Consider the following 57,018-nt stretch of genomic DNA (forward strand, 5'->3'; position numbering starts at 1 on the left):
CACACCCGTTCCCATACCGAACACGGCAGTTAAGCTCTTTTGCGTCGATGGTAGTTGGGGGTTTCCCCCTGTGAGAGTAGAACGTCGCCTGGTAACCAAAAACATCAGCTATTAGGCTGATGTTTTTTTTTGTTATCTTAAAATGCTGAGAGGATCAAACGAGATAAATCAAGTTAATAATTTTTTTAAAAAAAGTATAAAGGAAAAAAAGCTTCTTAAAAGAATTGTATAACATATATATTTATATACTGATAAAGAAAAATCGCCAATTGACGAGCCTTTAGGCAAAGACAGAGAGGTTATTGCACTTATATTTAATACCCAAGATTGGAAAATATGTCAATTTTTCTTCTAGGCTACCAATTTATACATTTCTTAATGTACAAAAAAAGATTAAGAGCTGTATCGTTTGGAAAAAATGGTAAAGAGATAATAGTTGAAATTTTTCATGAAAGGAATATAATAATAGTCAAAGATAGTCAAAGTCAGTAAAGGTGGTAAATAGATGAAGAATATATCAGATATTATTGAACAATATCTAATGCACTACTTTGACATATCCGATAAAGATTATGTCGAGATAAAAAGAAGTGAAATAGCAAATAAATTTGATTGTGTACCTTCTCAAATAAATTATGTAATTAATACTAGATTCACATTAGAAAGAGGATATGTAGTAGAAAGTAAACGCGGCGGTGGAGGGTATATTCGGATTATTAAAGTGCAATTTCATGATAAAGCGAGCGTAATTGATCAAATATTAAGTAGCTTTACTAATAATATTGCACAGTCTAGCTCGGAGGACTATATTCATCTACTACTTGAAAAAAGTGTAGTTACAGGGCGTGAAGCAAAAATGATGTTAAGTGTATTAGATCGTTCAGTAATAATGGTTAATTTACCTTATCGAGATGAGTTAAGAGCAAGAATGTTCAAGGCAATGCTAAGAAGTTTAAAGTACAAATAGAATATGGAGGTTGCCCATAATGATTTGTCAAGAATGTCAAGAGCGTCCGGCAACAATACACTATTCTAAAATTATTAATGGTGAGAAAATAGATATTCACTTATGTGAGAAATGCGCAAATGAATCGAACAATAAATATATTTTTTCTGAAATAGGTGGGTATTCTGTAAATGATTTGTTAGCTGGATTATTTAAAGGTAATACTGGTATTTATGAAATGAAGAAAAATAAATTTCATCAAGATTCCCATATTGAATGTCCTAGATGTAAGATGACTTTTCATAAGTTTACTAAAATTGGTCGTTTAGGTTGTTCAACTTGTTATGAAATATTTATGGATCAGATGAAACCAATTGTTAAAAGAATTCATAGTGGTAATGTATCGCATACAGGGAAAATACCTCAAAAGATTAATGGGGCAATCTCCTTGAAAAGGAAGCTACAAGACTTGAAATCTCAAATGAAATATTTTATTGATAAGGAAGATTTTGAGCAAGCAATTAAGATTCGGGATGAAATTCGTGAAATTGAAAAAGATTTACAAGCCCTTCAAAAGGAGGTGGAGTAAGTTACATGTCTATTAATCGAATTATAAATGAAGCCATCAGTCCATGGATGAAACAAGAAGGTCCAGACGACGATATCGTTTTAAGTAGTCGTATTAGGTTAGCTAGAAATTTCAGTGCATATTTGTATCCAACATTACTTAGCCAAGACAAGGCTAAAGAAATTTGTCATTTAGTTAAACATTATTTTGAAGGTAGTACAGCTTTACCAAACGGACCTTTTGAATATATTGAAATTAATAAGTTAGAACCAGTAGAGAAAAGAGTATTAATTGAAAAACACTTAATAAGTCCTAATTTAGTTCAAGAGTCGGTACATGGTGCATGTATATTATCTCAGGACGAACAAATTAGCATTATGATCAATGAAGAAGACCATTTAAGAATTCAAGCTCTATTTCCAGGTTTACAACTTAGAGAGGCACTTACTCAAGCGAATCATATTGATAATTATATAGAGAGTCAGCTTGAATATGCTTTTGATGAAACAATTGGTTATTTAACCAGCTGTCCTACTAATGTTGGTACCGGATTAAGGGCCTCGGTGATGATGCATCTTCCAGCACTGGTCATCACGAAACAATTTAACCGTTTAATTCCTACTATTAATCAACTTGGTTTAGTAGTAAGAGGAATTTATGGCGAAGGTAGCGAAGCATTAGGTAATATCTTTCAGATTTCGAATCAAATTACATTAGGGAAATCGGAAGAAGAAATAATAGAAGATTTAACCACAATTGTACAACAACTGATTAAACACGAGAAATCAGCAAGAGATGCACTTGCAAGAACTTCTATAATTCTTTTAGAAGATCGAGTTTTTCGTTCTCTAGGTACATTGAAATACGGAAGAATAATAGAAACAAAGGAAAGTGCTAAGTGTTTATCGGATGTACAATTAGGGATTGATTTAGGTTTGATTGATGGTTTATCTAAAAACTTTTTACATGAATTAATGATATTAACTCAACCAGGTATTTTACAACAGTATGTAGGTGATCAGCTTGCTCCCGAAGAAAGGGATATTAAAAGAGCATCACTAATACGCGAAAGGCTATCTAACAAAAATATCTAATTATATGGGAGGAACCAATTATGATGTTTGGTCGATTTACAGAACGTGCTCAAAAAGTATTAGCTCTTTCTCAAGAAGAGGCAATCCGAATTGGACACTCAAATATAGGTACAGAACATATTTTACTAGGACTTGTTCGTGAGGGAGAAGGTATTGCTGCTAAGGCATTACTTGCACTTGGATTAAGCCCAGAGAAAGTACAACAAGAAGTGGAAACATTAATAGGACGTGGTCAGGGAGTTGCCCAAACTGTACACTACACTCCTAGAGCAAAAAAAGTGATTGAATTATCAATGGATGAGGCTCGCAAATTAGGGCATTCATATGTAGGAACAGAGCACATCCTTTTAGGACTAATTCGAGAAGGAGAAGGCGTAGCAGCAAGAGTATTAAATAATCTTGGTGTTAGCTTAAATAAAGCGCGTCAACAAGTTCTTCAATTATTAGGTAGCAATGAAAGCTCGTCTAATCATCAAAATGGATCTGCTAATCAAGCAAACACACCGACATTAGACAGCTTAGCTCGTGATTTAACAGTATCGGCTAGAGAGGGTCGCTTAGATCCTGTAATCGGACGTGGTAAAGAAATTCAGCGAGTAATTGAAGTGTTAAGCCGACGCACTAAGAATAATCCAGTATTAATTGGGGAGCCTGGTGTAGGTAAAACGGCTATTGCAGAAGGATTAGCTCAACAAATTGTTAATAATGAAGTTCCAGAGATTTTAAGAGATAAACGAGTAATGACACTTGATATGGGTACTGTTGTAGCTGGAACTAAGTACCGTGGTGAATTTGAAGATCGTCTGAAAAAGGTAATGGACGAAATTCGTCAAGCTGGTAATATTATTCTTTTCATTGATGAACTTCATACATTAATTGGTGCAGGTGGGGCGGAAGGTGCAATTGATGCATCTAACATCTTAAAGCCATCATTAGCACGTGGTGAGCTACAATGTATCGGTGCAACAACAATTGATGAATACCGTAAATATATCGAAAAAGATGCTGCGTTAGAGCGTCGTTTCCAACCAATTCAAGTTGATCAGCCGAGTGTAGAGGAGTCAATTCAAATTCTTCAAGGCTTACGTGACCGTTATGAGGCACATCATAGAGTATCAATTTCTGACCAGTCAATTATTGAAGCTGTAAAACTATCAGATCGATACATTACAGACCGTTTCTTACCGGATAAAGCAATCGATGTTATTGATGAGGCAGGTTCTAAAGTACGACTACGTAGCTTTACTACACCGCCAAATTTAAAAGAATTAGAATTAAAATTAGAGGAAGTTCGTAAAGAGAAAGATGCAGCTGTTCAAAGTCAAGAATTTGAAAAAGCGGCATCATTAAGAGACTCAGAACAAAGATTACGTGAACAATTAGAAGATACGAAACGCCAATGGAAAGAGAAACAAGGTAAAGAAAATTCTGAAGTAACTGTAGAGGATATAGCGAATGTTGTATCATCATGGACGAATATTCCAGTTACAAAACTTGCTCAAACAGAGGCAGATAAACTGTTAAATATGGAAAGTGTTCTTCATAAACGAGTAATTGGTCAAGAAGAAGCAGTAGTAGCAGTTTCTAAAGCTGTACGACGTGCAAGAGCCGGATTAAAAGATCCAAAACGCCCAATTGGTTCATTTATTTTCTTAGGTCCTACAGGGGTAGGTAAAACAGAATTGGCTCGAGCATTAGCTGAAACAATTTTTGGCGATGAAGATGCGATGATTCGTATTGATATGTCGGAGTATATGGAAAAACATGCAACGTCTCGTTTAGTAGGGGCGCCTCCAGGATATGTAGGATATGATGAAGGTGGTCAATTGACTGAGAAAGTTAGACGTAAACCTTACTCAGTAATTCTATTAGATGAAATTGAGAAAGCTCATCCAGACGTATTTAATATTCTACTTCAAGTATTAGAAGACGGTCGATTAACCGATTCAAAAGGCCGCACAGTTGACTTTAGAAATACACTTGTTATCATGACATCAAACGTTGGAGCAAGTGCTTTAAAAACAAATAAATATGTTGGATTCAATATTAATGATGGAGAAAAAGATTACAAAGATATGAAAGGAAAAGTATTAGAGGAACTGAAAAAAGCATTCCGTCCCGAATTCCTAAACCGTATCGATGAAACAATCGTTTTCCATGCATTAGAGAAGAAACATATTAAAGAAATTGTTCACTTAATGGTTAATAGCTTAACGAAGCGTTTAAAAGAACAAGAAATTGAACTAGAATTATCAGATGCAGCAATTGATAAAATTTCAGATGAAGGATTCGATGCTGAATACGGAGCTCGTCCATTAAGAAGAGCAATTCAAAAACAAGTAGAGGATCGTTTATCCGAAGAATTATTAAAAGGTAATGTTGAAAAAGGCCGAAAAGTTATTCTTGATGTAAAAGATAACGAATATTTGATAAGATCAGAGGCTGAAACTGTAAATCAATAAGCAATTACAAAGTTCATACCTTTTATGAAGGATAAGTGAACAAATTAATTGTAAAGTTATCTAATTTGTGAAAAAGGGCGTGAAGCCCTTTTTCTTATATCAAAAAAGCGTTAGGATAGACTTAGAATACATACTCTATTAATATAGAAAATCATAGTAACAAAAGAGGTACTATACATATGGCTAAAAAAAATAAAACTAAATTCGTTTGTCAATCTTGTGGATATGAGTCAGTTAAGTGGATTGGAAAGTGTCCTGCATGTAACGAGTGGAATACAATGGTTGAGTTTATAGAACAGCCCGCTAGTTCAAGAAGACTAACATTTAATACAAATGCTACAGTAGAAGGAACGAAACCAATTTCAATCATGGAAGTAGAAATAGGCACTGAAACTCGTATCGAAACTTCCTTCGATGAATTTAATCGGGTTTTAGGTGGCGGGATCGTTTTAGGTTCATTAGTATTAATTGGTGGTGACCCGGGAATAGGTAAGTCGACGATGCTCTTACAGGTTTCCTCACAATTGGCTAAAAAGGATCATAAAGTTTTATATGTTTCAGGTGAAGAATCTCAAAAGCAAATAAAATTAAGAGCAGAACGACTAGGTGTCGCTACACAAAACTTATATGTTCTATCCGAGACAGATTTGTCTTATATTGCTCGATATATGGATGAGATGTCCCCTGATTTTGTTGTAATTGATTCGATTCAAACAATCTATTTACAAGAAGTAACATCTGCTCCTGGTAGTGTTTCACAAGTTCGAGAGTGTACTTCAGAATTAATGAAAATCGCGAAGACAAAAGGCATCCCAATTTTTATAGTAGGGCATGTGACAAAAGAGGGATCAATTGCTGGCCCACGATTACTGGAACATATGGTAGATGCAGTGTTATATTTTGAGGGTGAAAGACATCATACATTTCGAATATTAAGGGCAGTTAAAAATCGTTTTGGATCTACTAATGAAACAGGTATTTTTGAGATGAAAGAATTAGGATTAGTGGAAGTGCTGAATCCATCGGAAATATTCTTGGAAGAGAGACCTTTTGGAGTAGCAGGTTCAACTGTTGTTGCTTCTATGGAAGGTACTAGACCTGTACTTGTTGAATTACAAGCACTTGTCTCTCCAACGAGCTTTGGAAATGCAAGGCGAATGGCAACAGGTATAGATCATAATAGAGTATCGTTAATTATGGCTGTATTAGAAAAGAGAATGGGCCTTTTATTACAAAATCAAGATGCTTATTTAAAAGTTGCCGGAGGACTGAAGTTAGATGAGCCTGCTGTAGACTTAGCTGTTGCAGTAAGTATAGCATCAAGCTTTCAAGACAAACCTACTAATCCAACAGATGTAGTAATTGGTGAGATTGGTTTAACAGGAGAAGTTCGTAGGGTATCTAGAATAGAGCAAAGAGTACAAGAAGCAGCTAAACTTGGATTTAAAAGAGCAATAATTCCATCAAAAAATATTGGAGGATGGAGTTTTCCTGAAGGAATGGAAATAATAGGTATTAATACAGTACATGAAGCATTAAAATACGTGTTAGGAGGGTAGAGATGGAGGATCAAAAACAAAAAGCTAAATCAATGTTGCCAGTTTTAGAAATGATTGCTCCAGGTACACCATTGCGTGATGGCATTGATAATGTACTTAGAGCACAGACTGGTGGACTAATTGTACTTGGCTTTAATGATGAAACAAAAGAAATGGTCGATGGTGGTTTTCATATTAATGACCCTTTCTCTCCAGCTAGCTTATATGAATTAGCAAAAATGGATGGAGCTCTCATTTTAAATGAAACAGGGTCAAAAATCCTGTTGGCAAATGCACAATTGATACCAGATCAATCAATCTTTACAAAAGAAACTGGTATGCGTCATCGAACAGCAGAACGAGTGTCAAGGCAAACAGGAAACTTAGTAATTGCTATTTCGCAAAGACGTAATGTTATTACCTTATATAAAGGTAATTTACGCTATACACTGCGAGATATTGGCGTAATTTTAACAAAGGCTAATCAGGCGATTCAGACCCTTGAAAAATATAAAATTGTATGGAATCAAGGGATTACTTCACTTAGTATTTTAGAATTTGAAGAGCTAGTTACATTATTTGAAGTTGTAAATGTTTTACATAGTGTTGAAATGGTTCTTCGAATTAAAAATGAAATTAATAACTATGTAATTGAGCTTGGTGATGAAGGAAGACTGATTGAATTACAGTTAATTGAGATCATTTCGGACCTTGAGGAGGAGGCATTACTTTTAATAAAGGATTATCATTATAATAAGGAACAAGATCCAAAAAGTATTTTGCAAAAACTCCAAGAACTGGCAAATGAAGAATTGTTAGAGGATCATGCCATTATTAAATTGCTGGGTTATCCGAATAACACAAATCTTGAAGAAATGGTAGAGCCTAGAGGATATCGTATGTTGATGAAAATTTCTAGACTACCGCCACTAGTAATTGAAAATTTAACACAGCGATTTAAGCACCTTAAAGGGATCTACAAAGCTACTCTTGCTGAGTTAGATGATGTTGATGGAATCGGTGAAATTCGTGCAAAAAAAATCAAAGAAGGATTAAAACGAATTCAGGAGCAACTGTATATCAATAGACATAACTAAGTTATTTCGTCTAAGATAGAGTTAATTATTTATTTAAAGGAGGTGGCGAATTGATAAAGAGGATCGTTCAAGTTATTTATATTTTTGTCGGAAGTACTTTAGGTTTAGTACTTTTTCCACTATTAGATAAACTGTTGAAAACAGAGTTACCTAATATATTGCATAACTCTTATGTGCAAGCTTTAAGTGGAGCAGTGATCTTTTTTATTTTATCGCTTTGGTTAGTTGATCCAACAGTAACGTTTATCAAGTATATTGAGGAGAAATTATTAAAAGCTCCTATTTCAATGATTTTGTTTGGTAGTTTAGGACTTGTTTTTGGACTTATTCTGGCATTTCTTATTTCATTGCCAATTGACTCAATTAGATTACAGTATGTTTCATCAATTATTCAAATAGTTGTCACAATTTTATTAGGATATTTAGGTTTTCAAGTTGGGATTAAAAAGAGAGAAGAATTATTGAGTTTATTTACATTATCTTCAAAGGCTAAGAAAAAGGCTGCTGAAGATCAAGATACAGCATTCGATATTCCAGTTAAAATTTTAGATACTAGTGTAATCATTGATGGTCGTATTGCTGATATTTGTCAAACTGGATTCATAGAAGGAACAATTGTGATTCCACAATTTGTATTAGCAGAATTACAATATATAGCTGATTCCTCAGATACGTTAAAACGAAATAGAGGCCGAAGAGGATTAGATATTCTAAATAGAATCCAAAAAGAGCTAGCTATGAAAGTTGAAATCTACGAAGGGGACTTTGAAGATGTTCCCGAAGTAGATGCAAAATTAGTAAAGCTTACTAAATTAAAAAAAGGTATTTTAGTGACAAATGACTTTAATTTAAATAAAGTAAGTGAACTTCAGCAAATTAAAGTTTGGAATATTAACGATCTAGCAAATGCAATTAAACCAGTTGTATTACCTGGGGAAGTATTAACTGCCTTTGTAGTAAAAGAAGGTAAAGAAAAATTACAAGGTGTTGCTTATTTAGACGATGGTACAATGATCGTTGTAGAAGACGGTAAAGAATCAATTGGTAAACGAGTGGATACAGTCGTTACGAGCGTACTACAAACTTCTGCAGGTCGTATGATTTTTGCAAAAGTAAAGTAAGTTAGAGAGGTATACGTAAAATGCAATATAAGGTCATCATTCCAGCAGCGGGTTCTGGCTCACGAATGGGTGCAGGCTATAATAAATTATTTCTAAAAATAATTAGCTCGCCAATTATTGAATTAACTTTAAAAGTATTTGGCGAAGATCATCGTTGCAATGAGATTATCTTACCGATTAAAGAATTTGAAAAACAGTTCTTTGAAACTTTAAATTTGCCAAGCTGTATACAAAATAAAATAACCTATGTAAAAGGTGGAGCAGAAAGGCAAGAAAGTGTTTATAATGGTTTAGTTTCAATTAAGGATACTGAAAGCTTTATTTTAGTACACGATGGGGCGAGACCTTTTGTAACAAATGCAGTGATTGAGCGGATTCTTGAAAAAATGAATGAACATGAGGCAGTCATCTGTGCTGTTCCAATGAAAGATACAATAAAAAAAGTTATTGATCAAGAAGTCGTTGAAACAATCGATCGTTCTACACTTTGGGGAGTACAGACTCCCCAAGCTTTTACATACAAATGTTTAATAGAAGCGCATCAAAAAGCAATTGAAAATGGTTATTTAGGAACTGATGATGCAAGCTTAGTTGAATGGAACGGAAGTAAAGTTTTTGTAGTAAATGGAGATTATAACAATATTAAAGTAACAACTAAAGAAGATTTGTTTTTTGCTGAAACAATCTATGAACAATATAGAGGTTAGAAGGTGTTTACATGTTTAGAATTGGACAAGGGTTTGATGTTCACGCTTTTGCAGAAAATCGCCCATTAATTATTGGTGGAATTGAAATCCCATACGAATTAGGTTTATTAGGTCATTCTGATGCCGATGTTCTTCTTCATACAATATCGGATGCATTGCTAGGGGCTATTGGTGAAGGAGATATAGGTAGACATTTCCCGGATACGGATCCAGCTTTTAAAGATGCTGATTCAGCAAAACTACTTCAACACGTATTTCATATTGTTAAGGATAAAGGTTATGAGCTAGTTAACGCAGATTGTACGATTATTGCTCAAGCGCCTAAAATGGCACCATATATCCAATTAATGAGAGAGCGAATTGCAGAACTGCTTGAAACGACATCTGATTGTATTAATGTAAAAGCAACAACAACTGAAAAATTAGGTTTTACAGGAAGAAAAGAAGGAATTGCATCCCAAGCGGTTGTATTGTTACAAAAGAAGGCTTAAACTAATAAAGTATATTAATTATTCAGTGGAGAGTGTCTATAAATGTCAAATAGAGTAAGAGTTCGTTATGCACCTAGTCCGACAGGTCATTTACATATTGGAAATGCACGTACAGCATTATACGTATATTTATTTGCTAAGCATTTTAATGGTGATATGGTATTACGTATTGAAGATACAGATATAGAACGTAATGTTGAAGGTGGCGAAGAAAGCCAAGCGAAATATTTACACTGGTTAGGTATTGATTGGAATGAAGGTCCAGATAAAGGTGGCGAGTACGGTCCTTATCGTCAGCTAGAAAGACTAGACTTATACAAACAATATGCTAATGAATTAATTGAGAATGGTCATGCATACAAGTGCTATTGTACAGAGGAAGAACTTGCGGTGGAACGTGAAGCACAATTAGCCGCTGGTCATCCAACTACACGTTATAGCGGAAAATGCCGTCATTTAACAGCTGAAGAAAGAGCTGTAAAAGAAGCAGCAGGTGCAGAGTCCACTATTCGTTTTGCAGTACCTGCAAACGATACGTATGAGTGGGAAGATATCGTTCGTGGAAATATTAAATTTGAATCAAAAGATATCGGTGACTGGGTTCTTGTTAAAAAGAACGGAATCGCTACTTATAACTACGCGGTAGTAGTTGACGACGCATTAATGAAAATTAGTCACGTACTGCGTGGGGAAGAGCATATTTCTAATACTCCTAAACAATTAATGGTATATCGTGCATTAAATTGGGATGCTCCAGATTTTGGTCATATGGCAGTAATTGTGAACGAAAACCGTAAAAAGCTTTCAAAACGTGACGAATCTGTATTACAATTTATTGAACAATATCAAAATCTTGGTTACTTACCAGAAGCGTTATTTAACTTTATTGCTCTTCTTGGTTGGTCACCAGTTGGTGAAGAAGAAATTTTCAGCAAGGATGAATTAATTAAAATTTTCGATCCTAGCCGTTTAAGTTCTGCTCCAGCTATGTTTGATAAGCAAAAATTAACTTGGATTAACAATCGCTATATTAAAGAGCAACCATTAGAAAAAGTGGTAGAAATTTCATTGCCACATCTAATTCAAGCTGGTTTTGTAAATGAAGAACGCACTGCAGATGAAAACCTATGGGTTACAAATCTAGTAGCTTTATATCAAGACCAAATGAGCTTTGGTGCTGAAATTGTGGAATTATCAAGCTTATTCTTTAAAGAAGCATTAACATTCGGTGAAGAAGAGCAAGCTGTTATTTCTGAAGAGCATGTGAAGGAAGTACTTTCAGCATTAGTTGAAGAACTTAAAGCTTCTGAAGAATTTACAGTTGATTCGATTAAAGCTGCAATGAAATCAGTTCAAAAGTCAACTGGACAAAAAGGCAAAAAGTTATTTATGCCAATTCGTGTTGCAACAACTGGTCAATGTCATGGTCCAGAATTACCAGCAGCGATGACTTTATTAGGAAAAGAAAAAGTTATTGCTCGTTTACAACAAATTATTGGTTAACATTTTGATTAATTTGTAATATATATAAGTATTATTCATATAGGTAAAATGTTGATAGGGAAAAGTAAATGGTTACTCGTTACCCAGAGAGAATCACGTTGGTGAAAGTGATTTTAACAGTAGTCATGGAAGTGCCCCCTTGAGTCCTTGGCCGAAAAACACGTTTTAGTAGGCTAGGGCGGTGGAAACCGTTACATTACATGAGTTGAGATAATTTATTTTATCTAAACAGAGTGGAACCGCGCAAAAAGCGTCTCTGTGTATTTTAAGTACACAGGGACGCTTTTTATTTTTTATAGAGAAAAAATAAAATGCTTAATAAATTCTTTAAGGGGAAATGAAGATGCTAAAGTACATGAAGGAAGATATAGCGACGATATTTGAACGCGATCCAGCCGCTACTAGCTATTTAGAAGTTATTCTTACGTATGCTGGTTTACATGCTTTATGGCTTTATCGATTTGCTCATTATTTCTATCGGAAAAAATGGCACTTTATTGCAAGAAGTATTTCACAGTTTGCTCGTTTTTTAACAGGAATCGAGATTCACCCAGGAGCGAAAATTGGTAGACGATTTTTTATCGATCATGGAGCAGGAGTTGTAATTGGAGAAACATGTGAAATAGGCGATGATGTTACGATTTATCAGGGAGTAACATTAGGTGGAACTGGGAAGGAAAAAGGTAAGCGACATCCAACCTTATTGAGTGGGGTACTAGTAGCTACGGGTGCAAAAGTTCTAGGATCAATCACAATCGGAGAAAATGCAAAAATCGGTGCAAATTCAGTTGTACTAAAGAATGTTCCAAATAATACTACGGTTGTTGGTATACCTGGTAAGATAGTTGTTCAAGATGGAATTAGAGTAAATAATCAATTTGATCACTGTGATCTACCTGACCCAGTAGCAGATCGATTACTACAACTAGAAGCGGAATTAGAAGAGTTAAGAAGTTTAATGAGAATATCTGAAAGGAAGTAAAACGATGGCAATTCAAATTTATAATACGTTAACAAGGAATAAAGAAGATTTTAAGCCTATAGAAGAAGGTAAGGTCAAAATGTATGTATGTGGACCTACTGTATATAACTATATCCACATTGGTAATGCAAGACCTGCTATTGTTTTTGATTCAGTAAGACGTTATTTTGAATATCGTGGATATGAAGTTAACTTTGTTTCAAATTTCACTGATGTTGATGATAAGTTAATTAAAGCAGCAAATGAATTAGGTTCAGATGTCCCAACTATAGCAGATCGTTTTATTAATGCATATTTTGAAGATGTTCAAGCGTTAGGTTGCAAAACAGCAACGAATCATCCTCGTGTAATGGATAATATGGATATTATTATTGAGTTTATCGATGAACTTGTAAAAAAAGGTTATGCATATGAATCCGAAGGTGATGTTTACTTCAAAACAAAAGAATTTAACGGCTACGGTAAACTTTCACACCAATCAATTGAAGACCTTCGAATTGGTGAAAGAATTGAAGTTGGTGAAAAGAAAGAAGATCCATTAGATTTCGCTCTATGGAAAGCAGCTAAACCAGGTGAAATCTTCTGGGAAAGTCCGTGGGGGAAAGGTAGACCAGGGTGGCATATTGAGTGCTCAGCAATGGCAAAGAAATATCTTGGAGAAACAATTGATATTCATGCAGGTGGTCAAGACTTATCATTCCCACACCATGAGAATGAAATCGCTCAGTCAGAAGCCTTAAGCGGGAAAACTTTTTCAAATTATTGGATGCATAATGGATACATCAATATCGACAACGAAAAAATGTCTAAGTCATTGGGTAACTTTGTATTAGTGCATGATATTATTAAAATCGTTGATCCTATGTTATTACGTTTCTTCATGTTATCGGTGCATTATCGTCACCCAATTAACTATAGCGAGGACCTTTTACAAGAAGCTAAAAATGGTTTTGAACGTATTAAAACGGCTTACCAAAATAGTAAGCACCGTATAGAAAGCAGTACTAATTTAACAGAAGATGACAATAAGTGGTTAAAAGAAATAGCAGATGAAAAAGCTGTCTTCACAAAAGTAATGGATGATGATTTTAATACAGCTAATGCGATTTCAGTTTTATATCAATTAGCTAAATTGACAAATCAATATTTACTAGAGACACATACTTCTACGAATGTATTAAATCAATTAGTTGCAACTTTTGATGAATTATCAAATGTACTAGGCATTACACTTGTTAATGAAGAAGCAATGTTAGATGATGAAATCGAAGCATTAATTCAAAAACGTACAGACGCACGTAAAAACCGTGACTTTGCATTAGCGGACCAAATTCGTGACCAATTAAAAGAAATGAATATAATCATTGAAGATACTCCGCAGGGTATTCGCTGGAAAAGAGGATAACTTCATGATTGAAAGTAACCAAAATATTGATGCTAAACAACTAAACAGTTTAGCACTTGCTTATATAGGTGATGCTGTATATGAAATTTATGTACGTCATCACCTCCTTGAAAAAGGGACAGTGAGACCGAATCAACTTCACCGAGCAGCAACAAGCTTTGTTTCTGCGAAAGGACAAGCTAAAGTAATTAGAGAAATGCTTTCTACTGAGATATTGTCAGATGAAGAAGTTGCAGTTGTTAAAAGAGGCCGTAATGCAAAATCAGGAACTGTGCCAAAAAATACTGATGTACAAACATATCGATACGCAACCGCAATGGAAGCGTTAATTGGATACCATTATTTATTAAAAAATGAAGATAGACTCAATGCAATTGTACATTTTGCGATTCAATTTATTGAGAATGAAAAAGGAGCATAATATGTCTGAGGAATTTATTATTGGACGTAATCCAGTTATGGAAGCAATACGTTCAGGTCGTGATATAAATAAAATTTGGGTTAGCGAAGGAGCAAATAAAGGTCAAATCCATAAACTTTTAGAATTAGCTAACCAAAACAAAGTGATTGTTCAAACAGCGCCAAACAAGAAATTAGATGGAATGGTTAAAGGAAACCACCAAGGTGTAGTAGCACAAGTAGCTGCATATGAATATGTGGAACTTGATGATTTATTTGAAGTTGCGAGTAGTCGAAATGAACAACCGTTCTTCTTAATTCTTGATGAAATCGAAGACCCGCATAATTTAGGCTCAATTATGCGAACTGCAGATGCAGTTGGCGCTCATGGAATCATTATTCCAAAGAGAAGAGCGGTAGGTTTAACTGCAGCGGTTGCTAAAGCTTCTACTGGAGCAATTGAATACATTCCAGTTGCTCGAGTAACGAACTTAGCAAGAACTATAGATGAATTAAAAGAAAGAGGAGTTTGGATTTTTGGTACGGATGCAAAAGGTGCTGATGACTATCGAAACATGGATGGCCAGATTTCTCTTGGTTTAATTATTGGTAGCGAAGGTAAAGGCATGAGCAGGATCTTAAAGGAAAAATGTGATTTCCTAATTAAGTTACCAATGGTCGGTAAAGTTACATCGTTAAATGCGTCTGTTGCGGCTAGTTTATTAATGTATGAAATACATCGTAAGAGACACCCGCTTGGATCATAAAAAGAAAGAGATTCTTATTGTAGATGGTTATAACATGATTGGGGCTTGGCCGAATCTTAGAAAACTTCGAGAAATTGACTTTGATAAATCACGTGATTATCTAATTACTCAACTTGCTGAGTATAAGGCATACACCGGGATGTCTATAATTGTTGTATTTGATGCTCATTTTGTAAATGGAATCGAAAAGGTCGACAAGAATTCAAAGGTCGAAGTGATTTTTACTCGAAAAAACCAGACGGCTGATGAAAAAATTGAAAAACTTGCAATTGAGCTTCGTCATGTTAACCATCATATTTATGTTGCGACTTCTGACTTTACTGAGCAATGGCAAATATTTGGACAAGGTGCACTTCGTATACCTGCAATGGAACTATATCGATCGGTTACTCAAAATAAAAAAATGATAAGTATTCGAATTAGTGAAATACCTGATCAAAGACTGACAATTAGTAAGACTTTAAATTCGAAACAAACAGAAATTTTAGAAAAATGGCGAAGAGGGGAACGATGACTTATTGTTTCCTTCTTCTTTGTGCTGTATAATTTAATTAAATCGTTTGGTCGGAGGTGCTAATTTTGAACGTTGAACAAGAATTGAAGCTAATGATAGAGTATGGCCCTTTAGAAGATGAGGTAATTCTCGAATATGTTCGAGAGGGTGATCAAGAGGCACTAACATTTTTAATTCAAAAGTACCGAAATTTCGTAAAAGCAAAGTCTAGGTCTTATTTCCTAATAGGAGCTGACCGTGAAGACATCATTCAAGAAGGTATGATTGGATTATACAAAGCAATTCGTGATTACAAAGAAGACAAACTTTCGTCCTTCAAGGCGTTTGCAGAATTATGCATTACAAGACAAATTATTACAGCGATTAAAACAGCAACTAGACAAAAGCACATCCCATTAAATTCTTATGTTTCATTGGACAAGCCTATTTATGATGAGGAATCTGATCGTACATTGCTGGATGTTTTAACAGAAACAAAAAACATGGACCCAGAGGAACTTGTGATCAATCAAGAAGAAAATGTGGACATAGAGCTAAAAATGTCTGAATTATTAAGCGATTTAGAAAGAAAAGTATTATCACTCTATTTAGATGGCCGTTCTTACCAAGAAATATCGGAAGAGTTAAATAGACATGTGAAATCGATTGATAATGCTTTACAAAGAGTGAAAAGAAAGCTTGAAAGATATATGGAAATAAGAGAACTGTCAGTTTAAGTAGATCAAAGAAAATCCTTTGTAATTCATGATAATATATAGGAATACAAGGGTATAGAAATGAGTTTGACAGTTTATAGTTCGCATGGTACATTCTAAATGGATAATTATATATGAATTAGGTTGGTGTCACCATGAGAAAAAAAGTTGTCCTGTCGTGCGCTAATTGCAATAATAGAAATTACTCCACGATGAAGAATTCCTCTTCTGTAGAACGTTTGGAGATGAAAAAGTTTTGTAAAACATGCAATGAGCATACCGCACATAAAGAAACAAAATAAATGAAGTAAGATAAATGATAATTGCGAATGTCCTTATTCAGTATATAAACTAAAGATCATGCACTATTTTTTGGACAAGGCGGACGTTTCGTAAATCTCTAAACTAGTATATATGGGGGTTGCATCTGTGGGTCGTATCGGTAAGTTTTTTCGCGAAGTAAAAAGTGAAATGAAAAAAGTTTCATGGCCTAAACGTAAAGAATTAGTTAATTCAACAGTTACAGTATTAGCTACAGTTATATTCTTTGTAGTATTCTTCGCTGTAATTGACACAGGACTTTCTAAACTAATTCGACTTATTCTTGAATAAGTTAAAACTAATTGTGCTATAATGAGTGATAATGTTTTAAAAAAAGCCCGGTGACGGGTTTTTTAATTTGCAAAGAAAGTTGACCGGGGAGGGAAGGACAAGTAGTCCTCTAACATGGAAAAAAGATGGTATGTAGTTCATACTTACTCAGGATATGAGAATAAAGTAAAAGCGAATTTAGAAAAACGAGTAGAAACAATGGGAATGCAGGATAAAATTTTCCGTGTAATAGTTCCAGAAGAAACAGAAGTAGAAATGAAGAACGGTAAAGAGAAAGTAACGAAACGTAAAGTGTTTCCGGGTTATGTGTTAGTTGAACTAGTAATGACTGACGATTCTTGGTATGTAGTTCGAAATACACCGGGAGTAACTGGTTTCGTTGGCTCAGCTGGCTCTGGTTCAAAACCAACCCCACTTTTAGAAGAAGAAATTACGCATATTCTAAAACATATGGGTCTAGATGAACAAACAATCGAATTTGATTTAGATGTAAATGAAGTTGTTCGATTAAAAGAAGGACCATTTGCGAATTATACTGGATCAATTAAAGAAATTGACTTCGAAAAGAAAAAAGTCACTGTGTTAGTAGAATTCTTTAATAAAGAAACACCGGTAGAACTGGATTTACATCTTATTGAAAAATTATAATACAAGACCTTGCATTTTTAATTTGAAAATGTTAGACTTTTAAAGGTCAATATGCATCGAAAAGATGATATTAACTTCTGTATAAGAATATGCATGCAAATGCAAAACGATATGAGTGGGAGGGTGTAAAACCCCATTACCACATCACGGACTTAAGGAGGTGTGTCTCGTGGCTAAAAAAGTAATTAAAATGGTAAAATTGCAAATTCCTGCAGGAAAAGCAAACCCAGCACCACCAGTTGGTCCTGCATTAGGACAAGCAGGTGTTAACATCATGGGATTCTGTAAAGAGTTCAACGCTCGTACAGCTGACCAAGCTGGTCTAATTATTCCTGTTGAAATCACTGTATTCGAAGATCGTTCGTTTACATTTATTACGAAAACTCCTCCTGCTGCTGTACTTCTTAAAGTAGCGGCTGGTATCGAGTCTGGTTCAGGTGAACCAAATCGTAAAAAAGTAGCAACAGTTAAACGCGATAAAGTGCGTGAGATTGCTGAACAAAAAATGCCTGACTTAAATGCTGCTTCTGTTGAAGCTGCTATGCGTATGGTAGAAGGTACTGCACGTAGTATGGGTATTGTTATTGAAGACTAATCCCATCTTCAATAAGGTGTGATTGAGGAGGTTGCGAACATCATTTGATGTGCTTTATCGCAACCTTTATTCGTGGGAGGAAAATCCGTTAAAACCACATTAGGAGGAATAAAACATGGCTAACAAAGGTAAAAAATACCAAGAAGCTATTAAATTAGTAGATCGTACAGCTGTTTACGCAGTAAACGAAGCTGTTGAACTTGTTAAAAAGACTACAACTGTTAACTTTGATGCAACAGTTGAAGTAGCATTCCGTTTAGGAGTAGATCCAAAGAAAGCTGACCAACAAATTCGTGGTGCAGTAGTTCTTCCACACGGTACTGGTAAAGTACAACGTGTATTAGTATTCGCTAAAGGTGAAAAAGCTAAAGAAGCTGAAGCTGCTGGTGCTGATTTCGTAGGCGATGCTGACATGATTAACAAAATCCAACAAGGTTGGTTCGATTTTGATGTAGTAGTAGCAACTCCAGACATGATGGCTGAAGTTGGTAAATTAGGACGTGTATTAGGACCTAAAGGTTTAATGCCAAACCCGAAAACAGGTACAGTTACATTTGACGTAACAAAAGCTGTTAACGAAATCAAAGCTGGTAAAGTTGAATACCGTGTTGATAAAGCTGGTAACATTCACGTACCAATCGGTAAAGTATCTTTCGAAAACGAAAAGTTAGTAGAAAACTTTACAACGATCTTTGAAACTATGGTAAAAGTTAAACCTGCTGCTGCTAAAGGAACATACATGAAGAACGTAGCAATCACTTCAACTATGGGCCCTGGTATCAAAGTAGATCCAGCTAGTTTCTAAGATAAAAAACAAAGTTGACAATTCGACAAGAACTCTCTATAATGGAGATTGTCTTGCTAATTAAATAGACTACCGTAGACAGTAGGTGCTTAAGCTTAATATCCTACCGAGGTGTATAACTGATAAATTCGTGCATATACAACCTCCATGTCTTTTTTTGAAAAGTTACGTGGAGGTTTTGCTATGGTTACACTTTTGCGGTATATACACTAAAATCCACAGGAGGTGTAATAAATGAGCGCAGTATTAGAAGCTAAAAAACAAGTTGTATCTGAAGTAGCTGCTAAATTACGTGATAGTAAATCAACAGTTGTTGTTGACTACCGTGGTTTAAATGTTGCTGAAGTAACTGAATTACGTAAGCAATTACGTGAAGCTGGCGTTGAGTTCAAAGTTTACAAAAACACTTTAACTCGTCGTGCTGCTGAAGAGGCTGGCTTAGCTGGTTTAAACGAATCATTAACTGGTCCAAACGCAATCGCGTTTAGTATGGAGGATGTAATTGCTCCTGCTAAAGTAATCAACGATTTCGCTAAAAAACATGAAGCTTTAGAAATTAAAGCTGGTGTAATCGAAGGAAACGTTGCTACTGTTGAAGAAGTGAAAGCTCTTGCTGAACTTCCATCTCGCGAAGGTTTACTTTCTATGTTGCTTAGCGTGCTACAAGCACCAATCCGCAACTTCGCTCTTGCAACTAAAGCAGTTGCAGAACAAAAAGAAGAACAAGGCGCTTAATGCCAAGATCGCTTAAAATATATAATTTAAAGGTATAAACAAGGAGGAAATTAACAATGACTAAAGAACAAATCATTGAAGCAGTTAAAAACATGACTGTATTAGAATTAAATGACTTAGTAAAAGCAATCGAAGAAGAGTTCGGCGTAACTGCTGCTGCTCCTATGGTAATGGCTGGTGGAGCTGTTGAAGCTGCTGCTGAGCAAACTGAATTTGATTTAGTATTAACTAGCCCTGGCGACCAAAAAATCAAAGTAATCAAAGTAGTTCGTGAATTAACTGGTTTAGGATTAAAAGAAGCTAAAGAATTAGTTGACAACACTCCTAAAGCAATTAAAGAAGGAATCAGCAAAGAAGAAGCTGAAGAAATGAAAGCTAAACTTGAAGAAGTTGGCGCTAACGTAGAAGTTAAGTAATTTCTAAAAGTTTTTAGAAAAGCTCGCATTTATGCGAGCTTTTTTTGTACATATGGGATTACTTTTGGGAAGACTGTTGATAAGTATATATATGAAAGAAGGATTTTTTTATGGCGGATCATTATTTTACAAATCAACCGAATAGTAAAACTGATAAAAAGGTATTTTTATTTACTCTGAGAGGTAATGATTTGAAATTCCAATCTGATTCAGGTGTTTTTTCTAGAAATGAAGTGGATTTTGGTTCTCGAGTATTAATCGATATATTCACATTCCCTGAAGTTGATGGTGATATTTTAGATGTTGGATGTGGGTACGGTCCAATAGGATTATCAATCGCAAAAGATGATTCTAGTCGAATGGTGGAAATGGTTGATGTAAATTTAAGGGCGATTGAATTAGCAAAAGAAAATGCGAATGTAAATAAAATAGAAAATGTGAAAATCTATGAAAGTAGCATCTATGAAAATGTAACTGGTGAATATGCAGCTATTTTAACAAATCCGCCAATTCGCGCTGGGAAAAGTGTTGTTCATGAAATTTTAAAAGGTGCTCATGATAAATTACTTCCTGGTGGAGAGCTTTGGGTAGTAATAAAAAAGAAGCAAGGAGCACCATCTGCTCTTGATTTATTAAAAGAAACTTTCGACGAGGTTGAGGTAGTAAAAAAAGATAAAGGATATTATATCATAAAAAGTAAAAAAGATTGACTGTAATTTTTGCTTGTGATAGTATTATTAAATGCCAATATATATTTATTTTCAAAAATGATTTTTTGAAAGTGGGTATATTTCTATATTCTTTGGAAATGATAGTAAAATGACTGTCGTTGAGTTTAATAAATGGTTTTCATTTTGAAACCATTTTATTTTTTGTTTAACAAGTAAGGGATATTTTCTGCTTATTTGTTACTATTTTTTTGTTTTAAATACTCTTATTTAAGGGGTGAATATGTTGACAGGTCAACTAGTTCAATATGGACGACACCGCCAACGCAGAAGTTATGCTCGTATCAGTGAAGTTTTAGAGTTACCTAACTTAATTGAAATTCAAACAACGTCTTACCAATGGTTCTTAGATGAAGGTTTGAGAGAAATGTTCCAAGACATTTCACCAATTGAGGATTTCACAGGTAATCTATCATTAGAATTCATTGATTACAGTTTAGGTGAGCCGAAGTATGTTGTAGAAGAATCAAAAGAGCGTGACGTAAACTACGCTGCTCCACTTCGAGTGAAAGTTCGCCTATTAAATAAGGAAACTGGCGAAGTTAAGGAGCAAGACGTTTTCATGGGGGATTTCCCACTGATGACGGACACAGGCACATTCATTATTAATGGTGCTGAACGTGTTATCGTTTCACAATTAGTACGTTCTCCAAGTGTGTACTATAGTGGAAAGATCGACAAAAATGGTAAAAAAGGTTTTACGGCTACTGTTATTCCGAACCGCGGTGCTTGGTTAGAGTACGAAACGGACGCGAAGGATGTAGTTTATGTACGTATTGACCGTACAAGAAAATTACCAGTAACGGTACTACTACGTTCGCTTGGGTTTGGTACAGACCAAGAGATTCTAGACTTATTAGGCGAAAATGAATACCTACGTAATACTCTTGAAAAAGATAACACAGATAGCACTGAAAAGGCGCTTCTTGAAATCTATGAAAGATTACGTCCAGGTGAACCACCTACAGTAGAAAACGCTAAAAACCTATTAATTACTCGCTTCTTTGATCCGAAGCGTTATGACTTAGCTAGCGTTGGACGCTACAAAATAAATAAAAAATTACACATTAAAAATAGACTGTTTAATCAACGTATTGCAGAAACATTAGTGGATCCAGAAACTGGTGAAATTATTGTAGAAAAAGGGACAACTCTTGATCGCCGTACGTTAGACCGTATTCTTCCATTCTTAGAAAAGAATATCGGTGAAAAAGTTGCTCACCCTGCTGCTGGCGTATTAGAAGATGAGATTACTCTACAATCTATTAAAATTTACGCTCCTGTAGAAGATGGTGAACAAGTTATACAAGTTATTGGAAATGCGAATGTGAGCAAAAGTGTGAAAAATATTTCACCTGCGGACATCATCGCTTCAATTTCTTACTTCTTTAACCTGCTACATAACGTAGGTGACACTGACGATATTGACCATTTAGGAAATCGTCGTTTACGTTCAGTTGGTGAATTGCTTCAAAACCAATTCCGTATCGGTCTATCTCGTATGGAACGTGTAGTACGTGAACGTATGTCAATTCAAGATACAAACGCAGTTACTCCACAGGCATTAATTAATATTCGCCCTGTAATTGCTTCAATTAAAGAGTTCTTTGGTAGTTCACAGCTATCTCAATTTATGGACCAAACAAATCCTCTTGCTGAATTAACTCATAAACGAAGACTATCAGCACTAGGTCCAGGTGGTTTAACACGTGAACGTGCAGGATTTGAAGTACGTGACGTTCATTACTCTCACTATGGTCGTATGTGTCCGATTGAAACGCCTGAGGGACCAAACATCGGGTTAATTAACTCACTTTCTTCTTATGCAAAAGTAAATCAATTTGGTTTCATTGAAACTCCATATCGTCGTGTAGACCCTGAAACAGGTCGTCTAACCGATAAAATTGACTATTTAACTGCTGATGAAGAGGATCTATACGTTGTAGCTCAAGCGAATGCTCGTTTAGGTGAAGACGGAAGCTTCTTAGATGAAGATGTAGTAGCTCGTTTCCGTGGAGATAACACAGTTGTTAAACGTGAACGTATTGACTACATGGATGTATCTCCTAAACAAGTAGTATCAGCTGCGACAGCATGTATTCCATTCTTAGAGAACGATGACTCGAACCGTGCCCTAATGGGAGCGAACATGCAACGTCAAGCAGTTCCGTTATTAAACCCTGAATCTCCAATCGTAGGTACAGGTATGGAATACGTTTCAGCAAAAGACTCAGGTGCTGCAGTAATTTGTAAACACCCAGGTATCGTTGAACGTGTTGAAGCAAAAGAAGTTTGGGTACGTCGCTATTTAGATGTAGATGGACAAAAAGTTAAAGGTGACCTTGATAAATATCGTATGTTAAAATTCGTACGTTCTAACCAAGGTACTTGTTATAACCAACGCCCAATCGTAAGTGTTGGTGATGAAGTAGTAAGAGGCGAAATTCTTGCAGATGGACCTTCAATGGAAAAAGGTGAATTAGCTCTAGGACGTAACGTATTAGTAGCATTCATGACATGGGATGGTTACAACTACGAGGATGCGATCATTATGAGTCGCCGACTAGTTAAAGAAGATGTTTACACTTCAGTTCATATTGAAGAATATGAGTCAGAAGCTCGTGATACAAAATTAGGACCTGAAGAAATCACTCGTGATATTCCAAACGTTGGAGAAGATGCACTTAAAAATCTTGATGAGCGTGGAATTATCCGAATTGGTGCAGAAGTAAAAGATGGAGATTTATTAGTTGGTAAAGTAACGCCTAAAGGGGTTACTGAATTAACTGCTGAAGAACGTCTTCTACACGCAATCTTCGGTGAAAAAGCTCGTGAAGTTCGTGATACATCATTACGTGTTCCACACGGTGGAGGCGGGATTATTCTTGATGTGAAAGTATTCACTCGTGAAAACGGAGATGAATTACCACCAGGAGTAAACCAACTTGTTCGTGCTTATATCGTTCAGAAACGTAAAATCTCTGAAGGGGATAAAATGGCTGGACGACATGGTAACAAAGGGGTTATCTCTAGAATTTTACCAGAAGAAGATATGCCATTCTTGCCTGATGGAACGCCAGTTGATATCATGTTAAACCCGTTAGGGGTACCTTCTCGTATGAACATCGGTCAGGTATTAGAGCTACACTTAGGTATGGCTGCTAGATATCTTGGGGTTCATGTTGCTTCTCCAGTATTTGACGGAGCACGTGAGGAAGATGTTTGGGGAACAATTGAAGAAGCTGGTATGGCACGTGATGCAAAAACTGTACTATATGATGGACGTAGTGGTGAGCCTTTCGATAACCGTGTTTCTGTAGGTGTCATGTATATGATCAAACTTGCACACATGGTTGACGATAAGTTACATGCTCGTTCAACAGGACCATACTCACTTGTTACGCAACAACCACTTGGTGGTAAAGCACAATTTGGTGGACAGCGTTTTGGTGAGATGGAGGTTTGGGCACTTGAAGCATACGGTGCTGCTTATACATTACAAGAGATCTTAACAGTTAAATCTGATGACGTTGTTGGCCGTGTGAAAACATATGAAGCAATCGTTAAAGGTGAAAATGTACCAGAACCAGGAGTTCCAGAATCATTCAAAGTATTGATTAAGGAATTACAATCTCTAGGTATGGATGTTAAAATGATGTCTGCTACAGATCAAGAAATCGAAATGCGCGATACTGAAGATGATGATCAAGCATCAGAACATTTAGCGATGGATATGGAATACGTAAAAGAATAAGTATTATATAGGGTAAAACCTTAGGACAGAAAGGGAGGTAGGCCCCTTGATAGATGTAAATAATTTCGAGTATATGAAGATCGGACTTGCATCGCCTGACAAAATTCGCTCGTGGTCATACGGGGAAATTAAAAAACCTGAAACAATTAACTACCGTACATTAAAACCTGAAAAAGATGGTCTTTTCTGTGAACGCATTTTCGGTCCTACGAAAGATTGGGAATGTCATTGCGGAAAATATAAACGTGTACGTTATAAAGGTGTAGTTTGTGATCGTTGTGGAGTTGAAGTAACTCGTGCAAAAGTACGTCGTGAGCGTATGGGTCACATCGAATTAGCTGCACCAGTATCACATATTTGGTATTTCAAAGGTATTCCAAGCCGAATGGGGCTTGTTTTAGACATGTCCCCTCGTGCTCTGGAAGAAGTAATCTACTTTGCTTCTTACGTAGTAACAGAAGCTGGAGATACTCCTTTAGAAAAGAAACAATTGCTTTCTGAGAAAGAGTTCCGTGCTTATCGTGAGCGTTACGGTCAAACTTTCCAAGCGTCTATGGGTGCTGAAGCGATTAAAAAACTATTAAGCGATATTAATCTTGTAAAAGATGTTGATTCATTAAAAGAAGAGTTGAAAACTGCTCAAGGTCAACGTCGTACAAGAGCAATTAAACGTTTAGAGGTTTTAGAAGCATTCCGTAACTCTGGTAATGAGCCTTCTTGGATGATCTTAGATGTGCTACCAGTAATCCCACCTGAATTACGACCAATGGTTCAATTAGATGGTGGACGTTTTGCAACTTCAGATCTAAACGATTTATATCGTCGTGTAATTAACCGTAACAACCGTTTAAAACGTTTATTAGACCTTGGTGCACCAAGCATCATCGTACAAAATGAAAAACGTATGCTTCAAGAAGCAGTTGATGCGTTAATTGACAATGGTCGCCGTGGCCGTCCAGTTACTGGACCAGGTAACCGTCCATTGAAATCTCTTTCTCACATGCTTAAAGGTAAGCAAGGGCGTTTCCGTCAAAACTTACTAGGTAAACGTGTTGACTACTCTGGCCGTTCGGTTATCGTTGTAGGACCAAACTTACAAATGTATCAATGTGGATTACCTAAAGAAATGGCTATTGAATTATTCAAACCATTCGTGATGAAAGAATTAGTAGAACGTGGATTAGCACATAACATTAAGTCTGCGAAACGTAAAATTGAGCGTTTACACCCTGAGATTTGGGATGTTTTAGAATCAGTTATTCGTGAGCATCCGGTGTTACTAAACCGTGCCCCAACTCTGCACAGACTTGGTATCCAAGCGTTCGAACCTACATTAGTAGAAGGCCGCGCAATCCGTCTACATCCACTTGTATGTACTGCATACAATGCCGATTTTGATGGTGACCAAATGGCTGTTCACGTACCGTTATCAAGTGAAGCACAAGCAGAAGCACGTATCCTAATGCTTGCAGCACAAAACATCCTGAACCCTAAAGATGGTAAACCAGTAGTTACACCATCTCAAGATATGGTATTAGGTAACTATTACTTAACTCTTGAGCGTGCAGGCGCTGTCGGTGAAGGTATGGTATTTAAAGATATTAATGAAGCGTTAATTGCATACCAAAATGGTTATGTACATTTACATTCTCGTGTTGCTGTTGCAGCAAATTCATTAAATAACGAAACATTTACTGAAGAACAAAATAATTCATTATTAATCACAACGGTTGGTAAGTTAATCTTCAATGAAATCTTACCTACTTCGTTCCCATATATTAATGAGCCTACTCAGAGTAACCTTGAGAAGGAAACTCCTCAGATGTATTTTGTAGCTAAAGGTTCGAATATTAAAGAAATTATTGAAAGTAGAGAAGAAATTTCTCCTTTCAAAAAGAAAATACTTGGAAATATCATCGCAGAAGTATTTAAACGTTTCAAAATTACTGAAACGTCAAAAATGCTAGACCGCATGAAGGATCTTGGGTTTAGACACTCTACTAAAGCTGGTATTACAGTTGGTGTATCCGATATCATCGTTTTACCTGAAAAGCAATTAATTATTGCTGAAGCTCAAGAAAAAGTAGATAAAGTACTAAAACAATTCCGTCGTGGTTTAATCACAGAAGAAGAGCGTTACGATCGTGTAATCGCAATTTGGAGTGATGCAAAGGATGTAATTCAAGGCAAACTGATGGCTTCCCTAAATAAACGTAACCCAATCTTTATGATGAGTGACTCTGGTGCACGTGGTAACGCATCAAACTTCACTCAGCTTGCAGGTATGCGTGGTCTGATGGCCAATCCGGCTGGTCGTATTATCGAGTTACCAATCAAGTCTTCATTCCGTGAAGGTCTAACGGTACTTGAATACTTCATCTCTACACACGGTGCACGTAAAGGTCTTGCCGATACAGCACTTAAAACAGCCGATTCAGGTTACCTAACTCGTCGTCTTGTTGACGTTGCACAGGATGTAATCGTTCGTCAAGATGATTGTGGTACTGACCGTGGCTTACATGTAAAAGCAATCAAAGAAGGTAACGAAATTATTGAAGGATTATACGATCGTTTAGTTGGTCGTCATTTACGTTCAACTATACGCCACCCAGAAACAGGTGTATTACTTGCTCAAGAGAACGATTTAATTACAGAAGACTTAGCTCGTGAAATTATCGATGCAGGTATTGAAGAAGTTAATATTCGTTCTGCGTTTACATGTAATACTAACCATGGAGTATGTAAAAAATGTTATGGCCGTAACTTAGCTACAGGTGCTGAGGTTGAAGTTGGAGAGGCAGTAGGTATTATCGCTGCACAATCAATCGGTGAACCAGGTACACAGTTAACGATGCGTACATTCCATACAGGTGGGGTAGCAGGAGACGATATCACTCAAGGTTTACCTCGTATTCAAGAGCTATTTGAAGCGCGTAATCCTAAAGGTCAAGCAGTTATTTCTGAAATTGATGGTATTATTTCAATTTCTACTGACGCTAAAGATAAACAAGAAATTATTGTTCAAGGCTCAGTTGAATCTAGAAACTACCCAGTTCCTTATGGCGCAAGACTAAAGGTTCAAGAAGGTGAATCAATTGAACGTGGTCAAGTAATGACAGAAGGTTCAATCGATCCGAAAGAACTGTTAAAAGTAAAAGGTACAAATGCTGTTCAAGAATACTTACTACGTGAAGTACAAAAAGTATACCGTATGCAAGGGGTAGAAATTGGCGATAAGCACGTAGAGGTAATGGTACGTCAAATGCTGAAGAAAGTTCGTGTAATGGATGCAGGTGAGACTACTTTACTACCTGGTACATTATTAGAACTACACCAGTTTACTGAAGCGAATAAAGAAGCTTTATTTGCAGGTAAACAACCAGCTACTGCACGCCCATTATTACTAGGTATTACAAAAGCATCATTAGAAACAGACTCATTCTTGTCTGCTGCATCATTCCAAGAAACAACGCGTGTATTAACAGACGCTGCGATTAAAGGAAAACGTGATGAGTTGCTAGGATTAAAAGAGAATGTTATTATAGGTAAGTTGGTTCCAGCTGGTACGGGTATGAACAGATACCGTAAAGTAGATCTTGTTAAAGGTTTAACTGAATCAGTTGAAATGAACGAAGAAGTATTAGTTGAAAAATAATCTTAAAATAATTTAAAACTTGAGTTGACATCATTTGATGAAAAATGATAAGATATTCAAGGTTGCTCCTAGACAATAGCACTGCTAATCTAAGCAGGTTAGATCCGGGGCTAATTTAGGAATATACAAGTTTAAAACTGTTTTTGTGAGAAGGAAGATTCCTTCCTTCTTGCAAAAACTTTGTTTTCAACTAATAATGAACCACCTGGATGTGTGGTCTTATAAATATTTGAAGGGAGGAAAACTCATGCCTACTATTAACCAGTTAGTGCGTAATGGACGTACTTCTAAAGTATGGAAATCAAAATCACCAGCATTAAATAAAGGTTTCAACTCATTAAAGAAAAAATCAACTGATTTATCAGCTCCACAAAAACGTGGTGTTTGTACTCGTGTTGGTACAATGACTCCAAAGAAACCGAACTCAGCATTACGTAAATATGCTCGTGTACGTTTAACTAACCAAATCGAGGTAACTGCTTATATCCCAGGTATCGGACACAACTTACAAGAGCACAGTGTTGTTCTTATCCGTGGTGGACGTGTAAAAGATTTACCGGGGGTACGTTACCATATCGTTCGTGGTGCATTAGATACTGCAGGTGTTGACAAACGTATGCAAGGTCGTTCTAAATATGGAACTAAGAGACCAAAAGCAGCTAAGAAGTAATAAATAACAACTAGCCGAAAGGAGGAAATAACATGCCACGTAAAGGTCCTGTTGCAAAAAGAGATGTATTGCCAGATCCACTTTATAATTCAAAATTAGTTTCTCGTTTAATCAACAAAATGATGATTGACGGAAAAAGAGGAAAGTCTCAAGCTATCTTATACGGAGCATTTGAATTAATCCAAGAACGTTCTGGTAAAGAACCAATGGAAGTATTCGAAGCAGCTCTTAAAAATATCATGCCAGTTCTAGAAGTTAGAGCTCGTCGTGTGGGTGGTTCAAACTACCAAGTACCAGTTGAGGTTCGCCCTGAACGCCGTACAACTTTAGGTCTTCGCTGGTTAGTTAACTATGCTCGTCTTCGTGGAGAAAAAACGATGGAAGAGCGTTTAGCTAATGAAATTCTTGATGCAGCTAACAACTCAGGTTCTGCAGTTAAGAAACGTGAAGATACACACAAAATGGCAGAAGCGAACAAAGCGTTTGCTCACTACCGTTGGTAAGATTAAAAGCAATTTAGTTATTTCTGCACATAATGAATGTTGGTTAAGTCGTTCACCTATTTCTAATTTAGCATGCTAGATTAAATAGGTGAACGTCGGATTACATAATTTAGGATGACATAATAGTTCCTTGCTTGTAGTGCTTGCTTAACTTAATAACATGAAGTATGTATGGGAATAACTTTTTCTTGTACTAAAAAATCCTAACTAATACTGGAAGGGAGAAAGAACCCTGATGACTAGAGAGTTCTCCTTAAATAACACTCGTAATATCGGGATCATGGCTCACATTGATGCTGGTAAAACAACAACAACAGAGCGTATCCTTTATTACACAGGTCGTATTCACAAAATTGGTGAAACTCATGAAGGAGCTTCACAAATGGACTGGATGGAGCAGGAGCAAGAGCGTGGTATCACAATCACATCTGCTGCTACAACAGCTCAGTGGAATAACCACCGTGTAAATATCATTGATACTCCAGGTCACGTAGACTTCACTGTAGAAGTTGAACGTTCACTACGTGTACTTGATGGCGCAGTAGCAGTACTTGATGCTCAATCTGGTGTTGAGCCTCAAACTGAAACAGTTTGGCGCCAAGCAACTACTTACGGAGTTCCACGTGTAGTATTCGTTAACAAAATGGATAAAATCGGCGCGGATTTCTTATACTCTGTAGGTACGTTACATGACCGTTTACAAGCTAACGCACACCCAATTCAATTAGCGATGGGTGCTGAAGATAACTTCTGGGGTATTGTTGACCTAGTTGAAATGAAAGCAATTAAGTACAATAATGACTTAGGAACTGACATTGAAACTATCGAAATTCCAGAAGAATATCAAGAACTAGCTGAAGAGTACCGTGGTCGTTTAATCGAAGCGGTAGCTGAGCTAGATGAAGAATTAATGATGAAATATCTTGAAGGTGAAGAAATCACACTTGCAGAATTAAAAGCTGCAATTCGTACAGCGACTTGTTCAGTTCAATTCTTCCCAGTAGTATGTGGTTCTGCTTTCAAAAACAAAGGTGTTCAATTAATGCTTGATGCAGTAATTGACTACTTACCATCACCATTAGATGTACCAGCAATTATGGGAACTATTCCTGATACTGATGAAGAAAAGGTTGTTCCTTCAAGTGATGACGAGCCTTTCGCTGCTTTAGCATTCAAAATCATGACTGATCCTTATGTTGGTAAATTAACGTTCTTCCGTGTATACGCTGGTACGTTAGAATCTGGTTCATACGTTCAAAACTCTACAAAAGGTAAGCGTGAGCGTGTAGGACGTATCCTACAAATGCATGCTAACTCTCGTCAAGAGATTTCGAAAGTATTTGCTGGAGATATCGCTGCTGCAGTAGGTCTTAAAGACACTACAACTGGAGATACTCTATGTGATGAAAAGAATTTAGTTATTCTTGAGTCTATGGAATTCCCAGAACCAGTTATTCACATTGCAATCGAACCAAAATCTAAGGCTGACCAAGATAAAATGGGTCAAGCATTAACAAAATTAACAGAAGAAGATCCAACATTCCGTGCACATACAGATCAAGAAACTGGTCAAACAATCATCGGTGGTATGGGTGAACTTCACCTTGACATCATCGTTGACCGTATGCGTCGTGAATTCAAAGTTGAAGCTAACGTAGGTGCTCCTCAAGTAGCATACCGTGAAACTTTCCGTTCTTCTGCACAAGTAGAAGGTAAATTCGTTCGTCAATCAGGTGGACGTGGACAATTCGGTCACGTTTGGATTGAATTCTCACCAAACGAAGAAGGAAAAGGCTTTGAGTTTGAAAACGGTATCGTTGGTGGTGTTGTTCCTCGTGAATACATCCCAGCAGTTGCTGCAGGTCTTGAAGATTCTCTTAAAAATGGTGTATTAGCTGGATTCCCACTAATCGACATTAAAGCTCGTCTTTTTGACGGTTCATACCATGATGTTGACTCGAATGAGATGGCATTTAAAGTAGCAGCATCATTAGCTCTTAAAAATGCTGTTAAGAAATGTAACCCAGTTCTACTTGAACCACTTATGAAAGTAGAAGTTGTTATACCTGAGGAATACTTAGGAGATATCATGGGTGATATCACTTCTCGTCGTGGACGCGTTGAAGGTATGGAAGCTCGCGGAAACGCTCAAGTAGTACGTGCAATGGTACCACTTTCTGAAATGTTTGGTTATGCAACTTCATTACGTTCTAACACTCAAGGTCGTGGAACGTTCTCAATGGTATTTGACCATTACGAAGATGTACCAAAATCAATTTCTGAAGAAATTATCAAAAAATATAAAGGTGAGTAATTGATTATTTAGTTCTCATCATGTATAACTATTTATGTTAGCTATAAAGGGGACTCGCCCCTTTATGGCATAATAATAAAACTAAAAATTAATTTTCTTAATTATAAGGAGGATTTTTACAATGGGTAAAGCTAAATTCGAACGTGTAAAACCACACGTTAACATTGGTACAATCGGACACGTTGACCATGGTAAAACAACATTAACTGCTGCTATTACAACTGTATTAGCTAAAGTAGGTGGAGCTGAAGCTCGTGCTTACGATCAAATCGACGGAGCTCCAGAAGAAAGAGAGCGTGGAATCACAATCTCTACTGCACACGTTGAGTACGAAACAGAAACTCGTCACTATGCACACGTTGACTGCCCAGGTCACGCTGACTATGTTAAAAACATGATCACTGGTGCTGCTCAAATGGACGGCGGTATCTTAGTAGTATCTGCTGCTGATGGTCCAATGCCTCAAACTCGTGAGCACATTCTTTTATCTCGTCAAGTAGGTGTACCTTACATCGTAGTATTCATGAACAAATGTGACATGGTTGACGACGAAGAATTACTTGAATTAGTTGAAATGGAAATCCGTGATCTTTTATCAGAGTACGAATTCCCAGGCGACGATATTCCAGTAATCAAAGGTTCTGCTCTTAAAGCTCTTGAAGGAGATGCTGAGTGGGAAGCTAAAATTCATGAATTAATGGCTGAAGTTGATTCTTACATCCCAACACCAGCTCGTGAAACTGACAAGCCTTTCTTAATGCCAGTTGAGGATGTATTCTCAATCACTGGTCGTGGAACAGTAGCTACTGGTCGTGTTGAGCGTGGAGTAGTTAAAGTTGGTGAAGTAATCGAAATCATCGGTTTCACTGAAGAGCCAAAAACAACTACTGTAACAGGTGTTGAAATGTTCCGTAAACTTCTTGACCAAGCAGAAGCTGGAGATAACATCGGTGCACTTCTTCGTGGGGTTGCTCGTGACGATATCCAACGTGGTCAAGTTTTAGCTAAACCAGGTTCAGTTAAACAACACACTAAGTTCAAAGCTGAAGTTTACGTTTTATCTAAAGAAGAAGGTGGACGTCACACTCCATTCTTCGCTAACTACCGTCCACAATTCTATTTCCGTACAACTGACGTAACTGGAATCATCCAATTACCAGAAGGCGTTGAAATGGTTATGCCTGGCGACAACATCGAAATGACTGTTGAGTTAATCAACGCAATCGCTGTTGAAGAAGGAACTAAGTTCTCTATCCGTGAGGGTGGACGTACTGTAGGCGCTGGTGTAGTTGCTACAATCGTTGAATAATTAAACTTAAAAGCTTAGAAGATCTATTCTTCTAAGCTTTTTTTTTATAAGTAAATTGGAAATATTTAAAATATGCTTTAAAACCGATTCTTGCTTGATTTTAATAATTGAAGATAATATAATAACTAAGTACTGAAGACGACGAGAACATTATTTATTTAAACTTATAACAAATGCTTGCAATAGCATTATTTTTTATGTATAATAGATGATGTTGGTCTTTGACTGCGTAGAAGTGGAAGGTTGCTGATACACCCGGCCGCTTTGCCATGGCGAGTGTAAGGAAATTTCCACGGAGTATGTCTATTATTTAAATAGGCGAAAAAGGAGGGAAAATTATGGCAAAAGAAAAAATTCGTATTCGTTTAAAAGCTTATGATCACCGTATTTTAGATCAATCTGCAGAGAAAATCGTTGAAACAGCGAAACGTTCTGGTGCTTCTGTATCTGGTCCGATTCCGTTACCAACTGAGAAATCAATTTACACGATCCTTCGTGCGGTTCATAAATACAAAGATTCTCGTGAGCAATTCGAAATGCGCACTCACAAACGTTTAATCGATATCGTGAATCCAACTCCACAAACAGTTGATTCATTAATGAGACTAGATTTACCATCTGGCGTTGATATTGAAATCAAACTTTAATAAAATTATATATAAATTCAGGAGGTGTGACTTATGACTAAAGGAATCTTAGGGAAAAAGATCGGTATGACACAAGTATTTGCTGAAAATGGCGAGTTAATTCCAGTAACTGTAATCGAAGCTACTCCAAACGTGGTTTTACAAAAGAAAACTACTGAAACTGATGGCTACGAAGCTATCCAAATCGGTTTCGCTGACAAACGTGAAAAATTAGCTAACAAACCAGAAAAAGGGCACTCTGCTAAGGCAAACACTGCACCTAAGCGCTTCGTTCGTGAACTTCGCAACGCTGATGTATCAGCTTATGAAGTTGGTCAAGAAGTCAAAGTAGATATTTTTGCAAATGGTGACATCGTTGATGTAACTGGAACTTCAAAAGGTAAAGGATTCCAAGGTAGCATTAAGCGCCACGGACAATCTCGTGGACCAATGTCTCACGGTTCTCGTTACCACCGTCGTCCAGGTTCAATGGGTCCTGTTGCTCCGAACCGTGTATTCAAAAACAAAGCTTTACCTGGTCAAATGGGTGGAGAAAAAGTAACTGTACAAAACCTACAAATCGTTAAAGTTGACGTTGAACGTAACTTACTTTTAGTAAAAGGTAACGTACCAGGTTCTAAAAAATCTTACGTAACAATCCGTACTGCGGTTAAATCTAAATAATTAATTTAGAAGAAAGGAGGAAATAAAATGCCTAAAGTTACTATGTTTAATCAAACAGGTGCTCAAGTAGGTGAAATCGAATTAGCTGATGCTGTATTCGGAATCGCTCCGAACGAACACGCTTTATTTGATGCTGTAATGATGCAACGTGCATCTTTACGTCAAGGTACTCACAAAGTTAAAACACGTTCTGAAGTGCGTGGTGGTGGTCGTAAACCATGGAGACAAAAAGGAACTGGCCGTGCTCGTCAAGGTTCAATCCGTTCTCCACAATGGCGTGGTGGTGGTATCGTATTCGGTCCAGCTCCAAGATCATATTCTTATAAATTACCTAAAAAGGTACGTCGCTTAGCGATTAAATCTGCTTTATCTACTAAAGTATTAGAGCAAAGCATGCTAGTTCTTGAAGATTTAGCGTTAAACGCACCAAAAACAAAAGATATGGTTACTGTATTAACTGGCTTATCAGTTGCTAAGAAAGTTTTAATCGTAACAGCTGATTTAAATGAAAACGTAGCTTTATCTGCTCGCAATATTCCTGGAATTACAGTTCTTGCAGCAAATGAAGTAAACGTAATCGACGTTTTACATCATGATACATTAATCATGACTAAAGCTGCGGTGGAAAAAGTAGAGGAGGTGCTTGCGTAATGAAGGATCCTCGTGATATTATCAAACGCCCAGTTATCACTGAAGCTTCTATGGAAGCAATCGCTGAAAAAAAATACACTTTTGAAGTAGATGTAAGAGCTAACAAAACTGAAGTTAAAGATGCTGTTGAAGCAATCTTCGGTGTTAAAGTAGAAAAAGTTAACGTAATGAACTACAAAGGTAAGTTTAAACGTATGGGTAAACATGCTGGTTACACTAACCGTCGTAGAAAAGCAATCGTTAAATTAACTGCTGATAGCCAAGAAATCACATTATTCGAAGGCGTTTAATACTAACTACTAGAAAAGGAGGGAAATTACGATGGGAATCAAAAAGTATAAACCAACCACTAACGGTCGCCGTGGTATGACTACTAATGATTTTGCTGAGATCACTACTGATAAACCAGAAAAATCATTACTAGCTCCACTTAGCAAAAAAGCTGGCCGTAACAACCAAGGTAAAATTACTGTTCGTCACCAAGGTGGTGGACACAAACGTCAATACCGTATCATCGATTTCAAACGAGATAAAGATGGTATACCAGGACGCGTTGCTACAATCGAGTACGATCCAAACCGTTCTGCAAACATTGCGTTAATCAACTACGCTGATGGAGAAAAACGTTACATTCTAGCTCCTAAAAACTTAGTAGTAGGAATGGAAATCGTTTCAGGTCCTGAAGCTGATATTAAAGTAGGTAACGCTTTACCACTTGCAAATATTCCAGTAGGTACTACAATCCACAACATCGAGTTAAAACCAGGTCGTGGAGGACAATTAGTACGTTCAGCTGGTACTTCTGCTCAAGTATTAGGTAAAGAAGATCGTTATGTACTTGTTCGTTTAAACTCTGGTGAAGTACGTATGGTTTTAGCTACTTGCCGCGCGACAGTAGGTCAAGTAGGTAATGAACAACACGAACTTATTAACATCGGTAAAGCTGGTCGTTCTCGTTGGATGGGTAAACGCCCAACTGTACGTGGATCTGTAATGAACCCAGTTGATCACCCACACGGTGGTGGTGAAGGACGCTCTCCAATCGGACGTAAATCACCAATGTCTCCATGGGGTAAACCAACTCTTGGTTACAAAACTCGTAAGAAAAACAAAGCGTCAGACAAGTTTATCGTTCGTCGTCGTAAAAAATAACGCGATTGTGCTACGGTTCACTAGAACCGTAGGTCAATCACGAAGGGAGGTACCACAATGGGACGCAGCCTAAAAAAAGGTCCATTTATTGATGATCACTTATTAGTTAAAGTTGAGAAATTAAACGAAACTGACTCTAAGCAAGTTGTTAAAACTTGGTCACGTCGTTCGACTATTTTCCCACAATTTATCGGACATACTATTGCAGTATACGATGGTCGTAAACACGTACCTGTATATGTATCGGAAGATATGGTAGGTCACAAACTTGGTGAATTTGCTCCAACTCGTACTTACAAAGGTCACGATGCGGATGACAAGAAAACTAGAAGATAATGAGAGGAGGCACTCCAATGCAAGCTAAAGCTGTACTGAGAACAGTTCGTATCGCTCCTCGTAAAGTTCGTCTAGTAGTCGATTTAATCCGAGGTAAACAAGTTGGCGAAGCGATCGCAATCCTTCGACACACACCAAAAACTGCTTCTCCTGTTGTAGAAAAATTATTAAAATCTGCTATTGCTAACGCAGAGCATAACTATGATATGGATGTTAATAACTTATACATCGAAAAAGTATTCGTTGATGAAGGTGCTACTTTAAAACGTTTCCGCCCTCGTGCACAAGGACGTGCTAGCGCAATCAACAAACGCACAAGCCACATTACAATCGTGGTATCAGAGAAGAAGGAGGGATAATCGATGGGACAAAAGGTAAATCCAGTCGGACTTCGTGTTGGTATTATTAAAGATTGGGAATCTAAATGGTACGCTGAAAAAGATTACGCTGATCTTTTACATGAAGACATCAAAATTCGTGAGTACATCAGCACTCGCTTAAAAGATTCTGCTGTTTCTAAAGTAGAAATCGAAAGAGCTGCAAACCGTGTAAACATCACTGTTCACACTGCAAAACCAGGTATGGTAATCGGTAAAGGTGGTTCAGAAGTTGAAGCTCTTCGTAAAGCTTTAAACAACCTTACTGGCAAACGTGTTCATATCAATATCATCGAAATTAAAAGAGCAGATCTTGATGCTAAATTAGTAGCAGAAAACATCGCTCGTCAATTAGAAAACCGTGTTTCTTTCCGTCGTGCTCAAAAGCAAGTACTACAACGTACTATGCGTGCTGGTGCTTTAGGAATCAAAACACAAGTTTCTGGTCGTCTTGGCGGAGCAGATATCGCTCGTTCTGAATCATATAGCGAAGGTACAGTGCCACTTCATACATTACGTGCAGACATCGACTATGCAACTGCAGAAGCAGATACAACATACGGTAAACTTGGCGTAAAAGTATGGATTTACAAAGGTGAAGTTCTTCCTACAAAAAAGAAAGCTTCTGAGGAAGGAGGAAATTAATTATGTTAATGCCTAAACGTGTTAAATATAGAAGAGAGCATCGTGGAAAAATGCGTGGACGTGCCAAAGGTGGTACTGAAATTGCATTCGGTGAATTCGGTTTACAATCAACTGAAGCTTCTTGGATTACTAACCGTCAAATTGAAGCAGCGCGTCGTGCAATGACTCGTTACATGAAACGTGGCGGTAAAGTATGGATTAAGATCTTCCCTTCTAAGCCTTACACAGCTAAACCTCTTGAGGTTCGTATGGGTAGCGGTAAAGGTGCTCCAGAAGGTTGGGTTGCAGTTGTTAAACCTGGCAAAATTATGTTCGAAATCGCTGGTGTATCTGAAGAGGTAGCTCGTGAAGCACTTCGCTTAGCAGCTCACAAATTACCAGTTAAATGTAAATTCGTAAAACGCGAAGACAATGGTGGTGATTCTAATGAAAACTAATGAGATTCGCGATCTTACTACTGCTGAAATTGAATTAAAAGTGAAATCTCTTAAAGAAGAGTTATTCAACCTTCGTTTCCAATTAGCTACAGGACAATTAGAGAACACTGCGCGTATTCGTGAGGTTCGTAAAGGTATTGCTCGTATGAAAACTGTAGTACGTGAAAGAGAAATTAACTCTAATAATTAATAATGAGGGGAGGTTTGCACAGTGAGCGAACGTAACCAACGTAAAGTTTACACAGGACGTGTAGTTTCTGATAAGATGGATAAGACAATTACTGTTGTAGTTGAAACTTATAAAACACATAAACTATACGGAAAACGCGTTAAATATTCTAAAAAATATAAAACGCACGATGAGCTAAACGCTGCAAAAGTTGGCGATATCGTAAAAATCATGGAGACTCGTCCATTATCAGCTACAAAACGTTTCCGTTTAGTTGAAATCGTAGAAGAAGCTGTTATTATCTAATAGATGATCGGATATCATTCTTAATCCGAAAGGAGGTCAATTTGACATGATCCAACAAGAAACTCGTTTAAAAGTTGCTGACAATTCAGGTGCACGTGAATTACTTACTATTAAAGTATTAGGTGGTTCAGGCCGTAAAACTGCAAACATCGGTGATATCATCGTATGTACAGTAAAACAAGCAACACCAGGTGGCGTTGTTAAAAAAGGTGATGTAGTTAAAGCTGTTATCGTTCGTACGAAACGCGGTGTTCGTCGTCCAGACGGTACTTACATCAAATTTGATGAAAACGCAGCTGTTATCATTAAAGATGATAAGAGCCCACGTGGTACTCGTATTTTCGGACCAGTTGCACGTGAATTACGTGATAGCAACTTCATGAAAATCGTATCATTAGCTCCAGAAGTACTTTAATTAATGTACTTTAATAAATACTTCAGAAAGCCTTATTAAGGAGGTGCACGAAGAAGATGCATGTAAAAAAAGGTGATAAAGTTCAAGTTATCTCTGGTAAAGACAAAGGAAAACAAGGTGTTATCCTTGCTGCTTTTCCAAAGAATAACCGCGTACTAGTTGAAGGTGTTAACATCATTAAAAAACACTCAAAACCTACTCAAGCTAACCCACAAGGTGGCATCATCGAGAAAGAAGCACCAATCCATGTTTCTAATGTTATGGCATTAGATCCAAAAACGGGAGTACCTACACGCGTAGGTTACCAATTAGTGGATGGTAAAAAAGTACGTATTGCAAAAAAATCAGGCGAATTACTTGATAAATAATAGAAATTTATGAAAGGAGGTCAACTGAATGAACCGCCTAGTCGAGAAATATCAAAATGAAATCACTCCTGCTCTAGTGAGCAAGTTTAACTATAAATCAGTTATGCAAGTGCCAAAAATTGAAAAGATCGTCATCAACATGGGTGTTGGTGAGGCTGTTTCAAATTCAAAAGCATTAGATACTGCTGTTGAGGAACTAACTTTAATCGCAGGTCAAAAACCTGTTGTAACTAGAGCTAAAAAATCTATCGCTCAATTCCGTCTTCGTGAAGGAATGCCTATCGGTGCTAAGGTAACATTACGTGGTGAGCGTATGTACGAATTCTTTGAAAAATTAGTTGCTGTAACTTTACCTCGTGTACGTGACTTCCGTGGGATCTCTAAAAAGTCATTCGATGGCCGTGGAAACTACACTTTAGGTGTTAAAGAGCAATTAATCTTCCCAGAGATTGATTATGATAAAGTAAACAAAGTACGTGGTATGGACATCGTTATTGTAACTACTGCAAATACTGATGAAGAAGCTCGTGAAATGCTAACATTATTTGGAATGCCTTTTCAAAAATAATGAAAGCCAGCGCTAAAGAAGAGGAGGCGAAAACGTGGCTAAAAAATCAATGATTGCGAAACAAAAGCGTGCTCAGAAATTTAAAGTACAAGAGTATACACGTTGCGAACGTTGCGGACGTCCACACTCAGTATTACGTAAATTTAAACTTTGCCGTATTTGTTTCCGTGAACTTGCTTATAAAGGACAAATCCCTGGCGTTAAAAAAGCTAGTTGGTAATTCTATAGATATTAGGAAGGAGGTTATCTGAACATGGTCATGACAGATCCTATTGCAGATATGCTTACTCGCATTCGTAATGCGAACATGGTACGTCACGAGAAATTAGAATTCCCAGGTTCTAACCTAAAGAAAGAAGTTGCTGAAATTCTAAAACGTGAAGGTTTCATCCGTGACGTTGAGTACATTGAAGATGATAAACAAGGTATCATCCGTATTTTCTTAAAATATGGTGTGAACAACGAACGTGTTATCACTGGATTAAAAAGAATCTCTAAGCCTGGCTTACGTGTATACGCGAAAGCTGACGAAGTACCTCGCGTACTTAACGGTTTAGGTGTTGCTATTGTTTCAACATCTAAAGGTGTAATGACAGATAAAGAAGCTCGTCAAGCAAAAACTGGTGGCGAAATCTTAGCATACATTTGGTAATAAAACACAGAGAGAATGGAGGTGTAGTGAATGTCTCGTGTTGGTAAAAAAGAACTTGTAATTCCTGCTGGAGTTACTCTTACTAATAACAACAATACTATTACTGTAAAAGGACCTAAAGGTGAGTTAACTCGTACTTTTAGCCCTGATATGACAATCGAAGTTAACGAGAACGTATTAACAGTTGCACGTCCAACTGATAACAAAGAGCACCGTGCTCTTCATGGTACAACTCGTGCTATCTTAGGAAACATGGTTGAAGGTGTAACTAATGGTTATGCTCGTAACCTTGAATTAGTTGGGGTTGGTTACCGTGCAACTAAAACAGGTGACAAACTTGTTCTAGCTGTTGGTTATTCTCACCCAGTTGAGATCACTCCTGAAAATGGTGTTGAAATCGAAGTACCTTCAAATACTAAAATCAGTATTAAAGGTATCGACAAAGAACGTGTAGGCGCTCTTGCTGCTTACATCCGTCAAGTACGTCCACCAGAGCCTTACAAAGGTAAAGGTATTCGTTACGAAGGCGAAATGGTTCGTCGTAAAGAAGGTAAAACTGCGAAGTAATCGATAACTAGATAAGAGAAAGGAGTGACCAAGATGATCTTTAAGGCTGATAAAAATGCAGTACGTAAAAAAAGACATGCTCGTGTTCGTACTAAATTATCTGGTACTCAAGAACGTCCACGTTTAAACGTTTACCGTTCAAACAACCATATCTATGCTCAAATCATTGATGATGTTAATGGTGTAACATTAGCAAGTGCATCAACTTTAGATAAAGAATTAACTTTAAATGGTACTGGTAATATCGATGCAGCATCATTAGTGGGTGGTTTAGTTGCTAAACGCGCTACTGAAAAAGGTGTTACAGAAGTTGTATTCGACCGCGGTGGTTACTTATATCATGGTCGCGTAAAAGCTTTAGCTGAAGCTGCTCGTGAAGCTGGTTTACAATTTTAATAAAAGAAGGAGGGACATACATGCGTCGCATTGATCCTAATAAATTAGAGCTTGAAGAACGCTTAGTTACGATCAACCGTGTTGCTAAAGTTGTAAAAGGTGGACGTCGTTTCCGCTTTTCAGCATTAGTAGTTGTTGGTGACAAAAACGGTCATGTAGGTTTTGGTACTGGTAAAGCTCAAGAAGTACCTGATGCTATTCGTAAAGCTGTTGAAGATGCTAAGAAAAATCTAATTAATGTACCAATCGTTGGAACTACAATTCCTCACGTAATTACTGGTCGTTTTGGAGCTGGTGAAGTATTCTTAAAACCTGCTTCTGAAGGTACTGGAGTTATCGCAGGAGGTCCTGTTCGTGCGGTATTAGAACTTGCTGGAGTACATGATATTTTATCTAAATCTCTTGGCTCAAACACACCGGTAAACATTGTACGTGCTACTATCGAAGGATTAAGTAACTTAAAACGTGCGGATGAAGTTGCTAAATTACGTGGTAAATCTGTAGAAGAATTACTAGGTTAATAAGGAGGGATAACGATGGCTAAACAGTTAGAAATTACCCTTACTCGTAGTGTTATTGGTCGTAAACAAGATCAAATCGCAACAGTTCGTGCTTTAGGAATTACTAAAACAAACCAAACTGTTGTTAAAGAAGATAACGCTGCAATGCGTGGGATGATTAACAAAGTTTCTCACCTTGTATCTGTAAAAGAAATTTAATTGAACATGAATAAGTAAGGAGGTGCCCTAATGAAACTTCATGAATTAAAACCTACAGAAGGTTCTCGTAAAGTATCTAAACGTATCGGTCGTGGTATTGGTTCAGGTACTGGTAAAACTGCAGGTAAAGGTCATAAAGGACAAAACGCTCGTTCAGGTGGCGGTGTTCGTCTTGGATTTGAAGGTGGTCAAACTCCTTTATTCCGTCGTTTACCAAAACGTGGTTTCACTAACATCAACCGTAAAGATTACGCAATCGTTAATGTTGAAACGTTAAATCGCTTCGAAAACGGAACTGAAGTAACTCCTGAGTTACTGATCGAAACTGGTATTGTTCGTAAAGAATTAGCTGGTATTAAGATTTTAGGTAAAGGTAAGTTAGAAGTTAAACTTACTGTTAAAGCTCACAAGTTCTCATCTTCTGCAGTAGAGGCAATCGAAGCAGCTGGTGGAAATGCTGAGGTGATCTAAAATGTTCCGGACAATCTCCAACTTTATGCGCATTGCAGATATTAGAAAAAAAATATTCTTTACGTTATTAATGTTAATTGTATTTCGTATTGGAACGTTTATACCTGTTCCAAACGTCAACGCCGATGTATTAGCATCTCAAGATAGTTCAAGCATCTTTGGGGTTCTAAACACATTTGGTGGAGGAGCTCTTAAACAGTTCTCGATTTTTGCAATGGGTATAATGCCGTACATTACTGCTTCAATCATTATTCAGTTACTTCAAATGGACGTTGTTCCGAAGTTAACTGAATGGTCGAAGCAAGGTGAGATTGGTCGACGTAAATTGACTCAACTGACTAGATACATCACAATTATTCTTGGTTTTGTAGAAGCAATTGGATTATCAATCAGTATGAACAATATTACTGGCGGAATGTTAATTGAAAATCCAGGTTGGTCAACCTATCTTTATATAGCAATTGTACTAACAGCTGGAACATCTTTCTTATTGTGGTTAGGTGAGCAGATTACTGCTAAAGGTGTAGGGAACGGTATATCAGTTATCATCTTTGGCGGTATAGTTGCTGCTATACCTAATACAATGAGCCAAGTCTATCAGCAACAATTTAAAGGTGCTGGTGACGCGCTATTCTTAAACATCGTGAAAGTTGGCTTAGTGGTTTTAGTTTTACTATTAGTAATCGTAGCTGTAATTTACATTCAACAAGCTAATCGTAAAATTCCAATTCAATATGCTAAACGAAACAATGGTAATAATAGCTATGTCGGAGGACAATCTACTCACTTGCCATTAAAAGTAAATGGCGCTGGGGTTATTCCGGTAATCTTCGCTGTTTCATTTTTAATTACTCCATCAACAATTGCATCGTTCTTACCAAGTAACAATGTAACTGAATGGATTAAAACACATTTTACGTATAACAATCCATGGGGAATGGCATTTTATTTAATCTTGATCATTGCATTCACATATTTTTATACTTTTGTTCAGGCTAATCCAGAGCAAATGGCTGAAAATCTTCAGAAGCAAGGTGGCTACATCCCGGGTATTCGCCCAGGTAAGAGCACTCAAGAATATATCATTAAAGTCTTATATCGTTTAACTTTCGTAGGAGCAATTTTCTTAGCTGTCATCGCTTTATTACCAATTGTATTTGGTAAAATTGCGAACTTACCACCTTCAGCTCAAATTGGAGGAACAAGTTTACTAATCGTAGTCGGAGTTGCGCTTGAAACAATGAAACAATTAGAAAGTCAGCTTGTTAAGAGAAACTACAAAGGCTTTATTAAAGAACGAGCATAGGGAAATGCATAATTCCCTATTGCTCACCTAATTTTGAGGAGGATTAACCATGAATTTAATTCTTATGGGGCTTCCTGGTGCAGGCAAAGGCACACAAGCTGAGAAAATTGTCGAAAAATACGGCATTCCTCATATATCTACTGGCGATATGTTCCGTGCAGCGATTAAAGACGGCACAGAACTAGGTCTTCAAGCAAAATCGTTTATGGATCAAGGTCATCTTGTACCCGATGAGGTAACAATTGGTATTGTACGTGAACGATTAGCAAAAGATGATTGCCAAAACGGTTTCTTATTGGATGGTTTTCCTAGAACAGTTGCGCAGGCTGAAGCACTAGAAGATACTTTGAAAGTAATGAATCGTAAAATTGACTTCGTGTTAAACATTCATGTAGACCAACAACTTTTAATTGAACGTTTAACAGGTCGTCGTATTTGCAAAGAGTGTGGAGCAACTTATCATTTAATTTTCAATCCACCTGTTGAAGAGGGTGTTTGCCCAAAATGTGGCGGAGAACTTTATCAACGTGCGGATGATAATGAAGAAACAGTTGCAAATCGCCTTGAAGTAAATATCAAACAAACTCAACCTTTACTTGATTTCTACAATAATCTTGGTTATGTAAAAACAATTGAAGGTGAACAAGAGATTAACAAAGTTTTCAATGACATTGATAATCTTTTAAAAGAGTTAGTTTAATAATTGAACGATAAGATCGTCGTTCCATGTGTATGACGTATTGTTGTTTCGTCAAAACTGATACTGTTATAAAAGCTTAAACATAGCTTTGCTTGGAACGATCGATATAAATAGGTCTTTAGTAGGCCAAAAAATCTCCAACATATCAGAGCACTTTGGCTTAATGTTCCTAAGCGTATGTTTGCCTACAAGCAAGCTACTGATTTGAAGAAAGGAGAATGCCCTAATGGCGAAAGATGATGTAATTGAAATTGAAGGTACTGTTACGGAAACACTTCCGAATGCGATGTTCAAAGTTGAATTGGAAAATGGTCATGTCGTTCTTGCACACGTTTCTGGTAAAATTCGTATGAACTTCATTCGTATTCTTCCAGGTGACAAGGTTACTGTAGAACTATCTCCATATGATTTAACTCGTGGCCGTATTACGTACCGTTTTAAATAATAAATATGCACTCCGTAATCTACAAGGAGGTTGAAATCATGAAAGTGAGACCATCAGTAAAACCAATCTGTGAAAAATGTAAAGTTATCCGCAGACGTGGTAAAGTAATGGTAATTTGTGAAAATCCAAAACATAAACAAAAACAAGGTTAATAAAGAAGGAGGTGCACTAGAATGGCTCGTATTGCTGGTGTAGATATTCCTCGCGACAAACGCGTGGTTGTTTCTTTAACTTATGTATACGGAATCGGTCGTGCTACTTCTGAAAAAATCTTAGCTGAAGCTGGTATTTCAGAAGACACTCGTGTACGTGATTTAACAGAAGAAGAATTAGGTAAAATTCGTGAATTAATCGATAAGTTGAAAGTTGAAGGGGATCTTCGTCGTGAAGTTTCTTTAAACATTAAACGTCTAATCGAAATTGGTTCATATCGTGGTATTCGCCACCGTCGTAACTTACCTGTTCGTGGTCAAAACACTAAAAACAATGCTCGTACTCGTAAAGGCCCACGCCGTACAGTAGCGAACAAGAAGAAATAATATTTTTTAAGTAAAGGAGGGTATTCAACATGGCACGTAAAACAAATGTACGTAAACGTCGTGTGAAAAAGAATATTGAAGCTGGTACAGCTCATATTCGTTCAACTTTCAATAACACAATCGTAACAATCACTGATGTTCATGGTAACGCAATTTCATGGTCAAGCGCTGGATCATTAGGTTTCAAAGGATCTCGTAAATCTACTCCATTCGCTGCACAAATGGCTGCTGAAACTGCTGCTAAAACTTCTATGGAACACGGTTTAAAAACTCTTGACGTAACTGTTAAAGGTCCGGGTGCTGGTCGTGAGGCTGCTATCCGTGCTCTTCAAGCTGCTGGTCTTGAAGTAACTGCTATCAGAGACGTTACTCCAGTTCCACATAACGGATGCCGTCCACCAAAACGTCGTCGTGTATAATTTGTCTGTATAAATTTTCAAAAAATGTCTATAATGGATTATGATATATGTTTGGCAAATATTAACAGACATCTCTTGTTGTGCACAATTAGGAACTGCCTAATAGGGACTTTCGGTTAGCATGGTCTAACCGATTGTTTCGACGTTTTGAAGGAGGGTTTAAAAAATGATTGAAATCGAAAAGCCGAAAATCGAAACGGTTGAGATCAGTGACGATTCCAAATATGGTAAATTCGTTATTGAACCACTTGAGCGTGGATATGGTACAACGCTAGGTAACTCCTTACGTCGTATCCTTTTATCCTCACTTCCTGGTGCCGCTGTAACTGCTATTCAAATTGATGGCGTGTTACATGAGTTCTCTACAGTTGAAGGTGTTGTAGAAGACGTTACAACAATTATCCTTAATGTTAAAAAGCTTGCTCTGAAAATTTATTCGGACGAAGAAAAAACATTAGAAATTGATGTGCGCGGTGAGGGGCCAATTACTGCAGCCGATATTACGCATGATAGCGATGTTGAAGTTCTAAATCCAGATCTTCATATTGCAACTCTTGCTAAAGATGCTCATTTACGTATGCGTCTAACTGCTAGACGTGGACGTGGATACATCCCTGCAGATGGTAACAAAAGAGAGGATCAAGCAATAGGTGTTATTCCTATCGACTCGATTTACACTCCAGTGTCTCGTGTCACATACCAAGTTGAAAATACACGTGTGGGACAGGTTTCAAATTTCGATAAGTTAACACTTGATGTTTGGACTGACGGAAGTATTGGACCAAAGGATGCTATCGCACTAGGTTCAAAAATTCTAACTGAACACTTAAACATTTTTGTAGGTTTAACTGACGAAGCTAAAAATGCAGAAATCATGGTCGAAAAAGAAGAAGATCAAAAAGATAAAGTCCTTGAAATGACGATTGAAGAACTTGATCTTTCTGTTCGTTCATATAACTGCTTAAAGCGAGCTGGTATTAATACTGTACAAGAGCTTGCGAATAAGACAGAAGAAGACATGATGAAAGTACGTAACTTAGGTCGTAAGTCTTTAGAAGAAGTAAAACATAAGTTAGAAGAGTTAGGTCTAGGCCTACGTAAAGAAGACTGATTGTAGCTTCGATAAAGGGAGAGGCGTTCTCTTCATGTCTATATGACCCAATTTTGATACTACTTACAAAGGAGGGAACTAGAAATGGGATACAGAAAATTAGGACGTACAAGCTCACAACGTAAAGCTATGTTACGTGACTTAACTACTGATTTAATTATCAACGAACGTATTCAAACAACTGAAACTCGTGCGAAGGAGTTACGTTCAGTTGTTGAAAAAATGATTACTTTAGGTAAACGTGGAGACTTACACGCTCGTCGTCTAGCTGCTGCTTACATCCGTAATGAAGTTGCTAACGCTGAAAACGGTCAAGACGCTTTACAAAAATTATTTGCTGACATCGCTCCTCGTTACACTGAGCGTCAAGGTGGATACACTCGTATCGCAAAAATTGGTCCTCGTCGTGGAGACGCAGCACCAATGGTTGTTATCGAATTAGTTTAATATTCGAATACAAAAGGGCTCGACGTTTCTTGTAAACATGTCGTTGCCCTTTTTTTCTGTTTACTTTTAGACTATTATATATCTATAAACATGAAAAATTATAGGTGAACAAATGAGAAAAGATAGTATTAAAGTAGATAACATATCTTTTAAATACCCACAGGCACAATCAAATGCAGTTCATTCTGTATCATTTAATATAAAAGAAAATGAATGGATCGCTATTGTAGGTCGAAACGGATCAGGAAAGTCAACATTAGCTAAACTTTTAAATGGACTGATATTACCTGAAGAAGGCCAAATCGTGATTGATGAGGAAATTAGCTTATCAGAAGAAACAATTTGGGACGTTCGAAAGAAAATAGCGATGGTATTTCAAAATCCTGATAATCAGTTTGTAGGTACGACAGTAATAGATGATATTGCATTTGGATTAGAAAACCATGGGATTGAGAAAAAAGAAATGGATCGTCGAATTGAGGAAGTTTTAAATATCGTCAATATGAACGAATTTGTACTCCATGAGCCACACTCTCTTTCTGGTGGCCAAAAACAAAGAGTAGCAATAGCAGGAGCATTAGCAATTCAACCAAGTATATTAATATTAGATGAAGCTACATCGATGTTAGATCCCTTCGGTAGAAAAGAAGTAATCGAAACAATTCGTGATTTACATAAAGATATTAATATGACTGTTATTTCAATTACTCATGATATAGAAGAAGCAATACATGCAGACCGTATTTTAATTATGCATGATGGTCATTTAATTCAAAGCGTAACTCCAGAAGAGCTCTTAAAAACAGAGTTTTCTTTAGAGTCGCTTGGATTAGCATCTCCTTTTACAAATAACCTTTCTAGTTTATTAATCGAAAAAGGTTTACCGTTGAGACAAGACCATCTAGAGCAAGAAAGCTTGGTGAGCGAATTATGCAAATTACTTTTGAAAAAGTAGGCTATACTTATCAGCCGAAAACACCTTTCGAGCATCGTGCTCTTTATAATATTGATGTTACGATACCTGATGGGTCATATTATGCTGTAATTGGTCACACAGGCTCAGGTAAATCTACTTTTCTGCAACATTTAAATGGCCTCTTACAACCAACAGAGGGCATCGCTAAAATAGACGATATTACCCTTTTATCAGATAAGAAAAACAAGAATTTAAAATCATTAAGAAAAAAAGTAGGATTAGTTTTTCAGTTTCCTGAGCAGCAATTATTTGAAGAGACTGTAGAGAAAGATATTTGCTTTGGTCCAATGAATTTTGGTGTATCTGAAGATGAAGCAAAAAAAAGAGCTAAAGATTTAATTGAAAAAGTAGGCTTAAGTGAAGAATATTTATTGAAGTCACCATTTGAATTAAGTGGTGGTCAAATGAGAAGGGTTGCTATTGCAGGTGTTTTAGCAATGGAACCAGAAGTTTTAGTATTGGATGAACCAACTGCTGGACTTGATCCTAGTGGTCAAAAGACGTTAATGGATATGTTTTACCAATTGCATAAAGAAAAAGGCCTGACGATCATTTTGGTGACGCATAGCATGGAAGATGCAGCGAGATATGCTGATACGATCCATGTACTTCAAAAAGGGACTACGTATTTAAAAGGAAGCCCTTTAGAGGTGTTCTCTTATGAAAAGGAACTAGAGGAAATTGGATTACAAATTCCACTTTCTTTAAAATTCCATCAAGAACTAAATCAAAAATTAGGCATTAATGAAAAAGCTACAAGTCTAACAATCGAACAACTCGCTAATTATATAGCGAATCTTTATAATGGGGAAACAAAATGAATAGTCTAATTATCGGAAAATATATTCCAATCGATTCACTAATTCATCGTCTAGATGCTAGAGCAAAACTTCTTACAATGTTCATTTTTATTTGTATCGTTTTCTTTGCAAATAACTTTATAACATACGGTATTTTATTTTTATTTTCAATTGTAGCAGTATTGCTATCAAAAGTACCTTTTAATTATTATTTAAAAGGATTAAGAGCTATCTGGCTGATCGCAGTGTTTACGTTTTTATTGCATGTTTTTACAAATAAAGAGGGACCACTAATTTATCATTTTGGATGGGTCGATATTCATAAAGAAGGAATTATTCAAGGTATTTATATATCATTAAGATTTTTTCTTTTAGTTTCAATTACTACTTTACTGACATTAACAACAAATCCGATCGAAATTACCGATGGTCTTGAGTCATTATTTAACCCATTTAAAAGGCTTGGTCTACCTGTGCATGAAATGGCTTTAATGATGTCAATTTCCCTACGATTTATTCCAACGCTTATGGAAGAGACTGAGAAGATTATGAAGGCACAATCGTCCCGAGGAGTGGATTTCTCTTCAGGACCTATAAAAGATAGGTTAAAGGCATTGGTCTCTTTACTTGTGCCATTATTTATTCATTCATTTAAACGGGCCGAAGACTTAGCAGTTGCGATGGAAGCTAGAGGTTACCAAGGTGGAGATGGAAGATCAAAGTTTCGTGTTATGAAGTGGCATTTACGGGATACAGCATGCTTTGTTGTATTACTGATATTATTTTTACTATTATTGTTTTTACGTAAGTAATGGAGATAAGTTATGAATCGAATTAAATGTATAATTTCATATGATGGCACACTATTTAATGGCTACCAAGTTCAACCTAATAAGAGAACAGTCCAAACGGATATTGAGACGGTTCTGACAAAAATGCACAAAGGTAACCCAATAAGAATCCACGCATCTGGTAGAACAGATACAGGGGTACACGCAATAGGACAAGTAATTCATTTTGATAGTGACTATGCGCTTCAGCCAGAGCAATGGAAGAGGGCATTAAATGCACAATTGCCTAAAGATATTAATGTTAAATTTGTAGAGATCGTTGATGATAATTTTCATTCAAGATTTGACGTCGTTCGAAAAGAATACCGTTATTTTATTTGGAATGAAAAAGACGAAAATGTTTTTTCTAGAAACCATCATTATTTTTTCCCTTTTGACCTAAATATTGTTAAAATGCAAGAAGCATTAGATTGTTTACTAGGTACACATGATTTTAGTTCCTTTTGTGCATCAAATACGGATATAAAGGACAAAGTACGAACGATTTATAAAGGAAGTATTAGTAAAACAGATCAAGGGATTGTCATCGCTCTTGAAGGAAATGGTTTTCTTTATAATATGGTTAGAATAATTGTTGGAACATTAATTGAAGTGGGGCAAGGAAAACGCGATGTAAAAAGTGTTAAAAACGCATTATTAGCACATGAACGAGCCAAGGCTGGCAAGACTTCACCGGCTAATGGTCTGTTTTTATGGAAAGTTGATTATAACAACTAATCCTGGTGTAACATTTGCTTGACATTAGAAGGTATAAAGTTTAATATTAAATACGGTATTGTTTTAAGAACCACGATTAGCCCCGGAACCAGTCGTGTTAAAGATAAACAATAAAAACAATTTTACTTTATGTATATTGTATTAGGAGGAAAATAGAATGCGCACAACTTATATGGCAAAAGCTAGCGAAGTTGAACGTAAGTGGTTCGTTGTAGACGCTGAAGGAAAAACTTTAGGTCGTCTTGCAACTGAAGTAGCTACTTTACTTCGCGGTAAGCACAAACCAACTTTCACACCACACGTTGATACAGGTGATAACGTAATCATCATCAATGCTGAGAAAGTTGAATTAACAGGAAACAAATTAAACAATAAAATTTACTACCGTCATACTATGTATGCTGGTGGTTTAAAAGAGCGTACAGCTTTAGAAATGCGTACTAACTATCCAGTTAAAATGCTTGAGTTAGCTGTTAAAGGTATGCTTCCAAAAGGACGTCTTGGACGTGCTCAAAGTAAAAAGTTACACGTGTATGCTGGTAACGAGCATCCACACCAAGCACAAAAACCAGAAGTTTACGAACTTCGCGGATAATTATAAAAGGAGGGCATTCACATGGCACAAGTACAATACTATGGCACAGGACGTCGTAAAAGCTCAGTAGCTCGTGTACGTTTAGTTCCTGGCGAAGGACGCGTTATCATTAACGGTCGTGATTTTGAAGATTACATCCCATTCGCTGCATTAAGAGAAGTTGTTAAACAACCACTTGTTGCAACTGAAACATTAGGTAGCTATGATATTTTAGTAAACGTTAACGGTGGTGGATACACTGGTCAAGCTGGTGCAATTCGTCACGGTATCTCTAGAGCATTATTACAAGTTGATCCTGAATACCGCGGAACTTTAAAACGCGCTGGATTATTAACTCGTGATGCACGTATGAAAGAGCGTAAAAAATACGGTCTTAAAGGTGCACGTAGAGCTCCTCAGTTCTCAAAACGTTAATTTTTATTTATACGTTCAAAACTCCTTTCCACCTTGTGGACAGGAGTTTTTTATTTTGCAGGTTTATTTGATCATATGTAATTTTATATCCACTATTTTCAAACCTTCCCCTTAACTGTTCTTCCTTTACCATTATCTTTCCTTTGTTTATGGACTCTGTAGTAATTTCCAAATGAAGCGGCTTTTTTCTTCATATTTTAAATGCATTTCATTCCTTTGGTCTCCTCTTTGTTCAAAATGCTGATCATTTAGCTTTTTTGAAACTTTTTATAATTATTTTAAAAGTGTTTGTAGGTTTTTGTATTGTTTTGTAGGTTTGCATATAAAATTAGTTAAGTATTTCATTTATATGTTTGAAAGCGTTAACAAGGGGGATTTATATGAAGAAATTTGGATTAGCTACGCAAATCTTTGTTGCTCTTATATTAGGTATTGTTGTAGGAGCTTTAGTATACGGAAATGAAAAGGCAATAACTTATATTCAACCGATTGGTGATATCTTTATTCATTTAATTAAAATGATCGTTATGCCAATTGTAATTTCAGCTCTTGTAGTAGCTGTAGCAGGTGTAGGGGATATAAAGAAGTTGGGAAAACTTGGAGGAAAAACACTTCTTTATTTTGAAATCATTACGACGATTGCGCTTGGAATTGGATTGCTTGCAGCGAATTTATTCCACCCAGGTAAGGGCGTAGATATGAGTCATCTGCAAAAAGGTGATATTTCAGCATATGAACAAACGGCAACGGCAACACAACAAAGTGGTTTTGCAGAGACAATCGTTCACATTTTCCCGAAAAATGTGTTTGAATCAATGGCACAAGGTGATCTATTGCCGATTATTTTCTTCTCTGTTCTATTTGGTTTAGGAGTAGCAGCGATAGGAGAAAAAGGAAAGCCTGTTCTTGGATTTTTTGAAGGCGTATTAGAAGCGATGTTTTGGGTTACAAATCAAGTTATGAAAACTGCTCCATTCGGGGTATTCGCGTTAATTGCTGTAACAGTTGCAAAGTTTGGTGTAAGTACTTTATTACCACTTGGTAAACTTGTTTTAGCTGTTTATATAACTGTGGCATTTTTTGCTATTGTTATTTTAGGTATTAATGCTAAAATGACAGGGACGAATATTTTTACACTTATGAAGATTTTAAAGGAAGAGTTGATTCTTTCATTTACAACAGCAAGTTCGGAAGCAGTACTTCCAAACATTATGAAAAAAATGGAGCAAATGGGTTGTCCAAAAGCAATTGTATCTTTTGTTATACCGACGGGGTACTCGTTTAACTTAACGGGCTCAGCGATCTACCAAGCTCTTGCTGCATTATTTGTTGCTCAGATGTACAATATTCACATGTCATTTATGGAGCAAGTAACATTGTTATTTGTACTAATGCTTACATCAAAAGGTATGGCCGGTGTCCCTGGTGCATCGTTCGTAGTTGTACTGGCTACACTAGGTTCAATGGGATTACCTTTAGAAGGAATCGCATTAATTGCAGGTATTGATCGTATTTTAGATATGGTTCGTTCTGCAGTAAATGTATTAGGAAACTCGTTAGCAGCCATTACGATGGCGAAATGGGAAGGCGAATACGATAAAGAGAAGGCGCAACAATATATTGATTCTATTAAGGAATCAAAAGTTGCGTAAGGATGGGAGAAAAAACAAATGGCGGCTACTGAAATTAAACCAAACATACGCATTGAAAAAGATTTTTTAGGGGAAAAAGAAATTCCAGCAGATGCCTACTATGGTGTCCAAACATTACGCGCAGTTGAGAACTTTCCTATTACTGGTTATAAAATTCACGAAGAGCTTATTAAAGCTTTAGCAATTGTAAAGAAGGCAGCAGCACTTGCTAACGTAGAAACAAAACGCCTTTATGAGGGAAATGGTAAAGCGATTGCAGAGGCAGCTCAAGAAATTATTGAGGGCAAATGGCATGATCAGTTCATTGTTGATCCTATTCAAGGTGGCGCAGGGACATCAATGAATATGAATGCAAATGAGGTTATTGCAAATCGTGCGCTTGAAATACTAGGTAAAGAAAAAGGTGACTATTTCTGCATTAGTCCAAATACCCATGTAAATATGTCGCAGTCTACAAATGATGCATTCCCAACTGCAATTCATATCGCGACTTTAAATATGTTAGATAAATTATTAAATACAATGAATTATATGCGTGATGTATTTGACTTAAAGGCAAAAGAATTTGACCATGTAATTAAAATGGGCCGTACTCACTTACAGGATGCAGTACCAATTCGTTTAGGACAAGAATTCGAAGCATATTCTCGAGTACTTGGACGTGATATAAAACGTATCGAACAATCTCGTCAGCACTTATATGAGGTAAATATGGGAGCTACAGCAGTTGGAACAGGTTTAAATGCAGATCCTCGCTACATTGAACTAGTTGTTAAGCAACTTGCTGAAATTAGTGGCTTATCGCTAGTTGGAGCTGAGCATTTGGTTGATGCTACTCAAAATACTGATGCTTACACAGAGGTATCTGGTGCTCTTAAAGTTTGTATGATGAATATGTCTAAAATAGCAAACGATTTACGTTTAATGGCTTCTGGTCCTCGTGCAGGTCTTGGGGAAATTTCATTACCAGCGCGTCAACCGGGTTCATCTATTATGCCAGGAAAAGTAAATCCTGTAATGGCTGAAGTAATTAACCAAATTGCATTCCAAGTAATCGGTAATGATCATACAATTTGTTTAGCGTCTGAAGCGGGACAATTAGAATTAAACGTTATGGAGCCAGTTCTTGTATTTAATTTACTTCAATCAATTAACATTATGAATAATGGATTCCGTGCATTTACTGATAATTGTTTAAAAGGAATTGAAGCAAATGAAGACAGAATGAAAGAATATGTAGAAAAGAGCGTTGGTCTAATCACAGCGGTTAATCCACATATCGGTTATGAAGTTGCTGCGAGAATAGCGAGAGAAGCAATTCTAACAGGAAAGCCAATTCGTGAACTTTGCTTAAAATATGATGTATTATCAGAAGAAGAACTTGATTTAATTTTAGATCCATTTGAAATGACTCACCCTGGTATTGCTGGTGCAGTTCTTTTAGAACGTCAATAAAATCAGTCAGACAACTGATAAACGCTCACTTTCTATGTTGCTTTGCCTATTTGCGGTGCTTATACCGCCATGTATGTAACTAAAGCGCCGCTTCTGGCCTAGCGCATTGAAAGATCAGTCGCAATCAATCAGTTTGACAATTAATTATTACAAAGTGAAGGGCGAAAAGCCCTTTTTTGCTTAACTAAAAAAGATAAAAATAAAAAGATAGAAAAGGGATGGGATTATATGCATAAATTCAAGGTAGGTTCGAATGGAGAAGTGGAGACTACCTTGCGAGGTGCCGAATTATTAGGTGTGCCAATGCTTAATAAAGGAGTTGCATTTACTCAAGAGGAACGAAAAGAATTAGGTTTAACAGGATTATTACCGCCAGCTGTACTTACGCTGGAGGAGCAAGCTAAACGAGCTTACGCGCAATTCTCGTCACAACCTACTGATTTGCATAAAAATGTTGCATTATCAGCTTTACATGATCGTAATGAAACATTATTTTATCGTGTCCTAACTGATCACTTACCTGAAATGCTTCCGGTTGTTTATACACCAACAGTTGGTTTAGCAATTCAACGTTATAGTAATGAATATAGAAGACCTCGTGGTTTGTATTTATCGATTAATGAAGAAGATGGTATTGAACAAGCATTTGATAATTATGGCGCAAATGCAGATGAAATTGATTTAATCGTTATTACTGACGGTGAAGGAATATTAGGAATTGGTGACTGGGGAGTTGGAGGTATTAATATCGCAATCGGCAAATTAGCGGTATATACAGCTGCCGCAGGTATTGATCCAGCACGAGTATTGCCAGTCGTTTTAGATGTTGGTACTGATCGTGAAGAGTTACTAAATAATCCATTTTATGTTGGAAATCGTCATCCTCGCGTTCGCGATAGTCGATATGATTCGTTCATTGATAAATTTGTTAGAACTGCAGTAGAAAAATTCCCAAATGCTTTACTTCATTGGGAGGATTTTAGCTCTAAAAATGCACGAAACATATTAGATAAGTATCGTCACCATGTTTGTACTTTCAATGATGATATTCAAGGTACAGGAGCAGTATCACTTGCCGCTGTGCTAGCAGCAGTGAATGCATCTGGTATTCCATTAAGTGAACATCGTGTAGTTGTATTCGGATCAGGAGCGGCTGGTATTGGAATCGCAGATCAAGTACGTGATGCAATGGTACGTGAAGGTCTTTCATACGAATTAGCAAACCGCAGATTTTGGTGTATAGACCGAAACGGATTGCTTGCAGAGGATATGGAAGGGTTGTTCGACTTCCAACAACCGTATGCTCGCCCAATTGAGGAAAATAATTCAGGTGCGAGCCTAGCAGAAGTTGTAAGCCAAGTTCATCCTACGATCTTAATTGGGACTTCAACTGTTGCCGGTGCTTTCACAGAAGAGATTGTAAAAGATATGGCAGCACATGTTGAAAGACCTGTAATTTTACCGATGTCAAATCCTACACCACTTGCAGAAGCAAAACCTTCTGATTTAATCAAGTGGACTGAAGGAAGAGCATTGGTAGCAACAGGAAGTCCTTTTGCTCCAGTAACATATAACAAAACGGTTTATGTAATTGGTCAATCAAATAATGCTCTTATTTTCCCAGGCTTAGGACTTGGAACAAATGTTTCACGCGCTAGTATTATTACTGATGGAATGTTTGCAGCGGCTGCAGAAGCTGTAGCGGAAATGATTGATGTAAGTAAATTAGGTGCACCATTACTACCTCAAATCGAGAATCTACGTACTATTTCAGAAGTAGTTGCGATTGAAGTAGCAAAAGCAGCAGTTGCTGATGGGGTAGCTCGAGTTGTACACGACGATATTGAGCAAGCTGTACGAAACGCAATGTGGGAGCCTGCATATCGACCTATTAAAGCTACTAAAGAATTGGTCACTATATAAAAACAAAAAATACAGCTTGTATCATCAAGCTGTATTTTCTTATGAAATTTAGTAGTATGGAGGATCATTGTGTTAATAACAACAAGGCGATATACT

General features: G+C 36.9%; 68 protein-coding genes, 1 rRNA gene and 2 other annotated features. All 69 genes read left to right on the plus strand.

The genetic code is table 11. The annotated features are described in order from the left end of the window. Positions 1-93, plus strand: a 5S ribosomal RNA gene (gene rrf, locus ACFVR2_RS23615); the annotation flags it as partial. A gap of 412 nt (positions 94-505) precedes the next feature. Then, complete coding sequence (locus tag ACFVR2_RS23620) at positions 506-967, plus strand: CtsR family transcriptional regulator (RefSeq protein ID WP_387367667.1); 462 nt, start codon at positions 506-508, stop codon at positions 965-967. A 19-nt stretch (positions 968-986) separates the two neighbouring features. Further along, positions 987-1,535: a protein-arginine kinase activator protein McsA gene (gene mcsA / locus ACFVR2_RS23625; protein WP_387367670.1), complete on the plus strand. Its 549-nt coding sequence runs from the start codon at positions 987-989 to the stop codon at positions 1,533-1,535. A 5-nt stretch (positions 1,536-1,540) separates the two neighbouring features. Continuing rightward, positions 1,541-2,608 carry a protein-arginine kinase McsB gene (gene mcsB / locus ACFVR2_RS23630; protein ID WP_387367673.1) on the plus strand — a complete coding sequence of 356 codons (1,068 nt, stop codon included), beginning with the start codon at positions 1,541-1,543 and terminating at the stop codon, positions 2,606-2,608. 20 nt (positions 2,609-2,628) lie between these two features. Next, positions 2,629-5,070: an ATP-dependent protease ATP-binding subunit ClpC gene (clpC, locus tag ACFVR2_RS23635; protein WP_387367676.1), complete on the plus strand. Its 2,442-nt coding sequence runs from the start codon at positions 2,629-2,631 to the stop codon at positions 5,068-5,070. 179 nt (positions 5,071-5,249) lie between these two features. Further along, positions 5,250-6,629 carry a DNA repair protein RadA gene (gene radA, locus ACFVR2_RS23640; protein WP_387367679.1) on the plus strand — a complete coding sequence of 460 codons (1,380 nt, stop codon included), beginning with the start codon at positions 5,250-5,252 and terminating at the stop codon, positions 6,627-6,629. A 2-nt stretch (positions 6,630-6,631) separates the two neighbouring features. After that, a complete protein-coding gene (gene disA, locus ACFVR2_RS23645; RefSeq protein ID WP_056467333.1) occupies positions 6,632-7,705 on the plus strand; it encodes a DNA integrity scanning diadenylate cyclase DisA in 1,074 nt (357 codons plus the stop codon). A 50-nt stretch (positions 7,706-7,755) separates the two neighbouring features. Then, positions 7,756-8,826, plus strand: a complete 1,071-nt coding sequence (locus ACFVR2_RS23650; RefSeq protein ID WP_387367682.1) for a PIN/TRAM domain-containing protein — start codon at positions 7,756-7,758, stop codon at positions 8,824-8,826. 20 nt (positions 8,827-8,846) lie between these two features. Further along, positions 8,847-9,533, plus strand: a complete 687-nt coding sequence (gene ispD, locus ACFVR2_RS23655) for a 2-C-methyl-D-erythritol 4-phosphate cytidylyltransferase (RefSeq protein WP_387367685.1) — start codon at positions 8,847-8,849, stop codon at positions 9,531-9,533. An 11-nt stretch (positions 9,534-9,544) separates the two neighbouring features. Further along, the gene (gene ispF, locus ACFVR2_RS23660) at positions 9,545-10,024 is read left to right on the plus strand and encodes a 2-C-methyl-D-erythritol 2,4-cyclodiphosphate synthase (protein WP_056467343.1); all 480 of its coding nucleotides are present in this window, start codon (positions 9,545-9,547) and stop codon (positions 10,022-10,024) included. Between the two features lie 42 nt (positions 10,025-10,066). Then, positions 10,067-11,527, plus strand: a complete 1,461-nt coding sequence (gltX, locus tag ACFVR2_RS23665) for a glutamate--tRNA ligase (RefSeq protein ID WP_387367688.1) — start codon at positions 10,067-10,069, stop codon at positions 11,525-11,527. Between the two features lie 42 nt (positions 11,528-11,569). Further along, positions 11,570-11,788: a binding site (T-box leader), on the plus strand. An 82-nt stretch (positions 11,789-11,870) separates the two neighbouring features. Further along, positions 11,871-12,509, plus strand: coding sequence for a serine O-acetyltransferase (gene cysE, locus ACFVR2_RS23670; RefSeq protein WP_387367691.1), 639 nt, complete (start codon positions 11,871-11,873; stop codon positions 12,507-12,509). A 4-nt stretch (positions 12,510-12,513) separates the two neighbouring features. Then, on the plus strand, positions 12,514-13,914 hold the full coding sequence (gene cysS, locus ACFVR2_RS23675; protein WP_387367694.1) for a cysteine--tRNA ligase: 1,401 nt from the start codon (positions 12,514-12,516) through the stop codon (positions 13,912-13,914). Between the two features lie 4 nt (positions 13,915-13,918). Beyond that, on the plus strand, positions 13,919-14,335 hold the full coding sequence (locus ACFVR2_RS23680; protein ID WP_387367697.1) for a Mini-ribonuclease 3: 417 nt from the start codon (positions 13,919-13,921) through the stop codon (positions 14,333-14,335). 1 nt (position 14,336) lies between these two features. Further along, on the plus strand, positions 14,337-15,080 hold the full coding sequence (gene rlmB, locus ACFVR2_RS23685) for a 23S rRNA (guanosine(2251)-2'-O)-methyltransferase RlmB (RefSeq protein ID WP_387367700.1): 744 nt from the start codon (positions 14,337-14,339) through the stop codon (positions 15,078-15,080). A gap of 34 nt (positions 15,081-15,114) precedes the next feature. After that, a complete protein-coding gene (locus tag ACFVR2_RS23690; RefSeq protein ID WP_387367804.1) occupies positions 15,115-15,594 on the plus strand; it encodes an NYN domain-containing protein in 480 nt (159 codons plus the stop codon). A gap of 65 nt (positions 15,595-15,659) precedes the next feature. Beyond that, positions 15,660-16,310 (plus strand): RNA polymerase sporulation sigma factor SigH, encoded by a 651-nt coding sequence (gene sigH / locus ACFVR2_RS23695; RefSeq protein ID WP_056467364.1) that lies wholly within the window; start codon positions 15,660-15,662, stop codon positions 16,308-16,310. A 134-nt stretch (positions 16,311-16,444) separates the two neighbouring features. Next, positions 16,445-16,591, plus strand: a complete 147-nt coding sequence (gene rpmG / locus ACFVR2_RS23700; RefSeq protein WP_387367703.1) for a 50S ribosomal protein L33 — start codon at positions 16,445-16,447, stop codon at positions 16,589-16,591. A 112-nt stretch (positions 16,592-16,703) separates the two neighbouring features. Beyond that, entirely contained in the window at positions 16,704-16,901 is a 198-nt protein-coding gene (gene secE / locus ACFVR2_RS23705) for a preprotein translocase subunit SecE (protein WP_387367706.1), read from the plus strand. 114 nt (positions 16,902-17,015) lie between these two features. Further along, positions 17,016-17,549 (plus strand): transcription termination/antitermination protein NusG, encoded by a 534-nt coding sequence (nusG, locus tag ACFVR2_RS23710; RefSeq protein ID WP_387367709.1) that lies wholly within the window; start codon positions 17,016-17,018, stop codon positions 17,547-17,549. A gap of 169 nt (positions 17,550-17,718) precedes the next feature. After that, complete coding sequence (gene rplK / locus ACFVR2_RS23715) at positions 17,719-18,144, plus strand: 50S ribosomal protein L11 (RefSeq protein WP_056467373.1); 426 nt, start codon at positions 17,719-17,721, stop codon at positions 18,142-18,144. A 115-nt stretch (positions 18,145-18,259) separates the two neighbouring features. After that, complete coding sequence (gene rplA / locus ACFVR2_RS23720) at positions 18,260-18,949, plus strand: 50S ribosomal protein L1 (protein WP_056467376.1); 690 nt, start codon at positions 18,260-18,262, stop codon at positions 18,947-18,949. Positions 18,950-19,003: 54 nt separating this feature from the next. Further along, positions 19,004-19,140, plus strand: a sequence feature (ribosomal protein L10 leader region). A gap of 43 nt (positions 19,141-19,183) precedes the next feature. Beyond that, the gene (rplJ, locus tag ACFVR2_RS23725) at positions 19,184-19,684 is read left to right on the plus strand and encodes a 50S ribosomal protein L10 (protein ID WP_331225021.1); all 501 of its coding nucleotides are present in this window, start codon (positions 19,184-19,186) and stop codon (positions 19,682-19,684) included. A gap of 56 nt (positions 19,685-19,740) precedes the next feature. Then, positions 19,741-20,100 (plus strand): 50S ribosomal protein L7/L12, encoded by a 360-nt coding sequence (gene rplL / locus ACFVR2_RS23730; protein ID WP_387332422.1) that lies wholly within the window; start codon positions 19,741-19,743, stop codon positions 20,098-20,100. 110 nt (positions 20,101-20,210) lie between these two features. Next, positions 20,211-20,810 (plus strand): class I SAM-dependent methyltransferase, encoded by a 600-nt coding sequence (locus tag ACFVR2_RS23735; RefSeq protein ID WP_387367713.1) that lies wholly within the window; start codon positions 20,211-20,213, stop codon positions 20,808-20,810. A gap of 244 nt (positions 20,811-21,054) precedes the next feature. Then, the gene (rpoB, locus tag ACFVR2_RS23740; RefSeq protein WP_387367716.1) at positions 21,055-24,582 is read left to right on the plus strand and encodes a DNA-directed RNA polymerase subunit beta; all 3,528 of its coding nucleotides are present in this window, start codon (positions 21,055-21,057) and stop codon (positions 24,580-24,582) included. A gap of 46 nt (positions 24,583-24,628) precedes the next feature. Next, positions 24,629-28,237, plus strand: coding sequence for a DNA-directed RNA polymerase subunit beta' (gene rpoC, locus ACFVR2_RS23745; RefSeq protein ID WP_387367719.1), 3,609 nt, complete (start codon positions 24,629-24,631; stop codon positions 28,235-28,237). Positions 28,238-28,484: 247 nt separating this feature from the next. After that, entirely contained in the window at positions 28,485-28,907 is a 423-nt protein-coding gene (rpsL, locus tag ACFVR2_RS23750; protein ID WP_056467392.1) for a 30S ribosomal protein S12, read from the plus strand. A 32-nt stretch (positions 28,908-28,939) separates the two neighbouring features. Next, complete coding sequence (rpsG, locus tag ACFVR2_RS23755; protein WP_056467395.1) at positions 28,940-29,410, plus strand: 30S ribosomal protein S7; 471 nt, start codon at positions 28,940-28,942, stop codon at positions 29,408-29,410. 235 nt (positions 29,411-29,645) lie between these two features. Then, the gene (fusA, locus tag ACFVR2_RS23760; RefSeq protein ID WP_387332413.1) at positions 29,646-31,724 is read left to right on the plus strand and encodes an elongation factor G; all 2,079 of its coding nucleotides are present in this window, start codon (positions 29,646-29,648) and stop codon (positions 31,722-31,724) included. Between the two features lie 121 nt (positions 31,725-31,845). Then, positions 31,846-33,033: an elongation factor Tu gene (tuf, locus tag ACFVR2_RS23765; protein WP_387367722.1), complete on the plus strand. Its 1,188-nt coding sequence runs from the start codon at positions 31,846-31,848 to the stop codon at positions 33,031-33,033. 338 nt (positions 33,034-33,371) lie between these two features. Further along, positions 33,372-33,680 carry a 30S ribosomal protein S10 gene (rpsJ, locus tag ACFVR2_RS23770; RefSeq protein ID WP_088003795.1) on the plus strand — a complete coding sequence of 103 codons (309 nt, stop codon included), beginning with the start codon at positions 33,372-33,374 and terminating at the stop codon, positions 33,678-33,680. A 33-nt stretch (positions 33,681-33,713) separates the two neighbouring features. After that, entirely contained in the window at positions 33,714-34,343 is a 630-nt protein-coding gene (rplC, locus tag ACFVR2_RS23775; protein WP_056467410.1) for a 50S ribosomal protein L3, read from the plus strand. 27 nt (positions 34,344-34,370) lie between these two features. After that, entirely contained in the window at positions 34,371-34,994 is a 624-nt protein-coding gene (gene rplD, locus ACFVR2_RS23780; RefSeq protein ID WP_056467413.1) for a 50S ribosomal protein L4, read from the plus strand. Beyond that, positions 34,994-35,284, plus strand: coding sequence for a 50S ribosomal protein L23 (rplW, locus tag ACFVR2_RS23785; protein WP_056467416.1), 291 nt, complete (start codon positions 34,994-34,996; stop codon positions 35,282-35,284). The genes rplD and rplW overlap by 1 nt, the downstream gene beginning before the upstream one ends. 31 nt (positions 35,285-35,315) lie before the next feature. Then, the gene (gene rplB, locus ACFVR2_RS23790; protein WP_335407360.1) at positions 35,316-36,146 is read left to right on the plus strand and encodes a 50S ribosomal protein L2; all 831 of its coding nucleotides are present in this window, start codon (positions 35,316-35,318) and stop codon (positions 36,144-36,146) included. 57 nt (positions 36,147-36,203) lie between these two features. Further along, positions 36,204-36,482 (plus strand): 30S ribosomal protein S19, encoded by a 279-nt coding sequence (rpsS, locus tag ACFVR2_RS23795; RefSeq protein ID WP_387367727.1) that lies wholly within the window; start codon positions 36,204-36,206, stop codon positions 36,480-36,482. A gap of 17 nt (positions 36,483-36,499) precedes the next feature. Then, positions 36,500-36,841 (plus strand): 50S ribosomal protein L22, encoded by a 342-nt coding sequence (rplV, locus tag ACFVR2_RS23800; protein ID WP_056467425.1) that lies wholly within the window; start codon positions 36,500-36,502, stop codon positions 36,839-36,841. A 3-nt stretch (positions 36,842-36,844) separates the two neighbouring features. Next, positions 36,845-37,504, plus strand: a complete 660-nt coding sequence (gene rpsC / locus ACFVR2_RS23805) for a 30S ribosomal protein S3 (RefSeq protein ID WP_387367730.1) — start codon at positions 36,845-36,847, stop codon at positions 37,502-37,504. 2 nt (positions 37,505-37,506) lie between these two features. Continuing rightward, complete coding sequence (gene rplP / locus ACFVR2_RS23810) at positions 37,507-37,941, plus strand: 50S ribosomal protein L16 (RefSeq protein ID WP_056467431.1); 435 nt, start codon at positions 37,507-37,509, stop codon at positions 37,939-37,941. Continuing rightward, positions 37,931-38,131, plus strand: a complete 201-nt coding sequence (gene rpmC / locus ACFVR2_RS23815) for a 50S ribosomal protein L29 (RefSeq protein ID WP_088044553.1) — start codon at positions 37,931-37,933, stop codon at positions 38,129-38,131. Before rplP ends, rpmC begins: the two co-directional genes overlap by 11 nt. A 21-nt stretch (positions 38,132-38,152) precedes the next feature. Continuing rightward, positions 38,153-38,416 carry a 30S ribosomal protein S17 gene (rpsQ, locus tag ACFVR2_RS23820; protein ID WP_387367733.1) on the plus strand — a complete coding sequence of 88 codons (264 nt, stop codon included), beginning with the start codon at positions 38,153-38,155 and terminating at the stop codon, positions 38,414-38,416. A 46-nt stretch (positions 38,417-38,462) separates the two neighbouring features. Continuing rightward, entirely contained in the window at positions 38,463-38,831 is a 369-nt protein-coding gene (gene rplN / locus ACFVR2_RS23825; protein ID WP_056467440.1) for a 50S ribosomal protein L14, read from the plus strand. A 56-nt stretch (positions 38,832-38,887) separates the two neighbouring features. Beyond that, positions 38,888-39,199 (plus strand): 50S ribosomal protein L24, encoded by a 312-nt coding sequence (gene rplX, locus ACFVR2_RS23830; protein WP_056467443.1) that lies wholly within the window; start codon positions 38,888-38,890, stop codon positions 39,197-39,199. Positions 39,200-39,227: 28 nt separating this feature from the next. Further along, positions 39,228-39,767, plus strand: a complete 540-nt coding sequence (gene rplE, locus ACFVR2_RS23835) for a 50S ribosomal protein L5 (protein WP_098121862.1) — start codon at positions 39,228-39,230, stop codon at positions 39,765-39,767. 34 nt (positions 39,768-39,801) lie between these two features. Next, complete coding sequence (locus tag ACFVR2_RS23840) at positions 39,802-39,987, plus strand: type Z 30S ribosomal protein S14 (protein ID WP_056467450.1); 186 nt, start codon at positions 39,802-39,804, stop codon at positions 39,985-39,987. Positions 39,988-40,020: 33 nt separating this feature from the next. Further along, positions 40,021-40,419, plus strand: a complete 399-nt coding sequence (gene rpsH / locus ACFVR2_RS23845) for a 30S ribosomal protein S8 (protein WP_387367736.1) — start codon at positions 40,021-40,023, stop codon at positions 40,417-40,419. A 30-nt stretch (positions 40,420-40,449) separates the two neighbouring features. Beyond that, entirely contained in the window at positions 40,450-40,986 is a 537-nt protein-coding gene (rplF, locus tag ACFVR2_RS23850) for a 50S ribosomal protein L6 (RefSeq protein WP_387367739.1), read from the plus strand. Positions 40,987-41,019: 33 nt separating this feature from the next. Continuing rightward, the gene (rplR, locus tag ACFVR2_RS23855; RefSeq protein ID WP_098121865.1) at positions 41,020-41,382 is read left to right on the plus strand and encodes a 50S ribosomal protein L18; all 363 of its coding nucleotides are present in this window, start codon (positions 41,020-41,022) and stop codon (positions 41,380-41,382) included. Positions 41,383-41,402: 20 nt separating this feature from the next. Next, on the plus strand, positions 41,403-41,903 hold the full coding sequence (rpsE, locus tag ACFVR2_RS23860; protein WP_335407346.1) for a 30S ribosomal protein S5: 501 nt from the start codon (positions 41,403-41,405) through the stop codon (positions 41,901-41,903). A gap of 15 nt (positions 41,904-41,918) precedes the next feature. Beyond that, positions 41,919-42,101: a 50S ribosomal protein L30 gene (gene rpmD / locus ACFVR2_RS23865; protein WP_088070790.1), complete on the plus strand. Its 183-nt coding sequence runs from the start codon at positions 41,919-41,921 to the stop codon at positions 42,099-42,101. Between the two features lie 30 nt (positions 42,102-42,131). Then, positions 42,132-42,572 (plus strand): 50S ribosomal protein L15, encoded by a 441-nt coding sequence (rplO, locus tag ACFVR2_RS23870; protein ID WP_056467467.1) that lies wholly within the window; start codon positions 42,132-42,134, stop codon positions 42,570-42,572. A 1-nt stretch (position 42,573) separates the two neighbouring features. Next, complete coding sequence (gene secY, locus ACFVR2_RS23875) at positions 42,574-43,878, plus strand: preprotein translocase subunit SecY (protein WP_387367744.1); 1,305 nt, start codon at positions 42,574-42,576, stop codon at positions 43,876-43,878. A gap of 49 nt (positions 43,879-43,927) precedes the next feature. Then, on the plus strand, positions 43,928-44,578 hold the full coding sequence (locus ACFVR2_RS23880) for an adenylate kinase (protein WP_387367747.1): 651 nt from the start codon (positions 43,928-43,930) through the stop codon (positions 44,576-44,578). A gap of 226 nt (positions 44,579-44,804) precedes the next feature. Beyond that, positions 44,805-45,023, plus strand: a complete 219-nt coding sequence (infA, locus tag ACFVR2_RS23885; protein ID WP_056467475.1) for a translation initiation factor IF-1 — start codon at positions 44,805-44,807, stop codon at positions 45,021-45,023. 38 nt (positions 45,024-45,061) lie between these two features. Then, positions 45,062-45,175 (plus strand): 50S ribosomal protein L36, encoded by a 114-nt coding sequence (gene rpmJ / locus ACFVR2_RS23890; protein ID WP_000868344.1) that lies wholly within the window; start codon positions 45,062-45,064, stop codon positions 45,173-45,175. Positions 45,176-45,196: 21 nt separating this feature from the next. Beyond that, positions 45,197-45,562, plus strand: coding sequence for a 30S ribosomal protein S13 (rpsM, locus tag ACFVR2_RS23895; protein ID WP_069033617.1), 366 nt, complete (start codon positions 45,197-45,199; stop codon positions 45,560-45,562). Between the two features lie 29 nt (positions 45,563-45,591). Then, positions 45,592-45,981, plus strand: a complete 390-nt coding sequence (rpsK, locus tag ACFVR2_RS23900) for a 30S ribosomal protein S11 (RefSeq protein WP_387367751.1) — start codon at positions 45,592-45,594, stop codon at positions 45,979-45,981. 166 nt (positions 45,982-46,147) lie between these two features. Continuing rightward, on the plus strand, positions 46,148-47,092 hold the full coding sequence (locus ACFVR2_RS23905; RefSeq protein WP_056467484.1) for a DNA-directed RNA polymerase subunit alpha: 945 nt from the start codon (positions 46,148-46,150) through the stop codon (positions 47,090-47,092). 84 nt (positions 47,093-47,176) lie between these two features. After that, positions 47,177-47,539 carry a 50S ribosomal protein L17 gene (gene rplQ / locus ACFVR2_RS23910; RefSeq protein WP_335407340.1) on the plus strand — a complete coding sequence of 121 codons (363 nt, stop codon included), beginning with the start codon at positions 47,177-47,179 and terminating at the stop codon, positions 47,537-47,539. Between the two features lie 112 nt (positions 47,540-47,651). After that, a complete protein-coding gene (locus ACFVR2_RS23915) occupies positions 47,652-48,494 on the plus strand; it encodes an energy-coupling factor ABC transporter ATP-binding protein (protein WP_387367755.1) in 843 nt (280 codons plus the stop codon). Continuing rightward, positions 48,470-49,336, plus strand: a complete 867-nt coding sequence (locus ACFVR2_RS23920; protein WP_387367758.1) for an energy-coupling factor ABC transporter ATP-binding protein — start codon at positions 48,470-48,472, stop codon at positions 49,334-49,336. Before ACFVR2_RS23915 ends, ACFVR2_RS23920 begins: the two co-directional genes overlap by 25 nt. After that, complete coding sequence (cbiQ, locus tag ACFVR2_RS23925; RefSeq protein ID WP_387367761.1) at positions 49,333-50,127, plus strand: cobalt ECF transporter T component CbiQ; 795 nt, start codon at positions 49,333-49,335, stop codon at positions 50,125-50,127. Before ACFVR2_RS23920 ends, cbiQ begins: the two co-directional genes overlap by 4 nt. Before the next feature lie 12 nt (positions 50,128-50,139). Then, positions 50,140-50,883, plus strand: coding sequence for a tRNA pseudouridine(38-40) synthase TruA (truA, locus tag ACFVR2_RS23930; protein ID WP_387367764.1), 744 nt, complete (start codon positions 50,140-50,142; stop codon positions 50,881-50,883). Between the two features lie 157 nt (positions 50,884-51,040). Beyond that, positions 51,041-51,478 (plus strand): 50S ribosomal protein L13, encoded by a 438-nt coding sequence (gene rplM / locus ACFVR2_RS23935; protein ID WP_387367767.1) that lies wholly within the window; start codon positions 51,041-51,043, stop codon positions 51,476-51,478. Between the two features lie 21 nt (positions 51,479-51,499). After that, positions 51,500-51,892: a 30S ribosomal protein S9 gene (gene rpsI, locus ACFVR2_RS23940; RefSeq protein ID WP_056467505.1), complete on the plus strand. Its 393-nt coding sequence runs from the start codon at positions 51,500-51,502 to the stop codon at positions 51,890-51,892. A 380-nt stretch (positions 51,893-52,272) separates the two neighbouring features. Then, a complete protein-coding gene (locus ACFVR2_RS23945) occupies positions 52,273-53,544 on the plus strand; it encodes a cation:dicarboxylate symporter family transporter (protein ID WP_387367770.1) in 1,272 nt (423 codons plus the stop codon). 18 nt (positions 53,545-53,562) lie between these two features. After that, entirely contained in the window at positions 53,563-54,999 is a 1,437-nt protein-coding gene (aspA, locus tag ACFVR2_RS23950) for an aspartate ammonia-lyase (protein WP_335407332.1), read from the plus strand. A 228-nt stretch (positions 55,000-55,227) separates the two neighbouring features. After that, positions 55,228-56,922 (plus strand): NAD-dependent malic enzyme, encoded by a 1,695-nt coding sequence (locus tag ACFVR2_RS23955; protein WP_387367774.1) that lies wholly within the window; start codon positions 55,228-55,230, stop codon positions 56,920-56,922. Positions 56,923-57,018: the final 96 nt, after the last annotated feature.

This window comes from Gottfriedia sp. NPDC057991 (genome assembly GCF_042886615.1).
GTDB lineage: Bacteria > Bacillota > Bacilli > Bacillales > Bacillaceae_G > Gottfriedia.

What these genes read in the sequence shown, in the direction of transcription:
- ACFVR2_RS23955 (WP_387367774.1), top strand. Translation starts at nt 55,228, where the DNA reads ATGCATAAATTCAAGGTAGGTTCGAATGGAGAAGTGGAGACTACCTTG.
- rplQ (WP_335407340.1), top strand. Translation starts at nt 47,177, where the DNA reads ATGGGATACAGAAAATTAGGACGTACAAGCTCACAACGTAAAGCTATG.
- nusG (WP_387367709.1), top strand. Translation starts at nt 17,016, where the DNA reads ATGGAAAAAAGATGGTATGTAGTTCATACTTACTCAGGATATGAGAAT.
- ACFVR2_RS23915 (WP_387367755.1), top strand. Translation starts at nt 47,652, where the DNA reads ATGAGAAAAGATAGTATTAAAGTAGATAACATATCTTTTAAATACCCA.
- rplJ (WP_331225021.1), top strand. Translation starts at nt 19,184, where the DNA reads ATGAGCGCAGTATTAGAAGCTAAAAAACAAGTTGTATCTGAAGTAGCT.
- clpC (WP_387367676.1), top strand. Translation starts at nt 2,629, where the DNA reads ATGATGTTTGGTCGATTTACAGAACGTGCTCAAAAAGTATTAGCTCTT.
- rpmD (WP_088070790.1), top strand. Translation starts at nt 41,919, where the DNA reads ATGGCTAAACAGTTAGAAATTACCCTTACTCGTAGTGTTATTGGTCGT.
- rpsS (WP_387367727.1), top strand. Translation starts at nt 36,204, where the DNA reads ATGGGACGCAGCCTAAAAAAAGGTCCATTTATTGATGATCACTTATTA.
- rplB (WP_335407360.1), top strand. Translation starts at nt 35,316, where the DNA reads ATGGGAATCAAAAAGTATAAACCAACCACTAACGGTCGCCGTGGTATG.
- truA (WP_387367764.1), top strand. Translation starts at nt 50,140, where the DNA reads ATGAATCGAATTAAATGTATAATTTCATATGATGGCACACTATTTAAT.
- rpsJ (WP_088003795.1), top strand. Translation starts at nt 33,372, where the DNA reads ATGGCAAAAGAAAAAATTCGTATTCGTTTAAAAGCTTATGATCACCGT.
- rplW (WP_056467416.1), top strand. Translation starts at nt 34,994, where the DNA reads ATGAAGGATCCTCGTGATATTATCAAACGCCCAGTTATCACTGAAGCT.
- rplN (WP_056467440.1), top strand. Translation starts at nt 38,463, where the DNA reads ATGATCCAACAAGAAACTCGTTTAAAAGTTGCTGACAATTCAGGTGCA.
- rplR (WP_098121865.1), top strand. Translation starts at nt 41,020, where the DNA reads ATGATCTTTAAGGCTGATAAAAATGCAGTACGTAAAAAAAGACATGCT.
- mcsB (WP_387367673.1), top strand. Translation starts at nt 1,541, where the DNA reads ATGTCTATTAATCGAATTATAAATGAAGCCATCAGTCCATGGATGAAA.
- ispD (WP_387367685.1), top strand. Translation starts at nt 8,847, where the DNA reads ATGCAATATAAGGTCATCATTCCAGCAGCGGGTTCTGGCTCACGAATG.
- rpsK (WP_387367751.1), top strand. Translation starts at nt 45,592, where the DNA reads ATGGCACGTAAAACAAATGTACGTAAACGTCGTGTGAAAAAGAATATT.
- ACFVR2_RS23920 (WP_387367758.1), top strand. Translation starts at nt 48,470, where the DNA reads ATGCAAATTACTTTTGAAAAAGTAGGCTATACTTATCAGCCGAAAACA.
- ACFVR2_RS23680 (WP_387367697.1), top strand. Translation starts at nt 13,919, where the DNA reads ATGATTGAAAGTAACCAAAATATTGATGCTAAACAACTAAACAGTTTA.
- infA (WP_056467475.1), top strand. Translation starts at nt 44,805, where the DNA reads ATGGCGAAAGATGATGTAATTGAAATTGAAGGTACTGTTACGGAAACA.
- rplX (WP_056467443.1), top strand. Translation starts at nt 38,888, where the DNA reads ATGCATGTAAAAAAAGGTGATAAAGTTCAAGTTATCTCTGGTAAAGAC.
- rpsL (WP_056467392.1), top strand. Translation starts at nt 28,485, where the DNA reads ATGCCTACTATTAACCAGTTAGTGCGTAATGGACGTACTTCTAAAGTA.
- rpsE (WP_335407346.1), top strand. Translation starts at nt 41,403, where the DNA reads ATGCGTCGCATTGATCCTAATAAATTAGAGCTTGAAGAACGCTTAGTT.
- gltX (WP_387367688.1), top strand. Translation starts at nt 10,067, where the DNA reads ATGTCAAATAGAGTAAGAGTTCGTTATGCACCTAGTCCGACAGGTCAT.
- rpmC (WP_088044553.1), top strand. Translation starts at nt 37,931, where the DNA reads ATGAAAACTAATGAGATTCGCGATCTTACTACTGCTGAAATTGAATTA.
- rpmG (WP_387367703.1), top strand. Translation starts at nt 16,445, where the DNA reads ATGAGAAAAAAAGTTGTCCTGTCGTGCGCTAATTGCAATAATAGAAAT.
- rpsI (WP_056467505.1), top strand. Translation starts at nt 51,500, where the DNA reads ATGGCACAAGTACAATACTATGGCACAGGACGTCGTAAAAGCTCAGTA.
- cysS (WP_387367694.1), top strand. Translation starts at nt 12,514, where the DNA reads ATGGCAATTCAAATTTATAATACGTTAACAAGGAATAAAGAAGATTTT.
- ACFVR2_RS23690 (WP_387367804.1), top strand. Translation starts at nt 15,115, where the DNA reads ATGATTGGGGCTTGGCCGAATCTTAGAAAACTTCGAGAAATTGACTTT.
- rlmB (WP_387367700.1), top strand. Translation starts at nt 14,337, where the DNA reads ATGTCTGAGGAATTTATTATTGGACGTAATCCAGTTATGGAAGCAATA.
- rpmJ (WP_000868344.1), top strand. Translation starts at nt 45,062, where the DNA reads ATGAAAGTGAGACCATCAGTAAAACCAATCTGTGAAAAATGTAAAGTT.
- rplP (WP_056467431.1), top strand. Translation starts at nt 37,507, where the DNA reads ATGTTAATGCCTAAACGTGTTAAATATAGAAGAGAGCATCGTGGAAAA.
- rplA (WP_056467376.1), top strand. Translation starts at nt 18,260, where the DNA reads ATGGCTAACAAAGGTAAAAAATACCAAGAAGCTATTAAATTAGTAGAT.
- cbiQ (WP_387367761.1), top strand. Translation starts at nt 49,333, where the DNA reads ATGAATAGTCTAATTATCGGAAAATATATTCCAATCGATTCACTAATT.
- tuf (WP_387367722.1), top strand. Translation starts at nt 31,846, where the DNA reads ATGGGTAAAGCTAAATTCGAACGTGTAAAACCACACGTTAACATTGGT.
- aspA (WP_335407332.1), top strand. Translation starts at nt 53,563, where the DNA reads ATGGCGGCTACTGAAATTAAACCAAACATACGCATTGAAAAAGATTTT.
- disA (WP_056467333.1), top strand. Translation starts at nt 6,632, where the DNA reads ATGGAGGATCAAAAACAAAAAGCTAAATCAATGTTGCCAGTTTTAGAA.
- secE (WP_387367706.1), top strand. Translation starts at nt 16,704, where the DNA reads ATGGGGGTTGCATCTGTGGGTCGTATCGGTAAGTTTTTTCGCGAAGTA.
- rplL (WP_387332422.1), top strand. Translation starts at nt 19,741, where the DNA reads ATGACTAAAGAACAAATCATTGAAGCAGTTAAAAACATGACTGTATTA.
- rplO (WP_056467467.1), top strand. Translation starts at nt 42,132, where the DNA reads ATGAAACTTCATGAATTAAAACCTACAGAAGGTTCTCGTAAAGTATCT.
- secY (WP_387367744.1), top strand. Translation starts at nt 42,574, where the DNA reads ATGTTCCGGACAATCTCCAACTTTATGCGCATTGCAGATATTAGAAAA.
- ispF (WP_056467343.1), top strand. Translation starts at nt 9,545, where the DNA reads ATGTTTAGAATTGGACAAGGGTTTGATGTTCACGCTTTTGCAGAAAAT.
- rpsC (WP_387367730.1), top strand. Translation starts at nt 36,845, where the DNA reads ATGGGACAAAAGGTAAATCCAGTCGGACTTCGTGTTGGTATTATTAAA.
- rplV (WP_056467425.1), top strand. Translation starts at nt 36,500, where the DNA reads ATGCAAGCTAAAGCTGTACTGAGAACAGTTCGTATCGCTCCTCGTAAA.
- ACFVR2_RS23905 (WP_056467484.1), top strand. Translation starts at nt 46,148, where the DNA reads ATGATTGAAATCGAAAAGCCGAAAATCGAAACGGTTGAGATCAGTGAC.
- cysE (WP_387367691.1), top strand. Translation starts at nt 11,871, where the DNA reads ATGCTAAAGTACATGAAGGAAGATATAGCGACGATATTTGAACGCGAT.
- rplC (WP_056467410.1), top strand. Translation starts at nt 33,714, where the DNA reads ATGACTAAAGGAATCTTAGGGAAAAAGATCGGTATGACACAAGTATTT.
- fusA (WP_387332413.1), top strand. Translation starts at nt 29,646, where the DNA reads ATGACTAGAGAGTTCTCCTTAAATAACACTCGTAATATCGGGATCATG.
- ACFVR2_RS23945 (WP_387367770.1), top strand. Translation starts at nt 52,273, where the DNA reads ATGAAGAAATTTGGATTAGCTACGCAAATCTTTGTTGCTCTTATATTA.
- rpsH (WP_387367736.1), top strand. Translation starts at nt 40,021, where the DNA reads ATGGTCATGACAGATCCTATTGCAGATATGCTTACTCGCATTCGTAAT.
- ACFVR2_RS23880 (WP_387367747.1), top strand. Translation starts at nt 43,928, where the DNA reads ATGAATTTAATTCTTATGGGGCTTCCTGGTGCAGGCAAAGGCACACAA.
- rplF (WP_387367739.1), top strand. Translation starts at nt 40,450, where the DNA reads ATGTCTCGTGTTGGTAAAAAAGAACTTGTAATTCCTGCTGGAGTTACT.
- rplD (WP_056467413.1), top strand. Translation starts at nt 34,371, where the DNA reads ATGCCTAAAGTTACTATGTTTAATCAAACAGGTGCTCAAGTAGGTGAA.
- ACFVR2_RS23735 (WP_387367713.1), top strand. Translation starts at nt 20,211, where the DNA reads ATGGCGGATCATTATTTTACAAATCAACCGAATAGTAAAACTGATAAA.
- rplM (WP_387367767.1), top strand. Translation starts at nt 51,041, where the DNA reads ATGCGCACAACTTATATGGCAAAAGCTAGCGAAGTTGAACGTAAGTGG.
- rpsM (WP_069033617.1), top strand. Translation starts at nt 45,197, where the DNA reads ATGGCTCGTATTGCTGGTGTAGATATTCCTCGCGACAAACGCGTGGTT.
- ACFVR2_RS23620 (WP_387367667.1), top strand. Translation starts at nt 506, where the DNA reads ATGAAGAATATATCAGATATTATTGAACAATATCTAATGCACTACTTT.
- rplE (WP_098121862.1), top strand. Translation starts at nt 39,228, where the DNA reads ATGAACCGCCTAGTCGAGAAATATCAAAATGAAATCACTCCTGCTCTA.
- radA (WP_387367679.1), top strand. Translation starts at nt 5,250, where the DNA reads ATGGCTAAAAAAAATAAAACTAAATTCGTTTGTCAATCTTGTGGATAT.
- rpsG (WP_056467395.1), top strand. Translation starts at nt 28,940, where the DNA reads ATGCCACGTAAAGGTCCTGTTGCAAAAAGAGATGTATTGCCAGATCCA.
- mcsA (WP_387367670.1), top strand. Translation starts at nt 987, where the DNA reads ATGATTTGTCAAGAATGTCAAGAGCGTCCGGCAACAATACACTATTCT.